Raw genomic sequence first — 57,671 nt, 5'->3', positions numbered from 1 at the left:
GAAACGCACAATTCTCTACGAAGGGACGAATGTTTAGTCATGGGACATTGATGTTTGATACAGAAATCGACGCTGTTGTGTCTGCTCTAAAAGTGAAGAAGGATAAGATAGAATCCAAGGGAATTAAATCAATCCGCTCACGAGTGGCTAATATCTCTGAATTTTTGAAGGATAAGATGACTGTTGAAGAGTTCCGATTAGAAATTTTAAAATCCATTTTTGATGGTGAAGAAAATATTCGTTACTATGATCTAACCGAGGAAGATTGGGCAAATATTCATAGACTATCTGATGAACGTTATCAAACTTGGGAGTGGAACTATGGTAAATCACCACGCTTTAATATTCAAAAAACACATCGTTTCCCAACAGGAGGCATTGATATTCGCTTAGAAGTAAATCATGGCATTATTGAAGAAGCGCATATTTTTGGTGATTTCTTCGGTGTAGGAGACATGGCGGATGTGGCACAACGATTAGTTGGGACAAACTATAATCGTTCAGCGATTGCTGAAGCGTTAGCGGATATTGATATTCCAACATACTTTGGTGGAATTACAACTGAAGAGTTTTTACAATTAATTTATTGAGTAAAGTTTATTGAAAAAGACGAGTGCCTAAGACATCACATTTCGGGCAAATGATCTTTTATATTAAAGGTTCGCTGACAATTATGTCGTCGAACCTTTTTTTGGTACAATATAGAGTAGAAAGGAGTGTTGGTATGCAGAAGCATCGGATATTTATTGTCGAAGATGATGTGAAGATTGCATCATTGCTTGCGGAAACACTTAGAAAATATCAATACGAAGTTGAAACAATTAAAGAATTTGATCATCTCATTGAAGAGTTTACAGCATTTAACCCACATATGGTGTTGCTTGATATAAATTTACCTGCGTACGATGGCTACTATTGGTGTCGTCAATTACGTCAGCATACAACTTGTCCGATTATATTTATTTCTGCCCGTTCAGGGGAAATGGACCAAATATTCGCATTGGAAAATGGCGGCGATGATTTTATCACAAAGCCGTTTAACTATGAAATTGTGCTGGCAAAAATTAGAAGTCATTTGCGCCGTACATATGGTGAATATGCTGCAAGACAAGAGGAACGTACGATAAAGCAGGGACAGCTAATTCTTCATTTAGAGAGAATGGAGCTTCATAAAAATGATTTAGAGATACCCCTTCAGAAAAAGGAATGTATTATTTTAGAGCTGCTAATGGGTAATGCACCGAAAGTAGTTACCCGTGAGCAATTGCTAGAAGAGCTCTGGGATGATCAGGCTTTTGTGGATGAAAATACATTGAACGTTAATATGACAAGGGTTCGTAAAAAACTTGCGGATTATCATATTTCATCAACAATCGAGACAGTACGCGGTGCAGGATATCGCTTTATGCTAAGCGCAGGTGAGCTATAGTGGGATGGAAATTATTTTTGCGTGATTACGCTTCGTTCATTGTGTTCCAGCTACTATTGGTTGGGTTCATCATGATCTTATATGGGCTCGACGGTTTTCGAAACGTTGATACTGCAATATACTCCTTCTGTATTAGTCTAGTATTGCTAGCCTCTTTCTTACTTGCCCGCTATTTAATGCGCCAGCGTTATTTATTGAAAATCTCTCAGCTTCCAAAAATGATGGAGGATGTACTCCAAAAAAACGCTAAAACACCGGAAGCAATACAGACTGAGAAATATATGCATGAGCTATATCGACTTTACCAGCATGAGCTCCACTCATTGTATGCAAGTCAAAAACGACACGACCAATTTATGAATCAATGGGTGCATCAAATGAAAACACCCATATCTGTAATTGAGCTTTTATTGCAGGATGATCGCCCACTTGATAAAAGAAATGTACAGGAGGAGATTGATCGTTTACGAAGAGGCTTAGACATGGTGCTTGTGAATGCTCGATTGGAGAACTTCGAGGAGGACATGCAAGTAGAGCAAGTGGCATTAAAAACAATTGTTACTGCAACTGTAAATGAAAATAAACGTTTATTTATTACGAAAAGAGTTTTTCCCGAAATTCATATCGAGGAGGACATAATTGTAGCAAGTGACTCTAAATGGCTTCGGTTTATTATTGGGCAATTTGTAACCAATGCTGTTAAATATACTTTTGAAGCCAATAAAAAAATAGTTATTTCTGCTGTGAAAAGGGATGACTATGTTCAGTTAGCTATTTGCGATGAAGGTATTGGTATTCCTGCCTCAGATCTTTCGCGTGTCACAAAAGCCTTTTTCACAGGAGAAAATGGTCGTAAAACAGGGGAGTCTACAGGTATGGGCTTATATTTAGCTAAAGAGATTTGTGAAAAGCTAGGGCACGAATTAAATATTACATCAGAGGTGGGAAAAGGAACAATCGTTACTGTGACATTTACGAATTAGGGGGAGCAAGGATGAAAGAGGTACGTATTAATGAATGGATTTTGAATATAGAGAGCGAAAAAATGGAAGCATTTATCGAATCAAATCACGATGCTTGTGAATGTCTATGCTGCAAAAATTTTCGTAAGGCTAGTCTTTTGCTTGATGCAGAAGTTATGCATTTTTCAAATTGTCTTGGGCTAGACTTACATAAACCAACTTTACTAAATGCTTTTCCTGTGGACGGTGAACAGGTGATGTATAGTGGGCATTATATGGTTTGTGGAGAAGTCATTGAAGGGGAAATGGACGCTTGGGATGTTGTTGTTGGCAATCATTGCTTTAGTCTTGTTGAGGACGATGATCAGACATCTATTGCAGAGCCACATTTTCAAATTGGTTTTGAGGTAGTCTTGCAATGGCTATTACCAGAATCTCTGGAACTAATTAAGAAATAAGGTGAAAAGATATGCCTATTTTACAAATAAAAGATGTGACAAAGGTTTATGAAGGTAAAGTAACACATCGTGCGCTGAATCAACTAAGCTTTGATGTTGAAGAGGGCGAGTTTTTAGCAGTCATGGGTCCATCAGGAAGCGGAAAAACTACATTATTAAATATTATTTCTACGATTGATGAACCAACTAGTGGTGAAATTATTTTAGACGGTTTAAATCCGCATAAGCTAAATGCAACAGAGCTTGCCTACTTCAGAAGGAGACAGTTAGGTTTCGTTTTTCAGGATTTTAATCTGCTGCATATGCTGACTGTTGAAGAAAATATTGTGTTGCCGCTAACATTGGATCAACAACCATTAGAAGTTATGGAGGAACGTTTGGCAGGTATTGTTGAAAAGCTAGATTTAACTTCGTTCTTGCAAAAACGACCAAATGAAATATCTGGAGGGCAAGCACAAAGAACAGCAATTGGACGAGCACTTATTCATAATCCAAGTTTGATTTTAGCGGATGAGCCAACTGGTAATTTAGATTCGAATTCTTCCCGTGATGTACTTGAACTTCTAACAAAAATCAATAAGGAAAAACAAACGACGATAGTCATGGTCACACATGATCCGATTGCAGCTAGCTACTGTGATCGTGTGTTATTTATTAAGGATGGGGAATTTTTCAATGAAATTTATAAGGATGATCGCCGTCAAATGTTTTTCCAACGTATATTAAATGTTTTAAGCTTACTAGGAGGAGGACAAGTAGGTGACCTTTCGACAATTCGCTTACCGTAATGTCGTACGGAACAGCCGTATTTACGGAGCCTTTTTCATGGCAAGCTTTTTTTCTGTGGCTGTGTTTTTTATCTATTCCATGCTTATGTTTCATCCAGATATTGAACGAGGAATTTTAGGTGAGGTATCGCTAATTGGGATGATTGGTGCTGAAATCGTACTTGTCCTTTTTACACTTTTCTTTTTGTATTATTCGATGAGTGCATTTTTAGAGGCCAGATCACATGAATTTGCGATTTTATTGCATCTAGGTATGGAAAGACGCCAGATGAATAGATTAGTTTTTTTAGAAACGATGATAATAGGATCAGGTTCCATTATTGTTGGCATTATATTTGGCTTCTCTTTCTCAAAATTCTTTTTCATGATTGTGCGAGAAATTTTACACTTAGATCAATTGCCCTTATATGTTTCATGGCAGCCATTTTTGCTAACAATAGGTGTCTTTACTAGTGCTTTTGTGGTCATCTCGTTTATCAGCGTGTACTTTACTCGTGAAAGAAAGTTACGTGATCTTATTAAAGGGAATGACTATTTAAATAAAGGTTCCACTTATTCGAAAGTCCGAGCAATATATGGTATTGCCCTCGTTTTATCCACATATATTCTAGCGTTTATCGTTGCGAATACATCATTAATTGGATTGACCCTATTAATTCCGTTTTCAGCGACCTTTGGAACCTATTATTTTTTCAGTGATTCCCTTCCTTGCTTTCTAGATGTAGCCCGCGGTAAACGAAAATTTCATTGGCAGCGCTATCGCCTACTTTCATTAGCAGAGCAAACCCACATTATGATGGATAATGTGAAAATGTTTTTTGTTGTAACGATGGTATCAACCTTAGCATTTTTATCGGTTGGTGTTTTAGCGACAATGTCTTCGTATACGACTCAGTATGATCGTTTAAACCCACTAGGGCTTGTGTATAAGGGAGATGTGGATAATCCATATGAACGAAATCATATTAACTCTTTACGAATTCAGTTAGAGGAAAAAGGTTTATCATATCACTTATCCCGTTTCGTTGTAGTAAAGCAGACTTCCTCTTTTACACATAATGAAGTAGAAGTTTTTAGAGAATCAGATATGAATGTATTACTATCATCCTTTAGCTATCCATTGCTTGATTTGGCATCAGGAGAAGCTGTGTTCATACCCTATTCGGAGGATTCCTTACAAAAATTAAAAAATAAAGTTGTGCAAACTATTTTGGAGGAAAATTCTATCCCCATTACTATAGATAGTGTTTATCCTAAAATCATATTCCCTGGCTCCATTGTCAGTGTCAATTCAATTATTATAAGTGATGAGGATTTTGCCAGACTAATTAAGCCGATTGTTAATAAAGATATTGAGCAGCCTGTTTATCATTTATTCACTTTTTATATTCCTCAATGGATGGAAACAAAGGATATTGGCGGTGATATTGATGAGATAGCTGTATCTCAATATTTCAAAAAGAAGGGTAAATTTAGCCCATTCTATTTTGAAAACGCAGGATTAAATTATTCTTATATATTAGCTACCTACTCATTATTTACATTAGTAGGGGTTCTGGTGGCAACAGTATTTTTATTAGCTGCAGGCAGTTTTATTTATTTTAAATTGCATACCTCTCTTGAACGAGAAAAGCGTAAATTTGATGTTTTAAAAAGGATGGGCTTAACAGATACAGAGCTTAAAAAGTTAGTGAATCGGCATCTTTTCCCGCAATTTTTCTTGCCATGGGGTGTAGCAATGATGCATAGTGCCTTTGCCTTTCTAATGGTTCAAAGTATTTTAAAGGATATTGCTAATATTTCCATAGCTAAGGAAGTTTTCTTTGCATTTGGTTTCTTTGTTTTAATACAAGTAATCTATTTTTATTTAATTCGCTGGCGCTACATCTCCCATATTCGTTCGTAAAGATAATGTATAAAAGAGAAAAAAATGAATTATTTGACGGTATTTTTGACATGAAATAAAAAGTTTCATTGTCTTTTAGTTATATTTCTTATATAATAATACTGAATAACGATTCATTTTATCTTCATTCAGTAGAAGACTCCCACCTCTGAGGTGGTGATATGGATGCGGGTGTAATTCCTTTTCAAGGGATATCCAAACATCTACTGAATGAAGATAAGGCCTCTGGCGGATGTCACGGATTTTCAAAGGATTGAATTTTACAAGCACAATTCAAAATCTGGACGCATTGTTTATCTGTAGCGAAAGCAAAGCGGCAGCTACAATTACGCCAAGGCGAAATTGATACGATAAGGGGATGGTGTAATTGAATTTAGTTTCGAGTGTTCGTCAACAAGCAGTACAGCAGCCAGATAAAATTGCGTATCATTTTATGGGGAAAGATACGACATATGGTGAGTTTGAGTTTACAGTTGGGCGCTTTGCAAAGGGGTTACAAGAATTAGGTGTAGAAAAAGGGGACCATGTAGCATTTTTATTAGGTAATACACCGCACTATTTAATTGCCTTGTATGCGACGATGCGCTTAGGTGCAACAGCAATACCAATCAACCCGATTTATACGCCGGATGAAATTTCTTATATTTTGCATAATGGCGATGTAAAGGCTGTTATTGCACTTGATGTTCTTCTACCTCTAGTAGAAAAGGGTGTACAAGCTTTTCCTCAAGTAACATCATTTATTATTTGTGAAACAGCAGCAGATACCGCAGAGAAAATTGCAGCCTTGTCACAAGAGGCAAAAGCAAAAACGCATTTATTTACTCAAGTGATTGCTAACGTATCAGATTCTTTACAGCCTGTGGAAGTAGCCGATGATGATAATGCCATTATTCTCTATACATCTGGAACAACAGGATCTCCAAAGGGAGCTATGTTGACGCATGAAAATATTTATTCAAATGCACGGGATGTAGCACATTATTTAGGCTATAAAGCAGATGATCGTATTATTGCAACTTTGCCAGTTTTCCATGTATTTGCGTTAACGGTTGTTGTGAATGCACCTTTATTGAGTGGAGCAACAGTATTACTTGCACCACGCTTTAGTCCAACTGAGATTTTCGCCTTAGCAAGTGAGCAAAAAGCAACTGTATTTGCTGGTGTACCAACAATGTATAACTTTTTATATCAATTACCTGAGGGCAATTCAGAAGATTTCTCGACAATCCGCTTAGCAATCTCAGGAGGCGCTTCTTTACCTGTTGCACTATTACATAATTTCGAGAAGAAATTTAATGTACGTGTTTCGGAGGGCTATGGTTTATCAGAGGCTTCACCAGTAACTTGCTTTAATCCATTAGATCGTGATCGTAAAGCAGGTTCAATTGGGACATCCATCTGCAATGTTGAAAATAAAGTTGTCGACGTAAATGGGCAAGAGGTTCCTGTTGGGGAAGTAGGGGAGTTAATTGTTAGAGGACCTAATGTTATGAAGGGGTATTATAAACTGCCTGAAGAAACAGAGATGGCTATACGTGATGGCTGGTTATATACAGGTGACTTAGCGAAGGTTGATGAAGAGGGTTATTTCTATATCGTTGATCGTAAAAAAGATATGATTATTGTAGGGGGGTACAATGTCTATCCAAGAGAGGTTGAGGAAGTACTCTTTGCTCATAACAATATCGTTGAAGCGGCAGTTATAGGCTATCCCGATCCTAATTTAGGGGAGGCTGTTCATGCATTTGTAGTCTTAAAGGAAGTAGCAGCAACCTCCACAGAGGATCTACTTGCATATTGTACAAAACATATGGTGAAATATAAGGTTCCTAAAGTCATAGAAATTATGGATGAACTACCGAAAAATACAACAGGAAAGATTTTACGTCGCTCTTTAAAAGAAAAAGTATAAAATGAAGTAGCTACTATTGAAAAATGGTAGCGCTTTTTTTATTGTACAATGCTAATTTGTAAAAAAAATTGCTCCTTCAGGAAATAAGTTGAGTATAGCTATCAGGAAGTGATAAAATCAAACTTGTGACAACTGTTACATACTTTATCAAGGCTTGTCATATAGTGAGAAAGTAGTCTATAGCAAGCTGTATACAATAATGGAACCCATTGGTGCAAAGTTGCGTCAAAGCATGTAGAAAATTAAATTGAAAGAGAGCATTTGGAAAAATGATAGAACTCATCAAGGAGTTAATTAGTTTTATTGTGCATATCGATGTGCATTTAGAAGAAATCATTCGCGATTTTGGTAATTGGAGTTATCTTATTTTATTTGCCATTGTTTTTGTTGAAACAGGTGTTGTCATTTTCCCGTTCTTGCCAGGTGATTCATTGCTTTTTGCAAGTGGTACATTAGCTGCAGCAATGGGCGCATTTGATATGTGGATATTAATTCCCGTATTTTTAGTAGCTGCAATTTTAGGAGATACGATGAATTATCATATTGGTCATAAAGTAGGAACATCTATTCCGCCAAAAAGCTTCCTAGGTAGGGTCATAAAAAAAGAGCGTATGGAAGCCGCAGAAAAGTTCTTTAATACACATGGTGGAAAAACAATAGTCATCGCTCGCTTTATGCCATTCATTCGAACATTTATACCATTTGTTGCTGGTGCAAGTAAAATGAAATATAGCTATTTCATTATGTACAATGTAGTAGGCGCAATTTTATGGGTATTTAGTTGTACATTATTAGGGTATTTCTTCGGTAATATTCCAATTATTAAAGATAACTTCTCAACAGTGCTTATTTTAATTATCCTTATATCTGTAATACCAGCCGTAATCGGTGCTATTAAAGCAAGAAATGGAAAATAACACGGACAGTCCAAAAGTGATAAAAAATCACATGGGCTGTCCTTATTTTAACTTCTTTCAGCGAGTGTCCAAACACCCGCTGAAATAGAGGAACCCAGGCTAAGATCTTCACATCCTGTGAAAACGCCTGAGTGACCAACATCGTGCTACTGATGCTACGTTAGCACTACGCTTTCGCGCAAAAAACATCTGTTGGCCCAAAGCCTCTGGCGGATGTCGCGGAATCGGAAAGGAGTTAATAAAGGATGTTAGCCTAAAATCATAGCATCCATGCGATAACGGCTAACTGGCCTGCATCACGCAGGCCTAAGCACAAAGCCGATTTTGGACGCAATTATGCCGAGGCATAATTGATTTTATCTTAAAAATTGAATAATCCCCTGAGAATCCTCAATATCTGTTCCATGAGGTGTTTCAATGACAATAAAATTGGAAGAAAGATAGAAGATGGTAGATGAATAGTCATCATCTAAATCCACCTTTCGATTAAAATCTAAAATACCCAATGAAGCTTTAATACGATGATAATTGACTTCATGCCTCGATAAAGCTTCAATCCAAAGCCGATTCTGTGACATATTTACATTTGGTAATTGGATTTTATCTGAAATATCAATGCCCTCGATAATAGCAGGGAATTGATAATAGGTAACAAGAGCCTTTCCTGCTGGGATATTGTCATTATTAATGTGACGAATGTTAAGATTAGAGTCAGCATTTCCTATTGTCACTGGTAATGTATCACCTAGAAAATCAAATTCCCATGTTTTCTTTTTATAGTTATCTGTTAAAAAAGAAGAGTTATATTGCTGATCATATTTTTGGATAGATTCAATATTCTTTTCAATTTTCTTTAATTCTGATTTCGATAATACCTGTATGGATGAGTTTGCGAAAAAGCTAAGATATAGCAGTGCAAATAATCCAACTCCAATATATACTGTAATCCCAATAGATAGACGTTTAAGAGTCCAGAAGTTTTTTGTTTTGTTATTTACCTTTCTTAATACAAACAAGACCACAATAACTAATAATATTGGAATCAGTAAAGAGAGTAAGATTACTATAATGTTTGTCATTTGCGAGACACCTCCGATTTATCAGCAATCCAAATACAGAGAGTAAAGCACAGTATAGTTACAATTACATAAAATCCGCTAAGTGCGAGATCTGGTAATTGTATAAATGGTTGAAGATTCACAAACTTAGGAAAAATAATTGGTGAAATAATGACAATGACTAATAACACTATTGCTGATATTTTTATGATACTTGGGCCTTGGAAGCAGTAGCCAAATAGTAAACCGATTGCGCTGAACAAACAGATGCTGCAGAGGCACACAATAAAAATCGATGGTGAAATAATGATTTTATCAATAATGAGTGAATCCTTTTCGATTAACGACAGGCCCAATATTTGTATATAGTAACTAGCTAACATAATCAAGACAGCAAAAAAGCTATAAAGAATAAGAACAAGTATATTTGCGATTGCACTTGAAGTTCGACTTGAAATAATAGATAAATCATCCATGCGATACGCTTTTGTAGTAAAGATAAAAGCTGTTATAAATGCCCAAAATGCTGAAATTATAAGAAACATATCAAGCGAATAAATGGAGACCTGAACATTTAAATTTCCACGTCCATGACCACTTGAAGCACTCCCAGAGCTGAACAGCAATGCACCAAAAATAACTTGTAAAATTATAAGGGAGCTAAGGGCTGAGCAATATAATTTGGCTTTCCATTTTACTTGCTTTTTGACAATCGTTTTGAAAGACATATTAGTCAAAGATTGCATCGATATCACTTCCTTTATTATTGGTTAAATACCTGCAAATCTCACTTGCAGTAAGGGCTGATTTTGTAATACCTTTTATTCGAAGCATTTCCTCCGTAATGAAAAGTCTGCTTGCATCAACAATTGCTGTAGACACTCCAGCTACAATCTGATGGGCGTAAACATCTATATCAGAAAGCAAGGATTCAATCATTTCACTTGGTCCGTTTAAGGCAATTAATTGTTCCTTCAATTTATCCACAGAGACATGTGTAACGACAGTACCCTCATCTATAAGTAGAATTTCCTCCAAAATGGACTCCATTTCCTGTAAATGATGACTAGCGATTAAAATCGTCCGAGGAAAGGCTATGTATTCCTTTAGGATAGCTCTATAAAAATCTGTTCGAATAGCTTCGTCCATTCCATTCATAGGCTCATCTAATATAGTTAATGCACAGCGGCTTACTAATCCATAGACAAGATTAAAGGTAGCCATTTGTCCTTTAGATAATTGCTGATGTTTAGCGGAAAGATCAATGTTTGCATATTGTAGCAGGCGATAAGCTAACTCACTTTGCCAATTTGGATAATAATCAGCGCCCATTTTTAAGATTTCTTCTAATGATAAGTAATCTGAAAAGCTTAATCGATCATCAATTAAAATTGTGTTGGCAGCAGTTTGAATATTGTTAAAGGGATTCTCATTAAACACATGACAGAAACCATTAGTCGGTTTTAGAAAGCCTGCTATAATTGTCAGCAATGTTGATTTACCAGCTCCATTACGACCAATAACACCGACTATTTTTTCGCCATTTATTGTACAAGTAACATCTTGGAGTGCATGAAGACGCCCAAATTTTTTAGATAGCTTTTCACATTGAATAACATTCATTTCAATTCCTCCTGTGTTTTTTGAATAAGTGCCAGCAATTCCTCATCAGAAACAAGTAAGCGTTGTGCCTCTAAAACAATCTCTTGAGCCATCTTCGTTAATATTTCACTGCGACGTTTCAATAAAATCCGATCTTTTGCATCTGTTGCAACAAACATACCCAGCCCCCGTTTCTTATAAAGAAGTTGTTCCTCAAGTAAGATGGTCAGTCCTTTACCAGCCGTAGCAGGATTAATATTGAATAACTCTGCTAGTTGATACTGTGAATAAACCTTTTCGTCAGCTTGTAACCGATTGGCGATAATTTCATGTTGCAGCCATTCGGCAATTTGAATATAAATGGGTGTTGTACTATCTAAATGAATATGCATGAAAACCCTCCCTTCATTTTGGGTATCACAGTACATTAGTGTTGTAATGTACTATAGTTTAAATTAAATTAAATGTCAAATAATACTAAGCGTATTTTAATATGTAAGGAGGCAATTTTTTTTACAAGTAGTTATAAGGTTTTGTTTAACTACAGAACATTTTTAAATGTATGATGAATGATGAGCAAATGGTCATGAAAAAATGTTATAATATTCATTATTAAATAATGGAGAAATGGGGGCGACAATATGGAAGTATTTATTGGCAGACAACCAATTTTTAATCTTCATGAACAAGTTGTTGCATATGAATTGTTATATCGAAGCAAAAATGTGGATGCTTTTCCGATGGTTGATTCAGATGCAGCAACAGTCGATGTATTAGTAAACTCATTTCTTTCAATTGGAATAGAAGAAGTTACAAACGGAAAGCCTTGCTTTGTCAATTTCACAGAAAATCTGCTAATGAGCTCAATTAATGAATACTTAAATCCATCTCAAGTTGTCATAGAGATTTTAGAGGATGTCCCTTTGACACCACAGCTGGTTGAACGGGTTATAGAGCTTAAATCATATGGGTATAAAATTGCTTTAGATGATTTTATATTGGATGAACATGTACAAGTTTATGACGAGCTATTTGTTCATATTGACTTTATAAAGGTGGATTTTCTATTGTCGCCTCTGCTTGAACGTATGGAAATTGAAAATAAAGTAAAGGAAAAATTTCCTCATATTAAATTGCTTGCAGAAAAGGTTGAGACACGTAATCAATTTGAAATAGCAAAGCATTCAGGCTATGAGTTATTTCAAGGTTATTTTTTTGAACAGCCTCAAATTATAAAAGCAACTGATATACCAGTGAATACTATCCAATATTTTTATATTATTTCGTTGTTAAAAGAAGAGGAACCTAATGTACAGTTATTATCTGAAAATATTGAACGTGATATTTCGTTAACCTTTAAATTATTGCAAATGGTTAACAATTCTTCTAGACGTTCTAATTCGAAGGTACGCTCTATCAAGCAGGCAATTTTAATACTCGGAATAGCCGATTTACGCAAATGGATTTACTTATTAGCAATGCGGGAAATAGATAGAGATTCGGATTCAGATCTTTTTAAAGAAGTGGTGAGAACATCATTATTTAGAGCGAAAGCATGTGAGAAATTGGCGAAGCTCTCCTATAAACAAAATTTTTCAGAGTATTTTTTTGTAGGCATGTTTTCATTGATTGATACTTTACTGCAAAGACCATTACATACTATTTTACAGCAGCTACCATTTTCTGAAGATATTAAAGCAACCATTTTAGGGTATCAAACAGAGATGACGCCATATCTAGATTTCAGTATTGCACTAGGGAAACTAGACTGGGATAGCTTAGAAGAAATAGCTCCCCAAATCAATATAGATTTGAAAAATATTGATTTTTTATACCATGAGGCAATCGAATGGGCCGAAAAATCATTATAAGCACAGCGGAAATAAGTACCCTTTAAATGCTCATTCAGGTACTTATTTTTCTGTTTTTATCGAATAGTTTGTTATATACAAATTGGTGTAAGTAAATAATATGTAGGATTATTCCCTTCATCATGATGAAGTTCTCAACGTGAAAACTATTTGCTATAATCATCTCGTCTTAAAAAAATTCTGATAGTTGAAGTGGGCGTGGGGAAATGAAACATGATGTTAGGGAAAGCATTGTGGAGTATGTGTATGTAATTATTGGGGCGGCAGTGATTGCTATTGGTTTTAATGTCTTTTTATTACCAAATCAAGTTGCTTCAGGTGGGGTAAGCGGAATAAGTACGATTTTACATGGTTTATTTGGCTGGAATCCGGGGATTGTTCAATATGGCTTTAATATTCCATTATTTATTGCTGGCGTATTATTCCTTGGCAAAAAATTTGGGGTAAAATCGTTTGTCGGCACAGTGACTTTACCGTTCATTGTATTATTAACGAATAATTGGGAGCCTTGGACTGATAATCCTTTATTAGGTGCCCTTTTTGGAGGTATTGTTGTCGGTTTAGGAATAGGACTTGTTTTTAAAGGGAATGCTTCTACTGGTGGCACTGATTTGCTAGCGCAAATTATTACAAAGTTTACCGGAATATCTCTTGGTACAAGCGTACTATTAATTGATGGGGTCATCGCCATTAGTGCAGCAATTGTTTTCGACTTAGAGAAAGGTTTGTATGCCCTGATTGGATTATTTGTGACAACAAAAACGATTGATATTATTCAGTTAGGCTTTAGCCAATCCAAAATGGTTTATATTATTACGATGAAACAAGATGAGGTCCGTGATGCCATTTATGCTGAAATTGATCGTGGTGTGACACAATTACCTGCAATTGGTGGCTATACAAGGGAAGCACGACCAGTATTGATGGTGGTTGTCTACCAAACAGAATTCACAAAGCTGAAACAACTCATTAAAACCGTTGATCCATCAGCGTTTGTTATCGTTTCCGATGCTTATGAGGTATTAGGAGAAGGTTTCAAACGTGCATAATTTTGGTATAATATCGTGGAAGTATAATTTTGAGGAGGGGTACTAATGAAAAAGGCAATGTTAACATTAGTGTTCGGTTCAGCAATCTTTTTAGCTGCTTGTGGCGGTGACAAGACGACTAATGAAGGTGCAACAAATGCAACGCCAGATGGTGAAGCTATTGCTATGAAATCATGTATCACATGTCATGGAGGCGAATTGCAAGGTCAGAATAATGCACCAGCGATCAATGATATAGGCGCTCGTTTATCTGAAACAGAAATTTTAGATGTTATTGAAAATGGTAAAGGTTCTATGCCTCCAGGTATTGTTAAAGGTGAAGATGCAGAAGCTGTTGCTAAATGGTTAGCTACTCAAAAATAAGATTGTATAAACTAGCGGGCTGGAGAACCGCTAGTTTTTTTATGTTTTGCTTCCTTTAGCAAACGAGAGTAAATACATTTCTTTTATACATAGTCATGCTAAAATAAAGTGATACTGCAATCAGAGAGATTGATTGTAGGTGAAAAATGTACGATTTCGGTCAGTTATAGAGACTGTGAACGAAACAAATAATATTCAATTCCATTGAAATGGAGGCTTCTAACATTGGTCGTAGTATTAACAAGAGACGTAATGGAGAAATTTAAGTTAGACCTATTAGCTGGCGAGGAAGGGATTGGAAGAACGATTGTCACTAGTGATATTTCTAGACCAGGGCTAGAAATGGCAGGATACTTTACACATTATCCTGCAAACCGAGTACAATTGCTTGGGAAAACAGAGCTGTCCTTTTTTGAAATGTTACCAGCAGATGTTAAGCTTGAGCGTATGCGTTTACTATGTTCTCAAGATACTCCAGCTATTATTATTTCTCGTGACTTAGAGGTACCTGAGGAGCTTTTACAGGCTTCTAATGAAAAGCATGTACCTGTTTTTAAAACACATATGACAACAACGAAATTTTCTAGTAGACTGACCAACTATTTAGAGGGGCGCTTGGCACCAATGACCGCTGCACATGGGGTGTTAGTGGATGTTTATGGTATTGGTGTGTTAATTATCGGCAAAAGTGGCGTAGGAAAAAGTGAAACTGCGCTTGAGCTAGTCAAGAAAGGTCATCGATTAGTAGCTGATGATTGTGTGGAAATTCGCCAAGAATCAGAGAATTTTTTAATTGGTAGCCCGCCTCCACTTTTAGAACATTTACTTGAAATACGAGGTATTGGCATTATTGATATTATGACGCTTTTTGGAGCAAGTGCGGTAAGACCCTACAAGCGTATTACCTTAATAATTGAGCTGGAGATTTGGGATCCTGAAAAAGTTTATGATCGTTTGGGTCTAGAGGAAGAAAAAATGAAAATTATTGATACAGAGTTAACTAAATTAACAATTCCTGTAAGACCCGGGCGTAATGTATCTGTTATTATTGAAGTTGCAGCGATGAATTATCGCTTGAAAAAAATGGGTGTTAATGCAGCAGAGGAGTTTTCAAGACGTTTGGATGAGGTGATCTCTTCCGCTGATGAGTTAGATGATTAATTGTTCATATTTAGGATAAAATGACCTATAAAGTGAATAGAAAGAAATTGAGAGGAGCATTTGATGGATTTATTACTATTGCAAATTAACCCAATTGCTTTTCATTTGGGACCAATTCCTGTTCGTTGGTACGGGCTGTTAATTGTATCAGGTATTATTTTGGCTTATGTTGTAGGTCAAAGAGAGGCTGTTAAACGAGGCTTACCAGAGGATTTTCTTGCAGATTTATTGCTATGGGCAGTACCTATTTCGATAATATGCGCACGTATTTATTATGTTTCAATGCGTTGGGATTATTATAGTGAAAACCCAGGGAAGATTATTGAAATTTGGAATGGTGGTATTGCTATTCATGGTGCACTAATTGGGGCATTTATAACAGCGTACATATTCACACGTAAAAAAAATGTTAGTTTTTTACGTGTAGCGGATATAGCAGCACCAAGTATTTTGATAGGGCAAATCATTGGTCGTTGGGGAAATTTTATGAACCAAGAGGCTTATGGTGGTCCAGTATCTAAAGCATTTTTAGAAAATCTGATGTTACCAGATTGGATTATAAACCAAATGTATATTGAAGAATTAGGAACATATGTCCATCCTACTTTTTTATATGAATCTGTATGGAATTTCATCGGATTACTTATTTTACTGTTTTTACGTAAAGTGAATTTAAATCGAGGAGAAATTTTCTTCAGTTATTTAATTTGGTATTCAATTGGCCGCTTCTTTATTGAAGGTTTGCGTACGGATAGCTTGTATTTAGTTGGTGACTTACGTTCAGCACAGGTTGTCTCTATCATTGGTGTAGTAGTGGGTCTTGGTGCCATTATTTACCGACGTCTAACTGTAAAACCAGCAGTGAAATATTTGGATAATAAATAAGGGGTGCGGAATGTGATGATAAAGGCATTATTATTCGATTTTGATGGTACATTGCTAAATACAAATGAATTAATCATACAAACATTTATGCATGTGTTAAATGAGCGATTTCCTGGGCAATATTCGCCAAAAGATTGCCTGAAGTTCATGGGACCTTCATTAAAACAGACATTTAGCGACATTGCTCCAGGTGAAGAGGAGGCAATGATGGCAAAATATCGGGAATGGAATGTTTTACATCATGATGAGCTAGTCACTCAATATCCTGATGTTGTTTCGACTTTAGAGCAATTAAAGAATATGGGTATCAAATTAGCGATTGTTTCTACAAAACGAAATGAAATGATAGATCGTGGTCTTTCTATACTTGGTGCAAGTCATTTATTTGATGTTCGTATTGGGACAGACGATGTGAGAAATGTAAAGCCTGATCCAGAGCCGGTATTGCTTGCGCTTGAACGTCTTGGAGTAAACAAGGAAGAAGCCATTATGATTGGTGATAATTCTCATGATATTGAGGCTGGGCATAATGCGGGAATTAGAGCAGCCGGTGTTGCATGGGCTATTAAAGGTGAAGAATATTTACTGCAATTTAAGCCGGAATATATGTTGCATCATATGACGGATTTATTTGATATTGTGAAAGCGGGGTAAGTAAATGGCACGTAAAACAGAACGCTACCGTGTCGAAGGAGCAAACTCGCTGTGGAATATATATGATACGGTGTCCTTTTGGAAGGTGATGAAGTGCTTCATTATCATTCAAATTGGACGCTTCACACCATTTTTACGTGTGAAAAACTGGCTATATCGAACATTTTTAAAAATGAAAATTGGCGAGCAAACCTCATTAGCCTTAATGGTCATGCCTGATACCATGTTTCCGGAACGCATTCACATCGGCAATAATACAGTAATTGGCTTTAATACGACGATTTTAGCACATGAATATTTAATAGAGGAATATCGTCTAGGAGATGTGAAGATTGGTAATGAGGTAATGGTTGGTGCCAATTCAACAATACTACCTGGTGTAACGATAGGTGACGGTGCGATTGTCTCAGCTGCTACACTTGTACATAAAGATGTGCCAGATGGCTGTTTAGCTGGTGGTAATCCGATGCAAATTATTTATACTGCTGAGCAAATGGCGGAGCGTAAACGTAACGAAGTTGTAAAGTGGTGTACGCCAAAAAAATGACTTATAAGGTCGACAATGAAAAAACTGTTCCAAAAACAAAGGTACCTTTGTTTTTGGAACAGTTTTATTTTAATGTTGGGAATTTGCTGCTACATATTCAGGCTTAAATTCACAATTATCATGATCTCCTAAACAAATGGACTCAGCAAAAGTTGATTTAATCGCTGTGCCATCAATGTCGTCTTTTGTGTGTAGTGTTATTTTGTCTCCAGGATAAAACTCTCCTTTACAAATACTTACGATCATTTGCTCACTTAGTTGTACGAATGGACATGCCATATTAAATCCCTCCAATTTATAGTGTATATGTTTCTACTTGGTTATTAACGTTATTCTATAGTGTATTTTTAAAAATGTAAAATAAAAAATAGATTGAGAGTAATAATCAATAGAAAACTTGATAATATAGCATTCTATTTGATAATGAAACTGAGAATCATTTTAATTTATAAGGTACTATAAATTATTTTAAAATAATTTATAGTTGCGGTTAATGAGAATAAGATTTTGATAAATTCGTCTTTTTTTAGGCACCTATTCTAAAGATAATCATTCTCATTTTTTAGATAAGTTCTATTTTTGCTACAAATGTCTTTGTCACAAAATAGACACATTCTCATTCTCAATAGGCTACTGACCCCTACTTATGAATTAAAATTTGGAGATATTTTGAATTTCATTATTTTCCATTAGTAAATGTGTATAATTAACAGAATAATCAATGTTGAAATTGTTAGAGAATTCAGGAGAGTATACATTGACTGAATGGGAGAAATAAGTTAGAATACTTTCATAATCTGATTCTCTAATACTCTAGTGAATTAAAGTAAAACGTAAGGAAGTGTCTACATGTCTTCAATTAAAATGTTTGAGAAACCACTTGGAATGCGCGATACATTTCCACAAATATACGAAAAGGTAGAGACTGTAAGAAATACTGGACGAGACTTTTTATGCAGCAGGGGTTATGAATTTATTAAGACACCTGCCGTTGAGTATTTTGATACAGTTGGTAAAGCTTCTGCGATTGCCGACACCCATCTATTTAAGCTTGTAGATAGTCAGGGAAACACATTAGTACTACGACCAGATATGACAACACCAATTGCTCGGGTTGCCACATCTAAATTATTAAAAGAAATGATACCAATTCGCCTTGCTTATTTTGCGAGCGTCTTTCGTGCCCAGGAAACAGAAGGTGGGCGTCCTGCAGAATTTGATCAGATGGGGATCGAGCTAATTGGAGACAATTCTGTGTTTGCTGACGCTGAGGTGATTGTGACGGCAATGGAGCTATTACAGCAATATGGATTAACTAAATTTAAAGTTACTATTGGTCATGCCGGCATATTAAATTGCATTTTACAAGATTATACAGAAAGCGTTGAACAGCAAGATATACTCCGAACTCTTCTTGTGCAGCGAAATTATGTTGGATTTGAAGAAGCAGTAGAATCTTTTGATTTACCTAAAGCGAAAACAGATGCATTACTTCAATTTATTGAGGAAGCGATGAATTTAAAGCAAATCAAAGATATTGAAAAATATGTAAGGAAAAATGACGCATTAGAATATATGCAGCAGCTTGCTAGACTACTTGAAATAGCTAATTTAGCGGATTATGTAGCCTTCGATTTTACACTTTCTAGTCATATGAGCTACTACACAGGCATGCTATTTGAAGTGTTTGCATTAGGAAGCGGATTTCCGTTAGGTAACGGTGGCCGTTATGACGGATTACTTGAGGTGTTTGGTTCAAAAGTAGGTGCTACTGGATTTAGTATTCGGGTCGATCGTCTATTAGAAACACTTGATGGTCTAGCAAATGAGCGTGAAGAAGCAGTGGTTGTGCTTTTTGAGGAAGAACAATTCGAGGAGGCATTAGCAAAGGTACAGGCACTACGAGCGGCAGGTAAACAAGCTACCTTGCAATTAAGAAGTAGCTTAGTTGATGAAAAAGCATTTTTAGCTTATTTTTCTGAGGTAGTTGTTGTTGGACAGGAGGAAGTTGGCGGTGAATGAATTAACGATTGCTATGCCGAAAGGGCGTATTTTTGAAGAGGCATACCAAATGCTTTTAGAAGCTGGCTTTAATTTACCAGAGGAAGTAGAAATGTCCCGGAAATTAATGATAGAAATTCCTGAGGAGAAGATTAATTTTATTTTAGCTAAGCCAATGGATGTTCCTGTTTATGTAGAACACGGGGTTGCAGATATTGGGATAGCAGGAAAGGATGTTTTATTAGAGCAGCAACGAGAAGTGCATGAATTACTGGATCTTAAAATTAGTACATGCTACATAGCTTCAGCAGGCTTGCCTAATACGACGATGAATGAAATAGCGCCAAGAATAGCCACGAAATACCCAAATATTGCTATGAAATATTATAAGGGCATTGGGGAGCAAGTAGAAATTATAGAGCTTAATGGATCGATTGAATTGGCACCTATGATTGGCTTAGCAGATCGAATTGTTGATATTGTTTCAACTGGCAGAACGCTTAAAGAGAATGGTCTTGTGGAATATGAATTTATTACAGATGTATCATCACGGTTAATTGCTAATCCAGTAAGCTATCGTATGAAGGGAGATCGTATTATCGATCTAGTGAGACGCTTAAAGAAATGTGTTAACTAAATAGAAGCAAGAGTATCCGTGATAGTTATATATGAAGATAAAAGGGGAGTAATCCTATGAAAATAACAAAGCTAACAAAGGGTATTTCCTTAAAGCGTCAGCTTGAAAGAGGCAATGAGGATCAATTAAAAGTGGTCCGTCAAGTCTTAGCAGATGTACGTACAACAGGTGATAGTGCCATACGTGCTTATACAGAAAAATGGGATGGCTTTATGCCAGAAGTTTTACGGGTTACTAGAGAAGAAATTGAGGCAGGTGCAAAAGCGATTGATGCACAAATTTATGCTGATTTATCGGATGCTGCTCAAAATATTCGCCTGTATCATGAAAAGCAAAAACGTACCGGCTATCGTTTAGAGCTTACAGATGGCTCTTGGCTTGGGCAGCGTATTACAGCACTCGATGCGGTAGGATTATATGTCCCAGGTGGCACAGCAGCATATCCATCATCTGTATTAATGAATGTTATTCCAGCGCAAGTCGCTGGTGTTAAACGTATTGTGATAACATCACCAGCAGGTCGGGATGGTCAATTACCAACAGGAGTACTTGCAGCTGCACATATTTTGGGAGTGGAAGAAGTTTATAAGGTCGGTGGTGCTCAAGCAATTGCAGCACTTGCCTATGGAACAGAAACTATTGCACCAGTTGATAAAATAACAGGTCCAGGCAATATTTATGTAGCACTTGCCAAGCGTGAGGTATTTGGCGAAGTAGCAATTGATATGATTGCTGGCCCAAGTGAAATTGCAGTGCTTGCAGATGATACAGCGTTTGCAGATGAAGTAGCAGCTGATATGTTATCACAAGCAGAACATGATCCAATGTCCTGTGCTATTTTAGTGACTACCTCAGAAGAGCTTGCAAAGCAGGTAGCAATAGAGGTAGAGAAACAACTATCTACATTACCGCGTGAGGATGTAGCACGTGCTTCCATCAACAACTTTGGTGCTATTTATGTGGCTGAAACGATGGCAGATGCAGTAGATGCAATCAACTCATTAGCACCAGAGCATTTAGAAATCATAACAAAAAATGCCGAGATTGTCTCAGAACAAATACGTCATGCAGGTGGTATTTTCATAGGACGATATAGCTCAGAGCCAGTTGGTGATTACTTAGCTGGTACCAATCATGTGTTACCAACGAATAGTACTGCACGCTTTGCTAGCGGTCTAAATGTTGATGATTTTGTGAAAAAATCGAGTATCGTCTTTTATAGTGAAAAAACATGGGCGGAAAATGCACCAAAAATTGCACGACTTGCACGTATGGAAGGCTTAGAGGGACATGCACGTGCAGTGGAATCACGTGGATGGGAGAAGGAGTAGCACAATGACAGAAAAAAAACGCTTTGCGAAAGTAGAACGGACAACAAATGAAACACGAATCTCAGTAGCCATTGATTTAGATGGGGAAGGGAAGGCTGATATTAAAACTGGCGTCGGCTTTATGGACCATATGCTGGATTTGTTTATAAAGCATGGACTTTTTGATGGGACAATTCAAGCAAACGGTGATACCTATATTGACGATCACCATACAACAGAGGACCTTGGAATCGTACTAGGTCAAGCGATTCGTGAAGCACTTGGTGATAAAAAAGGCATTAAACGCTATGGCACAGCATTTGTACCAATGGATGATGCGCTGGCACAGGTTGTTGTAGATTGCTCTAATCGTCCACATTTAGAATACCGTGTACCACAATTAAAAGAAAAAGTGGGTAGCTTCGATACAGAATTAGTTCATGAATTTTTATGGAAATTTGCTCTAGAAGCACGAATGAATGTTCACGTCATTGTACCGTATGGACAAAATACACATCATATTATTGAGGCAATTTTTAAGGCGTTAGCACGTGCCATTGATGCGGCAGTGGAAATTGATCCACGTGTTAAAGGCGTGCCATCAACTAAGGGGCTGTTAACGTGAAAATAGGTGTGATCGATTATGGTATGGGCAATTTATTTAGTGTAGAGCAGGCATTAGAACGACTTGGCTGTGAGGTAGTTGTCACAGCCAATGAAAAAGTGTTGGATACAGCAGATGCACTTTTATTGCCAGGTGTTGGAGCATTTCCAGATGCAATGAAACGACTGGCTGAGACAAAATTAGATCGTTATTTACAAAAGGTAAGGGTAGACAATCGTCCACTGCTTGGTATTTGCTTAGGTATGCAGTTGCTATTTGAGGAAAGTGAAGAGGTTACAGCAACAAGAGGCTTAGGATTTTTCAAAGGAAGCATTAAACGTTTTAGTGGTGTGAATGATGGTCAGGCATATCGAGTACCACATATGGGCTGGAACGAGCTAGTCATGACTAATCGTCCAACTTGGCTAACAGCGTTGCCTCCAGCAAAGCATGTGTATTTTGTTCACTCCTTTTATGCAACAGATATTGATGACACAGAGCTCGTCGCTTATGCAGATTATCATGGTATTCGGGTTCCAGGTATTGTTGCTACTGGCTCTGTAATGGGAATGCAGTTTCATCCAGAAAAATCAGGTGAACTAGGTGTGTATTTATTACAGCAATGGTTGAAGGGGGTAGCTTCATGCTAACAAAGCGCATTATTCCATGTCTGGATGTGAAAGAGGGACGGGTTGTAAAAGGTGTGCAGTTTGTGTCTTTGCGAGATGCAGGCGACCCAGTAGAGCTAGCCAAGTTTTATGATGAGCAAGGGGCTGATGAGCTTGTCTTTCTTGATATCTCCGCCTCACATGAAGGGCGTGAAACAATGGTGGATGTCGTGCGACAAACAGCAGCGACACTAGCTATTCCATTTACAGTAGGTGGTGGAATTCGCACATTAGATGATATGAAACGTATTTTACGTGCAGGCGCTGATAAAGTATCAGTCAATACTTCTGCTTTAGAGCGACCAGAGCTTATTAAAGAAGGATCTGACTTTTTTGGTGCACAATGTATTGTTGTTGCTATTGATGCGCGCTATAGTGATGAAGACGGCACATGGATGGTTTATACGCATGGTGGTCGCAACAAAACTAGTTGGCAAGCAACAGAGTGGGCGAGGGAAGCGGTTCGCTTAGGCGCTGGTGAAATTTTATTAACAAGCATGAATCAGGACGGTGAAAAATCAGGTTTTGATTTAGCGTTAACTAAGGCAGTGAGAGAGGCTGTGACAGTTCCTGTTATTGCTAGCGGTGGTGCAGGAAATGCCGAGCATTTTTACGAAGTATTAGCGGATGATGTTGATGCAGATGCAGCGCTGGCAGCATCTATCTTTCATTACAAAGAAACAAGCGTAGCGCAAGTAAAAGATTACTTACGTGAAAAGGGAGTGGCAGTAAGATGATAGAGGACATTAAATTTGATGATAAAGGTCTTGTTACTGCGGTTGTACAAGATGCCAATACAAAAGAAGTACTAACTGTAGCCTATATGAACAAAGAATCATTGGAAAAAACACTTGAATCAGGTGAAACATGGTTCTATTCACGTTCGCGTCAAGAGCTTTGGCATAAGGGGGCAACTAGCGGTCATACGCAGAAAGTGATATCTATAAAAGCGGACTGTGACAGTGATGCATTAGTTGTGGAAGTACTTCCTGCTGGTCCAGCTTGTCATAATGGTACAACCTCTTGTTTTACAAAGCTTATTCAGCAAAATACTAAGGTTGGCTCTGTTGAGATTATATCTAAGCTTGTTAACGTTATTGAAAAACGTGAGCAAGAAATGCCAGAAGGCGCTTATACTACATATTTATTCGATAAAGGAATCGATAAAATTTGTAAAAAAGTCGGTGAAGAAGCAACGGAAGTTGTCATTGGTGCAAAAAATCGAGATGCCGAAGAGGTTAAATGGGAAGCGGCTGATTTAATTTACCATTTATTGGTGCTGTTGCAAGAACAAAAAGTAAGTGTTTATGATGTATTACAAGTGTTAGAAAAACGTCACGAAGAGAAATAACAGCATATTGCTAATTGTATGCTATAATAGAGTTTACTGTGTAAAGGAACGTGTAATACGTTCCTTATTTCTTGTTTCGGAGGAAATATTTTGGAAAAGAAACATCAAAAAGAGAATCTAACGAATGTCGTATCGTTCATTCCAACAGGCGACTATTATTATAAAAAATCAATTCAAGCAATGAATAGTGGTCAAATGAATAAAGCTTATAAATATTTACAGCGTGCGGTAGATCTAAGTCCAGATGATCCAATGATCTTATTGCAATTGGCAATCGTGGAGTTAGAGGGTCAACGTTTTGAGGAAGCGTATGATCTTCTTCGTCATGCCTATCAAATTGATCCAGAGAATCCAGAAATCATTTTTTATATGGCAGAGGTTTCAGGATGTATTGGTATGATACAAGATGCTAAACGCTTTGCGGAGCAATATTTGCAAAAAGAGCCAGAGGGTGCCTATGCAGATGAGGCGACAGAAATATTAGAATTCGTTGCTTTTGAGCAGGATGATTTTGAGGAGCTTGATGGTTCTGGTGAGGATTTATATCGACAGGAACAGGCGAGGCGTTGTATGGAAAAAGGGGACTTCCCCGAAGCTATTAATATTCTAGAAGAATTAATTGAAGATCGTCCAGATTTCTGGTCAGCTTATAATAATTTAGCACTTGCTTATTTTTATGTCGGTGAGGCGGAACAGGCAAAGGCACTTTTAAACAAGGTCTTGCGTGAAAATAAGGGGAATTTACATGCTTTGTGTAATTTAACAGTTATTGCGTATTATGAAAAAAATGAAGAAGAATTAAAGGACCTTTTAAATGTACTTGTAAAAATACAGCCTTATACTTGGGAACATCGCTACAAGCTAGGTGCAACATTAGCGTTAATTGGGCAATATGATTTAGCCTTTAAATGGTTACGCAGTATGCAAAAGCGTGGCTATATAGGGGATGCTGGCTTTTATTTTTGGTTATCCCATGCAGCATACTTCTCAGGACATAAGGAAATTTCAAAGAGTGCTTGGGAGCAACTATTAGAGCTAGATCCAGACAAAGAGGGCTTTGAGCCTTGGCGTGAACAGGAAAATGTATATGAGCTTGATGCATTAGAGCATGATCGTGATTATATTGTAGAAAAACTAGAGAGTAATTATACTAGTGAACGTATTTTTGGGTTATTTTTACTGAGCTGTACAGCGCATAAACAAGAAATTATTGCACATCCAAAATGGATAGACGTTGAGCAATATGGCTCGTTCGAAAAATTATTCTTAGCATATGCACTTGGTCATCATTTTGACATGAAGAACAAAGTCGAGGCTAGTTTTTTACGAGCAGTAAGTGTGCCAGAAATTTTGCTAGAACAGTATGGGAAGCTTACAGCCCTCATTGCACCAATGTTTCAAATGTGGTTTGTTCTCTGTGAACAGGCACTTAATAGCAATTATCGTTTTACAAATCCAGCAGCTATTGCAGGAGCGAATGATTTCTTATTTCGTTCATCTCGAATGCTCAAGGTTACAAAAAAAGAGATAGCTCAGCAATATGGGGTATCTGTGGCTACTTTATCAAAGTATATTGATGAAATTTTAATGTTCTTACCAAATGGTGATAAGTAACCTCTGAGCAACATAGTTGAATAACTTTTTACTTTCACATACGATGAACTTACTATCGTTATTAACAGGTGAAACTTCAAACAGAAGTTGAACCAATCAGGCTTTCATGGACAGTTAATCTCTTAAAGAGGAAGTCTTACTGTACATTTAAGCAGGATAAAAAAGTATTTGTGTAGGGGGAAGAATTTATGTCGGAAGAAAAAATTTATGATGTTGTAATAATTGGTGCAGGTCCTGCAGGAATGACTGCTGCTGTATATACATCACGTGCAAACCTTTCAACTTTAATGATTGAACGTGGTATCCCTGGTGGACAAATGGCAAATACAGAAGAAGTAGAAAACTATCCAGGATTCGATACGATTTTAGGACCAGAGCTTTCTACAAAAATGTTTGAGCACGCTAAAAAGTTCGGCGCAGAATATGCTTACGGCGATGTTTCTGAAATTATTGATGGGGATGAATATAAAACAATAAAATCGGGTGCTAAAGAATATAAAACACGTGCCATTATCATTTCTACAGGTGCGGAATATAAAAAAATGGGCGTGCCTGGCGAAAAAGAATTAGGCGGCCGCGGTGTCAGCTATTGTGCAGTTTGTGATGGTGCATTCTTCAAGCAAAAAAATCTTGTTGTCGTTGGCGGCGGAGATTCAGCAGTCGAAGAAGGTGTTTACCTAACTCGCTTTGCTGAGAAAGTAACAATTGTTCACCGCCGCGATAAATTGCGTGCACAAAAAATACTTCAAGATCGTGCCTTTGCAAATGAAAAAATTGATTTCATCTGGAATGCAACAGTGAAAGAAATAAACGAAGCAAATGGCAAAGTTGGTAGCGTAACATTACAATCTACTGTAGATGGAACAGAATCCGAATTTGTGACTGATGGTGTATTTGTATATATCGGAATGCTACCATTAACAAAGCCATTTGAATCTTTAGGTATTTTAAATGATGCAGGCTATATTTTAACAAATGATAACATGGAAACAACTGTTCCTGGTATCTTTGCAGCTGGTGATGTACGTGAAAAATCACTTCGTCAAATTGTGACAGCTACAGGTGACGGAAGTATTGCCGCACAAGCAGTACAGCATTACGTAGAAGAATTATTAGAGAAAATTAATGCTTAATGTAATTAATTGTACCAAGGAAAAAAATACAATTTTTAACACGGTTTTAATATTGTTGTAACTTGAATGACATATAAAAGGTGTAATATATATTGTGTAATTAGCAATCCCCCTTTTATTTTGTTTAGTAGGTTGTTTCCGCCTAATGTGGTGGGGCAACCTATTTTTGTTATGTAGGATTTTAATAATTGTAAGTAGCTAATTAGATTCATGGGTGATGACAAAATCATGATTACTAGGAATACGAGTAATGTGAAAATTGACAAACACTAAAGTTCTGATTGGAGGACAAATATTGTTGGGTCTTGCTATAATGAAAGATAGAATGCAAAGTGATTAGAGGTGTGCCTATGCAAAGAATTGCAAATTTAATTGCCGTTAAAGACGGTCAAGTATTATTACTTCAAAAGCCTAGACGTGGCTGGTACGTTGCTCCAGGTGGAAAAATGGAGAGCGGTGAATCCATCTATGAGGCTGCAGTACGTGAGTTTCAAGAAGAAACAAATGTCACACCATTAAATGCACATTTAAAGGGTGTTTATACAATGGTTATTAAAGAAAATAATGCAGTCGTTGATGAATGGATGCTTTATACATTTGTTGCAAAGGATATAGAGGGTACACCTTTTGATGAAACTAGAGAAGGCAAGCTTGCATGGCACCCAGCAGAGGATTTAAAACATTTGCCAATGGCTGAAGGTGATCGGACAAATTTACAATTTGCCATCTCACAATCAGGCATTCAGTATGGAACATTTGAATATACGACTGATTTTGAATTATTGCATGAAAAAATACAAATATCAAAAGAACAATAAAAGGAGCTGCATGACAGTGGTGGTTGAAGGCCAACAAAGTACACATGAATTGGTTATTATTACAGGAATGTCTGGAGCTGGAAAAACAGTAGCTATTCAAAGCTTTGAAGATTTAGGGTATTACTGTATTGATAATTTACCACCGGCGTTACTTACAACTTTTTTAACCCTACTCAGGGATTCAGGAAAAAATACTGCACGTATTGCAGCTGTCATGGATATGCGTGGCGGTGACTTTTTTGATTCTCTTATTGGTGCTCTTGACCATATAATAAAAGAAGGAGATATTGTTGCACGCATATTGTTTTTAGATGCAGATGATGCAACATTAGTTAGACGCTATAAAGAAACAAGACGTTCACACCCGCTAGCTGTCAATGGCCTACCATTAGATGGTATTCAACAAGAGCGTATTTTGCTATCAGAAGTTAAAGGGCGTGCTGACTTTGTCTATAATACGTCTACTATGAAGCCTAAGGGACTACGTGAAAAAATCGCGAATGAGTTTGCAAGTGATGCAGACCATGTTTTTTCGGTTAATATTATGTCTTTTGGATTTAAACATGGTATGCCAATAGATGCAGATTTAGTGTTTGATGTGCGCTTTTTAAAAAATCCATACTATGTTGAAGAGCTGCGTCCTAAGACGGGGTTACAGACGGAAGTATCCTCTTATGTTTTAGCGCTTAAGGATACACAAACGCTTATTCAAAAACTGAAGGATTTATTTGAATTTATGATTCCACTATATAGACAAGAAGGAAAATCACAGCTTGTTATTGCCTTTGGTTGTACGGGTGGGCAGCATCGCTCAGTGACATTAGCTGAGTATTTTGGGGCATATCTAGGTGGAAAAGAGAATACGGTTATAACGCATCGTGACATCAATCGAAGAAAGGATTGAGTGAATGGGGAAAAGGCAAACTAAGCTTGTTGTTATAGGTGGTGGTACAGGGCTTTCTACATTACTAAGGGGACTGAAGCATCATCCATTTGATATTACTGCTATTGTAACAGTAGCAGATGATGGTGGTTCTTCAGGGCGCTTACGAGATGATTATGATATACCACCACCCGGCGATGTCCGAAATGTTATTGCGGCATTATCAGATGTTGAGCCACTTGTAGAGCAAATGTTTCAATATCGTTTTTCAGCATCACAAGATTTACGAGGGCACTCATTAGGTAATTTAATGCTCACTGCTTTAACAGAGATTACTGGAGATTTTAACCATGCCATTAGCGAAATGGGAAAAGTGTTAAAGGTCCATGGTCGTGTTATACCAGCTGCCAACAAAAAGATTAATTTACATGCAGAGCTTGTGGACGGTTCTACAATCGAAGGTGAATCTAAAATTCCAACGGCTACAAAACGTATTAGTCGTGTTTTTTTAGTGCCTGAAAATGTGAAACCGTTACCAGAGGCAATACGAGCAATCCATCGTGCGGATTATATTTTAATTGGTCCTGGTAGCTTATATACGAGTATTATTCCTAACCTGCTTGTCAAAGAAATTGGTGACGCTGTTGTAAGAGCTAAAGGAAGAAAAATTTATGTTTGTAATTTAATGACTCAAAAGGGTGAAACTATTTCCTATACAGCAGGAGATCATGTAAAAGCAATTTACGAACATGTTGGCGCTTCCTTTATCGATTCTATTTTAGTAAATGAAGAGAAATTACCACATCCTGTACAGGAGCTTTATATGGAAGAATGTGCGGAACCTGTAACATTTGATGTGGCAAAGCTTGAAAGTATGGGATTAGAGGTTATTAAGCGCGACATTGCAACGATTCGATCAGATGGGACGGTTCGTCATAATGCGACAAATGTTGCTAAATGGCTTGTAGAATACGCAAATATTTATAAACAAAAAGTAAACAATCCAAAAATACAATCATAAAGCGCTTATTGTATATGATAAGATGAGCATATACATAGAACTGAAAGTTGAAAGGGGGGCACGTGATATGTCTTTTGCTTCTGAAACAAAAAAAGAATTAACGCAAATAGAAGCAGACAATCATTGTATGAAAGCAGAAGTATCTGCCCTAATTCGTATGAATGGTTCATTATCCTTTGCGAATAAACAGTTAAGCTTAGACGTACAAACTGAAAACGCTGCAATTGCAAGAAGGCTCTACACGATTATGAAAAAGTTGTATCCATATAACGTCGAGTTACTTGTTCGAAAGAAAATGCGTTTGAAAAAAAATAACGTCTATATTTGCCGTGTAAGAGAAGGTGCGCGCGAGCTACTAATTGATTTAGAAATCATCTCAGACGACTTTCAATTCAATCATACAATTTCTCCAAAGCTCATTAAAAAAAGTGGTCAAAAAAGAGCATATTTACGAGGTGCATTTTTAGCAGGCGGCTCTGTTAATAATCCAGAAACGTCAGCCTACCATTTAGAAATCTATTCTTTATATAAAGAGCATGGCGAGGCTTTAATGGATGTGATGAATGAATTTGAGCTAAATGCAAAAACAATAGAACGGAAAAAGGGCTTTGTGACCTATTTAAAAGAGGCAGAAAAAATTTCTGATTTTCTTAATATTGTAGGAGCTCATCAGGCAATGATGAAGTTTGAGGACGTTCGTATATTGCGGGATATGCGGAATAGTGTTAACCGTATTGTCAATTGTGAAACAGCAAACTTAAATAAAACAATAGGTGCAGCATTGCGTCAGGTAGAAAATATTCGATTTATTGAAAATTCCATTGGTTTAGATCAATTACCAGAAAAGCTTCGGGAAATTGCTCGTTTACGAGTGGAATATCAAGATGTCACACTTAAAGAACTGGGTGAAATGGTATCAAGCGGAACGGTCAGTAAATCAGGTGTCAATCATCGTTTACGAAAAATCGACGAAATAGCAGATGCATTAAGACGTGGAGAAAAGATAGGCGGTTAAGTTTTCATACTTTTCAGGTATGAATGTGATGCGTAATCGCGTATTGTTCTTTTGCTAGTAAGTGAGGTAAGATAAAACTAATAAGATGAACGGTAGTAAAGGGGAGTTTTGAGAATGACCGAGAGAAGAGTCCAAGTCAAATTAAAATTAGGACTACAGGCTAGACAAGCAGCGTTATTTGTTCAAGAGGCAAATCGCTTTAGTGCAGATATCTTTCTTGAGAAGGATGAGAAAAAAGTTAATGCTAAATCCATTATGGGTGTAATGAGCTTAGCTATTGCCAAAGGAACAGAGGTTGTTTTAAGCAGTGAAGGCAACGATGCTGAGCAAGCGGTTACAGCATTAGCAGAATTAATCGAAAAAGAAGATTAAATATAAAGACTGTCCAATAAATTGGGCAGTTTTTTCGTGTACTATTACTGAATTGACAGATAGAAACCCCAAAGTGATGGATGAAACGGATAGAACGTCAAAATAAAAGCGAAAACAAAGACATCTCAGAATTAATCCGAGATGTCTGTGCCTAGTTATTTACGGTCATTACGGTCCATAATATGGTCGATTAAGCCATATTCTTTTGCACGTTCAGCTGTCATGAAGTTATCACGATCTGTATCTCTTGAAATGACTTCAAGTGGTTGCCCAGTACGTTCTGATAAGATACCATTTAATTTTTCACGTAGGAATAAAATTCGTTTTGCAGCGATTTCAATCTCAGTTGCTTGACCTTGTGCGCCACCAAGTGGTTGGTGAATCATCACTTCTGCATTTGGTAAAGCGAATCGTTTACCAGGCTCACCTGCTGCAAGTAGGAATGCCCCCATAGATGCTGCCATACCGATACAAATTGTTTGCACTTGTGGTTTAATAATTTGCATTGTGTCATAGATGGCCATACCAGCAGTGATTGATCCACCTGGTGAATTAATATAAAGTGAGATATCTTTATCTGGATCTTCAGCTTGTAGGAATAAAAGCTGAGCAACGATAGAGTTAGCCACGTTGTCATCAATCGCACTTCCTAAAAGGATGATGCGGTCTTTTAGTAGTCGTGAATAGATGTCATATGCACGTTCACCACGGCTTGTTTGTTCAATAACTGTAGGAATTAAATTCATGTTAAATCCTCCTTAATAAAACTAAATTCGAATACTTTTGCTGAAAACTTCTGTTGTATTTCAGCTGTATCCTTATCATACACATTATAGTCAGGGAAGGTCAAATATTAACCCTGCTAAAGTGAAATAAAAAAAATAAATTGTTTTTGCATTCTATAGTTGAATTGTTAGCAATACGTTTGTATAATAGTTAAGGTCATAAGTTTAAAGTACGGTTCACTATTTTGCGGGTATGCTTCAAAGAAATGAGGATTATCTACATCTTGCTTTTCATAAAGCCTAGAGTGAGTACTTTTTTTTTGTTTAATTGCCCTCGTGGTGTAATGGATAACACGTAAGATTCCGGTTCTTGCACTGGGGGTTCGATTCCCTCCGAGGGCGCCATTTTACTGATTATTTGAAAATTTTTATAGCTCGATTCTCCTAATAAGTAGTTTAGCAGCCTGCTTAGTGGAGAAAGATGGGAAAATAGTGGAAATACTGCCCTAGTTGGCATTATTCCCGTATTTGTTCCATTCAAACCTTCAAAAAAAGCAACAACTCCAAATTATTTTTTAGTGAACATACTGTACGTGAGGACTAGCCATCTAGTCGAAAAAAAAGAATCCTATCTGAGGGGATTCTTTTTTTTTGACTAAAACTATCTAATAATGGCATGATTAGTATATGTATAAATATACATTTTTGATGACATTTTCGTTTATTCATACCGTTTTTTGCTAAAATAGCGCATGAAAATAAATTTTTATGAAAAAATAATTACTTTTATACGAAAAGTTATTGTCTATTAGCAATAATGTTACTATAATTGACCTAATAGTCGAACATTTCCGAATTGTGAAAAATGAAGTCGTGTTTCGGAAAAACATATTTTAGGGGGAAACGCTATGAAAAAAAGATTATCTATGTTACTTATGCTCGTGGCAGCACTAATGCTAGCTCTAGCAGGATGTGGCGCGAAGGAAGATAAATCATCAGGTGGTGCACCGGCAGAGGATGGCGGAAGCGATAAAAAAGTTTATAAGGTAGGTACAGAGGCTACTTTCGCTCCGTTTGAATCAATTGACGATAAAGGGAATATTGTAGGGATTGATGTCGATATTTTGCAGGCTATTGCTGATGAAATGAACTTTGAAGTAGAATGGCAAAATATTGGCTGGGAGCCTGTATTCCAAACAATTCAAAATGGTGAAACCGATATTGGGGCATCTGGAATTACAATAACAGAGGAACGTAAACAATCGTTCGACTTTACCGATCCATACCATGAATCTCAATTATTAATTGTAGTAAAAGAAGATTCAAAGATCCAATCATTTGCAGAATTAAAAGATAAAAAGGTTTCAGTACAAATCAATTCTACTGGACATACAGCTGCGAAAAAGCTACAGGGTGATGCTAGTAAAAAAATTATGGCATTTGAAAATCAACCAGTGGCTATCCAGGAAATGCTGAATGGCAATGTAGATGCTGCAATCGGTGATAATGCAGTAGTTAACAAGTATATCCAAGCACATCCAGATCAAAAACTAAAAATAGTAGAAGATGATACTTTTGAAAAAGAATATTATGGCTTTATGGTTCAAAAAGGAAATAAGGAGCTTTTAAACCTATTAAATGAAGGTCTACAAAAGATTAAAGAAAACGGTAAATTAAAAGAGATTACTGGCTCAGACTTTAAGTAAGACAAGAATAATGATGCCCTAGCATAGCCTATATGCTAGCGGCTTCATATTTTTTCGTAACTTTTTAGGGGAAATGGGGTTTTCGGATGGACATCTTTGACTTACGCTGGGACATAGTCTGGAACTACCGAGATATGTTTATACGTGGTATTGGCGTAACACTAATTTTGACACTCAGTGGTTACTTTGGTGGTATTTTTTTAGGATTATTTTTAGGGCTCGGAAAATTATCGACGAAAAAATGGATTTATTGGCCATGTAAGCTTTATGTTGATTTATTCCGTGGAACACCAATGCTAGTACAAATTTTATTAATTCATTTAGCCGTAATACCAACGATTTTTGGACACTCTTTAGGTTATATGGTGTCAGGAATCACGGCACTTATTTTAAACTGTGCTGCCTATAATGCGGAAATCTTCCGTGCGGGTATTCAAAGTATTGCGAAAGGTCAAATGGAGGCAGCTCGATCACTTGGTTTAACACATAACCAAGCGATGAGAAAAGTCATTTTACCACAGGCATTTAGACGAATGATCCCACCTTTAGGGAATGAATTCATCGCGCTGTTAAAGGATTCCTCTTTAGTAACTGTTATTGCGGCTCCAGATATTTTATATGCAAGTAAAGTAGTAGCAGGAGCTAGCTTCCGTTTCTGGGAGCCTTACATTGTTGCAGCATTATTATACTTAGTTTTAACGTATGGTGTAACAAAAATTGTGACATTTATCGAGAAGAGATTCAGTAATAGTTATGTCCCTCGTAAGGCAGAAGGGCGGGAAGCACGATGATTAAAATTCAGAATTTACACAAATATTTTGGCAAGCTAGAAGTTTTAAAAGGTATTGATTATGAAATACAAGAGAAACAGGTAGTTTGTGTAATAGGACCATCTGGTTCAGGAAAAAGTACATTTTTACGGTGCATTAATATGCTTGAAGAAGTGACTGATGGTGCCATTTATATTGAAAACGTGAAGATTAATGATCCTAAAACGAATATAAATGCAATACGTGCAGAAGTAGGCATGGTGTTTCAACAGTTCAATTTATTCCCGCATATGACGGTTATTGATAATGTGACAATGGCTCCTATGCAAATTCGTAAGATGAGCCGTGCCGACGCTGAAGCGCTAGGACATGAGCTTCTTAAGAAGGTTGGTTTAGATAGTAAGGCATATAACTATCCTGAACAGCTTTCAGGCGGTCAGCAGCAACGTGTTGCTATAGCTCGTGCTTTAGCAATGAAGCCAAAAGCGATTTTATTTGATGAACCTACATCCGCACTTGATCCAGAAATGGTTAAAGAGGTGCTAGATGTCATGAAGAACTTAGCAGCTGAGGGAATGACAATGATTGTCGTTACACATGAAATGGGCTTTGCACGTGAGGTAGGCGATCGTGTGGTCTTTATGGATGGCGGCTATATTGTGGAAGAAGGAGTACCAGAGGAACTCTTCGGAAACCCTCAAAATGAACGAACAAAAGCATTTTTAGGAAAAGTTTTATAACAAATAAGTAAAGCAGTCTCAGGTGATTTATATCACATGTGAGACTGCTTTTTGGTTGTTAATGAAGTGGATTTGTAGTAGTACCAAATGAATCAAGTATTGTGCGCATATCCTGCTGCGAATATTGAGGTACTTGATAGTAGCCATGTTTATTTTGGTAAATAGATAATTCGTATGCCATTTCAATGCAGTTGGGAATACTATCTGCAACAACACGGCGAACTACAGGGTTTGTAGTCTCAGTAGCAGCCGCTGTCATACATTTTGCTGCACCTTTTTGAGCACCTAATAAGAAGCCGGAAATTGTTTCATCATTTATTTCATTTGCATTTTGCATTGGTTTTTTAGGTTGCCCAGGATTTAATCCATAAGTAAAGTTATTGCCTGTCTCCATTTGGTAACGTCCAGTTGGAACAGATGGATCATGCCCAGTTTTAAAGGATTCCACAATAGTGTTATACATGCCTAAAGTGAAGTTATATTGGCGATCCAAAATGCTAAGTAACTCAGGGTCCTTTACCTGTGGACGTAAAATAATGGATTGATTCATACCAGCAATAATTTCGCCCAGTGTTTCATGCATGTCCATAACTTCATGTCCACCATGATTTAGGCTTTGTTGTTGGTTGAATGATGGTTGGTTAGCTGATTCATTGTGAAATGATTGTGACAAAAAAAACGCCTCCTAAATGTTATTTTGTTGCAGTATTTAGTATGTCTATTTAGATATATTTCATACGGTATAAATCCATTGGCATATATATAGAATAGAGATGTTTTTTTGCAACACAATAGAGGTAAGGAAAAGCAAGTAGGTAAAGGAGGGAATATAAATTGAAAAAAGTTTTTGGACCTATAGGAATAATAATCATTATGTTAGTTCTACTAGCTTTATTATTTATTCCTAAATACAACAGCCTTGTAACAGCGGAAGAGAGTGTGGATTCAAAATGGGCTCAGGTTGAAAATCAGCTTCAGCGTCGCTATGATTTAATTCCGAATTTAGTGGAATCCATAAAAGGGTACGCTAAACATGAGCAAGATATCATTTCTAGTATTTCTAAGGCACGCTCACAAATGGGAAATGCACGTACTCCAGAGGAACAGGCAGTTGCGAATGATGCATTAGATGGCGCACTTAGTCGTTTGCTTGTTGTGGTAGAAAACTATCCAAATTTAAAGGCAGACGCTAATTTTCGACAATTGATGGATGAATTAGCTGGAACTGAAAATCGGCTAGCAGTCGCTCGTGAGGACTACAATAATGAAGTTCAAACTTTTAATAAAAATGTAAAACGTTTCCCAGGAAATTTAATTGCAGGAATTTTTGGGTTTGAGCAGAAGGAATATTTTAAAGCTGCAGCAGGTTCTGAAAAGGCACCATCTATCGATTTTAGTAATTCAGGTAAGCAATAATGAAACGTTTTATTGTGCAATTTGCAATAGTTTGTTTCTCATTTCTTGTATTGATTAGAATGGCAGATGCAGCAATGCCAACTCCCATGAAAAATACGTATATCCATGATTTTGCAAATGTATTATCTTCTTCAGTAGAAGAAGAGCTTAATCGTTTTTCAGAACAGCTAGATAAAGGTACAGGTGCTGAAATAATGGTTGTTACAGTGGAATCCATTTATGGGCAGGAACCGAAAATGTATGCGACGAAGATGATTCGCTCATGGGGAATAGGCGATGCACAAAAAAATAACGGTGTTGTACTATTAGCAACATTTGCTCAGGGCGAAGGCAATAATGATGCCGTTATTGCAGTCGGTCAGGGGCTTGAAGGAGCATTGCCGGATGGTAAGCTTGGCCGGATTTTAGATACAGCGTTTTATCCAAATGCAAGTGCTGGTGACATTGATCAAGCATTTAAAGCAACGTATGCTGAAGTATATCAAACTGTTGCAGAGGAATACAATTGGGAGGGAGAGACACCTACAATTTCAACTAAGGATAAAGAGATGCCAACATGGATGATTATTGCCCTTGTTGTCATTGTACTTATTTTATATTCCTTTCTTTCTAATGGTGGCGGAAGAGGACCTCGCTCAGGTGGCAGAGGAGGCTATCCAGGAGGATTTGGCGGTGGATTTGGCAGCCGAGGATCAGGCGGTAGCGGCTTTGGTGGATTGGGAGGAGGTTCATCTGCTGGCGGCGGAGCAAGTCGTAAATTTTAAACGATTACAAAGTGAACTTACTTTGTAACATTATAAAATAAGTAATTGTACAAGATGATTTATTTCATTACTACTTGTTATAATGTTGCACAAAATAAAAATGTACATTACTAAAATTAAATTTTAGTGATGTACATTTTTATTTTGGAGAAGAATCAAATTATTAGATACATGAAATGAATTGTAAAATTCGTGCTAAAGATTCTTTTCGATTTGTAAAGTTTTCTATCAGCTATATAGTAGGGTTCGTTTCAAGCAATACTCATATCCAAATCTTTTAATTAAGCTATCTTACATCATCACAAAAAAGAATTACGCAAGATTCGGGAATTAATTCATCTTTATATAAAATCCAATTTATTTAAAATATCGGTTACTTCTAGTTTAAATGTCTCATTTTCTATTACAGAGTGAATTAATGGACGGTTCCCAATAAGTTCTATAATTATTTGATGCATATTTTCCTGAGCAAAATGAATTATTTCTTCAAATTGAGTGTGATTATAATAAATGTCAACATCATAGTATTTTCTTAGTTCACGAGCGATAAGAAAAATCTTAGGATGGAACTCTACATTAGCATCAACTAACAATATTTTATGAGGCAGTAATATATTTTTGTTAATATAATCTAGGCTTTTCAAAACTGATAATAATCTTTCTAAACCAAAGGCTAAGCCAACTCCTGGTTCATTTAAATTGCCAACAGCAGAAACTAAATTATTGTATCGCCCACCACCTAAAATTGCTCCGATTTCAGAGTCAATAGCCAAACCCTCTAATATATAGCCTGTATAATAATCTGCTCCCCTTGCTAATGTTAAATCAATTTTGATGTTGGATTGAACATTTTTTGGTAAATAGGAAAGTATAAATTTCAAATCGGCTGTCGCCTTCGTAGAAGAGAGACAGTAATTAAAGAACTTTTCAATTTGACTTATTTGATTTTGTAAATCCTCATATTGAGCTAAAAGGTTAGAAAAATCCTCAATCTCAATCAGTATTTGATTAGCAATATATAATGGAATTTTATTTTCGATTAGTTTATTTTTTATACCTTGTAATCCGTCTTTTGAAACTTTATCTGCATAATCTAAGGCTCTTTGCAATCCGAGCTGTTCTTCTTTGGTATTCAAACCAACTTTAAGTGCTAAGGCTTGAATAAGCAGTCTATGATTTATTTTCAAAACAAAGTTTTTTATTCCTAACTTATTAATCAATTCATGTGCCATTAATGTAATATCGATTTCAGCTAATAAACTGTCTGAACCAATAATATCGGCGTCGCATTGTGTAAATTCTCTAAAATGACTTTTTCCAGGCTCGTCATCTCTAAAGGAGGGTCCAATTTGAAATCTTTTATAAGGCCTTGGTATATTTGGATGCATACTAACAACTCTAGCCAGCGGTACAGTTAAATCATAGCGAGGAATAAGATTTTTTTCGTTTTTATCTTTGATATGAAAAAATAATTTTTCTCCTTCTCCATGATGTCCATTAAATGTTTCTAAGTATTCTAAAATAGGTGTTTTATGTGGATTGAAACCATAGTTTTCATAAACGCCTTTAATTATATTGATGATGTGTTCTCGATATCTCATGTCAATTCCTAATACATCTTCGGTTCCCTCAGGAATTGATAGAGTTTTTTCGTTTAGGTTAGAAATCATCTTTGAATCTTCCTTTCAATAGGTACTTTGAATCTTATTAATTTTTATTTTGAAAATAGATTAAGAAAGTTAATCCTATTAAGATGAAAAAACCTCCCAATAGTTGAGGTGGTTGCATTACTTCCTGCAAAAATAGTAGGCCAAAAATAGAGGTGAATATAGGCTCTACCATACTTATCATAGAAACATTTGTTGAATTAAGAATCTGTAGTGATTTAAATAAAGTTATTTCACCTATAATCGTTGAAACAAGAACAATGCTAAATATATATATCCATGCATTTGAAGCAAAATTCCAATGTAGTTCTCTGGTTATTAGACCTATGAAAAGTACACCCAATGCAGCAAATGAGGTAACATATGTACTTGTTACAACAGGGGAATTATTGTCGGTTACTTTTTTTCCGAGAATCATATAGAGTGCATATACAATAGCTGCTAATATCGCTAAAAATACGCCCTTCATATTTATACCTTGAAAAGAAACGCCTAATAAAAAAATCATGCTAGTAAAGGTGAAAAATAAAGCTATGATTGATTTTATCTTTAACTTTTCTTTGTAGATTAAAAAGGAAAAGATTGAAACAAATATAGGAAATGAAAATAGTAATAAAACTGCCATAGCAGATGATAGATATTTTAATGATTCAAAATGTAGTACAGATAACAGTGTGAATAAAACACCACCCAGTAGAAAAAGTAACTTTAAATCCATTTTACCGATTTTGAAAGGTATTTTTTTCCATAATAGAAACAAAAAAAATAGTAAAGAACTTATTGAAAATCTTAAAACCAGTAATGTATAAACTGAAATCCCATAGCTATAAGCTTTTATAGCGAAAATAGGCATAATACCAAAGCAAATAGCTGAAATTATTGCATAAATAATGCCCTTTTTTAAATCTTTCACACTAACCTTCCTTCATAAATTTATGAAAAGATGAAAAAGTAAACCGATTTCTTCTCTTCATTAAATTCTGTATATCTGTTAAATATAAGTTGCTACAGCAATTGACGTACACTCGAGTTAATTTAATCCTATCATTACAAATAATTACATTTCAATAGTATTTTTTGACATTTTCGTGTCGTAAATCCATTTTTAACCAATGGGAGATGATTTTTCCGAAGTTAATCAATGAAGAAGAATCATTTGCATGACTTGAAGCCCCAAACACTTTTCTCATCCTTGTGCGAGAAATATAGCTGCAGCTTTCAGTTGGTTAGGATGCCCGACTTGGACCCAACATAAATTTGATAGCTCAAATGAACGAGGTATTGGCTTTATAGTCTGCAATAAAATTTAACAATTAAATATCCTAATATTGTTGTACATTCTATAAATTGATTTTTAATCGTAGTTCGCTTTTTTATTGGTGTTAAAGGAAATAATATTTAATTATTATCATTAATTGACAAAAAAGCTAAAGTTGTTATAATTTTAATATATCGACAAACGATATAACGCACAATGATATAAGGAGGAATCATTTTGAAAAAAAGATTTTTATCGGCATCATTAGCGGTCATTTTAACGACGTCTGCTGTTTATCCAGTCACAATGCAAGAGGTACGAGCTGCCAATGAAACTAGTCAACAAGTAGTAGCACAAGAGGAGAGTGTATCGGCTCAGGAATTTCTTAATTTAGCTGTAACAGCTTTAACCTTCCAGCATGGATCAGATTCTATGCGCCAGCAAATCATTGCAACATGGGTAAAAGATGAAGAATTGAAGGATTTAACACTTGCTATTAAACGTGATGAAGCAGCACGTATTTTAGTAAGAGCTTTAAATAAAGAGGAAAAAGAAGCAACGCTTGCTGAGTACAAAGAAAAAGCAGCTAAGCTTGGATTATTTACTGGCCTTTTAATTAGTGATAATACGGTATCTAAGCAGGATGCAGTCAAAATTTTAAATAATGCTAAACAAGTGAAAAACGGTACTAATAACGAGGGCGTAAAGGAAATTTCTGTAGAAGACTTCATGAAAAGCCCAGGCAACTTTGGCTATCAGCTTTCGCCAGATGGTAACTATATAACGTTCTCATCAGCATGGGAAAACCGTTCTAATGTTTTTGTGAAAAAAATGGGTGATGATAGCGAGCCTATTCGTGTATCAAGTTCAAAGGATCGAGATATAGCTGGTTCCTTCTGGAAGGATGATACATTATTATATGTTAAGGATAAAGGTGGAGATGAGAATTTCCATATCTACTCTACAACATTTAACGGGACAGAGGAAAAGGATTTAACGCCGTATCCAAATGTGACTGTAGGTTTATTGAGTAATTTGCAGGGTGTAAAAGATGAAATTCTGATTATGATGAACAAAGAAGATGCAACAGTGTTTGATGTGTACAAGCTTAATGTGAAGACTGGTAAAACAACGCATGTTGCTAAAAACCCAGGCAACATCTCTAACTGGTTAGCAGACCGTGATGGAAATGTGCGTGTTGCGGTTGAATCAGATGGAGTAGTTGGAACTATTCTTTATCGTGATTCCGAAAAAGATGAATTTAAACCATTTATTGAACTAGAAGCAGGGGATGAAGTAATGCCGCTTGCATTCTCAAAGGACAATAAATATATTTACGCGACTTCTAATAAAGGGAGAGATAAAGTAGAAGTTGTTAAGTATGATTTAGAAGGCAATGAAGAAGTCATTATGTCTAATAAAGAAGTAGACGTTGCTGGTGTACTATATAATGCTGAGCAAGATAAACTATTATACGGTGCTTATATAACAGATAAACCACATTATCAATTCTTTGATGAGAACTTCGAAAAGCTATTCCGCAAAATACAAGATAAATTAGGAGTTCATGAAAGTGAATTAGGTATTAACGATTACAATAAGGAAATGACTAAGTTTATTGTTAGCGTTTCTAGTGATACGGTTTATGGAAAATATTATTACTATGATTCTGTAACTGATAAATTGACAGAATTGGATACATTAAGCCCTTGGTTAAAATCAGAGGAACTTGCTGAAATGCATCCTATTTCGTATAAGAGTAGAGATGGCTTAACAATTAATGGCTATCTGACATTGCCAAAAAACAAAGAAGCTAAAAACCTACCGCTTATCGTTAATCCACATGGTGGTCCATGGGCACGTGATATGTGGGGCTTCAATCCAGAGGTACAGCTATTAGCAAATCGCGGATATGCTGTCTTACAGGTGAATTTCCGTTCTTCTACTGGTTATGGTAAGGAATTTCTGCAGGCTGGTAATAAGCAGTGGGGTCTAAAAATTCAAGATGATATTACAGATGGCGTACAATGGGCAATTGACCAAGGTATTGCGGACCCTAAACGAATTGGTATTTATGGAGCATCATTTGGCGGTTATGCTACTTTAGCTGGTATTACGTTTACACCAGATTTATATGCAGCAGCAGTTGATTATGTAGGTGTTTCGAATATCTTTACACTATTAAATACAATTCCTCCATATTGGGAAACAATGCGTGAGATGCTCTATGAGCGAGTAGGGCATCCGGAGAAAGATAAAGAACTATTAACAGCGGCTTCTCCAGTTTTCCATGCGGATAAAATTACTACACCACTATTCGTGGCTCAAGGTGCGAATGATCCACGTGTAAACAAAGCTGAATCAGATCAAATTGTAGAAGCATTACGTGCTAGAGGTGTTGACGTGGAGTACATGCTAAAAGAGAATGAAGGTCATGGCTTCCTTAATGAAGAAAACAAAATCGAATTCTATAATGCGATGCTAAAATTCTTAGATAGTCATCTAAAAAAATAATAGAAAAAGAGACTGTGCATATTACTGAGGGCACTGAAAAAGTCGATTTGCCACAAAAATTGTGATGCAAATCGACTTTTTTAAGTTTTCAAATCCAACAAAAGACAAAATTCTAATATAAAAAAGTGAATTTTTTTAGTTTTTCAGTGCCCTCCATATTACTTGCGCAGTCTTTTTATGTGAGAAATATGGTTTATAAGAGTTGAATTTTATGTCGGGTCTTATCATATTTCTTGCTGTCAATCAACGTGATACAATGAGCCAGCTTTTCTACGCCAGTATGAATTTGATCATCTTCCACTTGAGAAATGCTTAGGCGAATTAGGTTTTCCTTTTTATATTCTGACAGGAACATTCTAGAGGCATCATCAACCAAAATCTGTTGTTCCTTTAACAAATGAACAATTTGCTTTGCTGCAACATGTTCTGGTAAGTAGATTGTAAGATAAAATCCAGATGCTGGCTTTGTGTAAATCGTGTTATTAGGTAGTAATAACTCACAAGCCTCCTGTAAGTGCTTCATCTTTCCAAAATAGAGCTCCTTTATTTTTTTTATATGACTTTGAAACATTCCATTCTTTAAATAAATCTCAAGTGCCCCCTGCGAAAGAACGGAATTATTAAAATCAGCAGTAAACTTGTAGCGTGAAAAATGGCTGCTCATTATTTGGGGAAGAATGATAGTGGCAATCCTTAAACCAGGGAGAAAAATCTTAGAAAAACTCTTTATATAAATAACTCTTCCAGAAGGGGTGTATGAAAATAATGGATCAGATTTTGTGCTCGGATCGTCGTTGGCTTAGGAAGAGGAGTAATCGCCTCAATTTTAGTTGCTATAATCTTGATTGGAAGAAAAGAAAGATTACCTACTGCTCATCAGTTTAAAAGCTTATTAATGGTTTCTTTAGGCGCTGTGCTAGGATTTCCCTTACTTACTTCTTGGGCAATGACTAGCTTACCAGTATCTCATGGAGCGGTGGAGTTGGCCCTATTACCTTTAGCTACAGCTGGCTTTGCCATGATGAGAGCGGGGGAAATCCCATCTCGTAAGTTTTGGCTGTCTAGTATAGCAGGTGCCCTAGCCGTAATCATTTATGCAATTTATCTTGGGTTGGGACAGTTACATATTGCAGACTTTGCATTATTGGCTGCTGTCGTAATACTCGGGCTTAGTGGCATGCTTGCACAAGAACTAGGTAGCTGGCAAGTGATTGCATGGGCCATTATTATTGCGGTCCCTTTTCTAATCATACCAGTATCTCTAAACGTTTCTGGAGAGATGTTACATGCACCTTTAAAAGCTTGGATTAGCTTTTTATATTTAGCGATTGTAAGTCAATTTCTAGCCTATGTAGCATGGTATGGTGGAATGGCAATGGGCGGTATTTCTAGAGTTAGCCAAATACAATATTTACAGCCATTTTTAATGATTATTTTTGCAGCTTTATTTCTTCATGAATCGATTACAGTATTTACAATTGTTATTGCAATTGCTGTTGTGTTGTCCGTTATAATTGGCAAAAATGCTTCTATAGTAAAAAAAGACTCTGTATGAGTGTACGAAAAACTAGAGAAGCTTTATAGTATCTTAGTATATATGGCTAATTCGTTTTATAATAGCCTAAGGAGGTGCTGTAAAGTGAAGGTGAAATTTTTTACTCGGGCTAATTGCGGGCTTTGTATGGAAGGTTTGGATACTCTAAAGCTTGTACAAGAGGACTTGGGTTTTCATATCGATATCATTGATATTGAAGAAGATGAGGCAGTACATGAAAAGTATATGCTAATGATTCCAGTAGTAGAAAAGGATGGGCAAGTCATACAATATGGTGATATAGATTACGCAACATTGATGGAGCATTTATCTTGCGAATAGAATAAACAAATGAGTAGCAAATTGCACATTTAAAAAAAGCAAACACTTTATTTAAATTTCGCATTTCTCCTGCTAGATAAAATGGCAGCGAAGAAAGAGCGGAATTTTTTTATTTTATCAGGTGAGAATTCAGGACAATCTCAATGTTGAAGCTTGTTTTAATCGTTAACAATCTTACAATTCACAAATTGTTCAATGAAAGCGTTTTGAATTTGAACAGTTTGTGAAGACCTTCACATTACGCTTTCTTTTTAAATAAATCGGAGTAGAATAAGAGTCAAGAAAGAAATTGTTATAAAACAGTTTAAAAAAATATCACGATTTCTAGTGGTTGTTATATTACAAAAACAAATTCGAAGGGAGATTTTACAATGTGGGTTATTACAGTATTTGAGAAAAAAGATGTTCGTATTTTTGAGTATACAAATAAAATTGAAGCAACAAAAGCTTTAGAAGGTTTCAAGAAAAACGCCATTCTATCTTTTACAAAATAAGACAAATAAGGTCTCATAACTATCTTAAAGTTATGGGGCCCTTTTTTTATAATTGGAAACTAACCAATATTAATTTTTTTCCAATTTCCATAGCATACACTTGCTCTTTAACTCAAAGCATATTATAATAAAATCATAAGTGGGACGCAAAATGACATCGTGGGATAAAATAGGACCCGCTACTATTTAAAAGGGAGTAGATAGATATGTTATCTGTACCTGAGGCACAGCAAAGGCTACTTCCAGAAATGTATCTGCTTCTTCAAACAAGATACCGTATTTTGCAGACAATCCAGCTAATGCAGCCTATTGGGCGTCGCACACTTGCAGAATCACTAAAAATGACTGAACGAGAAATACGGAAAGAAACAGATATTTTACGTGAGCAAGGGTTATTAGTTTCCCAAAAGTCGGGTATGGTATGTACAGATGACGGTGAAGTAGTAATAGAAAAATTAAGAACGTTGGTCTATGAATGGTCGGGTCTTACCCAGTTAGCAAAATTACTGGAAAAGCATTTTGGTTTACAGCATGTGATTGTTGTACCAGGTGATTATAATGAGGACGATACGGTACTAACCTTACTTGGTAGGGAGGCAGCGCAAGTATATTTATCCTCTAGTTTTGATGGTCAGGTGGTGGCTGTTACTGGTGGTAAATCTGTTGCGTCACTCACACCATTTCTACATCCTGCACATGCACAAAACATTACTTTTGTAGCTGCACGTGGTGGCATTGGACATGAAATGCAAATGCAAGCCAACACACTTGTTGCAACATTTGCCATGCAGATGGATGCACAATATCGCACCTTGTTTTTACCTGAGCATTTAAGCGAGCAGGCATATCAAGCTATGCTAACAGAGCCAATGGTAACGGAAATGATAGATTATTATGAGCATGCAGATTGTGTTATCCATGGTATTGGCTCTGCGGAGGAAATGGCTTTAAGGCGGAACTCATCGCCTGAGGATTTACGAATTCTCGAAGAAAAGGGTGCTGTGAGTGAAGCATTTGGCTATTATTTTAATGCTGCAGGTGAGATTGTTCATCGAATTCGTACGATTGGTATTCAGCTTGAGCAGGTTCAAGGAAGTAAGCAAGTAATTGCAGTTGCAGCGGGTAAACAAAAAGTGAAGGCAATGCTATCGTATTTTAAGGTTGCACCAAAGCAAACCATATTTATTACTGATGAGGCAGCCGCAAAAGCTATCGCTGCGGGTTTACCTTCTTTATAGAATGGTATTGGTTTGAAAAAGTAACTCTACTTCAGAGAGTGTTCAACACTCTCTGGTTGAGCATAAAGCCATTTTGGCAAAATAATCATTTAAACATTATTGGAGGAATTGACAATGGCATTAAAATTAGCGATTAATGGATTTGGGCGTATTGGACGTTTAGTATTTCGTGAAGCAATGAAGCACGATGAATTCGAAGTAGTTGCAGTAAATGATTTAACAGATGCTGGTCAGCTTGCACATTTATTAAAATATGATTCAGTACACGGTATCTACGATGCTGAGGTTTATGCAGAAGGCGATTCTTTCATTGTGAATGGAAAAAATGTGAAAGTGTATGCTGAAAAAGATCCTACTCAATTACCATGGGGGGAGCTGGGAGTGGACGTTGTACTTGAATGTACAGGTAAATTCCGCTCTATGGAAGAAGTGAGTAAGCATATTGAAGCAGGTGCTAAAAAAGCAATTCTTTCAGCACCAGCGAAGGGGGCAATGCCTACATTTGTAATGGGTGTTAATCATGAGGATTACAATCCTGAAACAGACGATGTTATTTCAAATGCTTCTTGTACAACGAACTGTTTAGCACCTGTAGCGAAAATATTAGATGAGAAATTCGGTATTGTCCGCGGTATGATGACAACAATTCACTCTTACACGAACGATCAACGTATTCTTGACTTCCCACACTCTGATCCACGTCGTGCACGTGCAGGGGCTGTGTCAATGATTCCAACAACAACAGGGGCGGCTGTAGCAGTTTCTAAAGTTTTACCACAATTAAAAGGTAAATTAGATGGCTTTTCTATGCGTGTACCAACACCAAACGTTTCATGTGTTGATTTAGTAGTAGAGCTAAAAGCGGAAGTAACGAAGGAATCTATTAATGCGGCATTAAAAGAAGCCTCAGAAAATGAACTTAAAGGTATTTTAGGATACAATGAATTACCTTTAGTGTCTATTGACTATAATGGCAATCATGATTCTTCGATAGTGGATGGTCTTTCTACGATGGTGTTAGAAAACAGTATGGTGAAGGTTCTAGCATGGTATGATAACGAAATTGGTTATTCTACTCGTTTAATGGACTTAGCTTTATATATTGCAGAAAAAGGATTCAATCATAAATAAGCGTCATATTTCAAAAATAAAAGTAAAAAGTGTGACATAATACCGCTTTTTAGGTATAAAAAGTATAGCCTTTATAATATCGAAAAGATATAATATACAAGGGTAAAGAGAGTAAGGGATGTTTTACCCCTTACTCTTTTTTTATCTTGATTTAGCATGCATCCCAAACATCTACTAAATCAAGATAAAGCTCTGAGGGATGTCACGGATTAGATTGGAGCTTTTTCAAGCGAGCTCGAAAAAAAGCCAATTTTTCTGGAGCGTCATTGATACATGAAAATAGCGTTGAATGAATAGGTGCAAAGTTTAACTAATGATCTTTAAACAAATGTATATACAATCGCAAGACATAGAACGTGACTTTTGTTACTATAAAAGCAAGTAAAAGGGTACTTTATCAAAAGCTGGTTACTTTAGCGAATCTAAGGGATATGCTTTTTATTGAATATAATGATTGTGAAAAATTGAGGAGCCAAGATGGGTGATCCAAAGATTTCACAAATTAAAAACTTTGAAGGGGGTTTCTTCATGTTAAATAAGAAGACGATGAAAGATATTGAGGTAAAAGGGCAGCGTGTATTTGTACGTGTCGATTTTAATGTACCGATGGCGGAGGGTGTGATTACGGATGATACACGTATTCGTGCAGCAATCCCTACAATTGAATATTTAGTGGAGCAGGGTGCTAAAGTAATTTTAGCCTCTCACTTGGGACGTCCAAAGGGTGAAGTAAAAGAAGAAATGCGTCTAACAGCTGTAGGAGTTCGATTAGCTGAATTAATTGGTAAGCCTGTTACTAAATTGGATGAATCAATTGGTAAAGAGGTAGAGGAAGCTGTTGCCAACATGCAAGATGAAGACATTCTTTTACTAGAAAATGTACGTTTCCACGCTGGTGAAGAGAAAAACGACCCAGCACTCGCAGAAGCATTTGCAAAATTAGCGGATGTCTATGTCAATGATGCTTTTGGTGCAGCTCACCGTGCACACGCCTCAACAGAAGGTATTGCAAAGCATGTACCAGCTGTTTCAGGTTTCCTAATGCAAAAGGAATTAGATGTATTAGGAAAAGCATTATCTAATCCTGAGCGTCCCTTTACTGCTATTATCGGTGGTGCTAAAGTGAAGGATAAGATCGGTGTTATTGAAAGCTTGCTGGAAAAGGTAGACCATTTAATTATTGGTGGGGGTTTATCATTTACATTCATTAAAGCGCAAGGGTATGATATCGGCAAATCTTTATTGGAAGAAGACAAAATTGAGTTAGCTAAATCTTTTATTGAAAAAGCAAAGGCAAAAGGCGTGCAATTACATATGCCGATTGATGCAGTTGTTGCAAATGAATTTTCAAAAGATGCAGAAACGAAGATTGTAGATGTAGACGCAATTCCAGCGGATTGGATGGGCTTAGATATTGGTCCAAAAACAGCAGCAAATTATGCAGAGGTCATTCAGAATTCTAAATTAATCATTTGGAATGGTCCAATGGGTGTCTTTGAAATGGATAAATTTGCGAATGGTACAAAAACTGTAGCTTCGGCAATGGCTAATACAGCAGGTTATACAGTAATTGGCGGTGGCGATTCTGCAGCAGCTGTTGAAAAATTTGAAGTAGCGGATAAAATGGATCACATTTCTACAGGCGGCGGTGCTTCATTAGAATTAATGGAAGGTAAAGAGCTTCCTGGAATTGTGGCATTAAACGATAAATAAACTATTGGAGGCAAAACGATGCGTAAACCAATTATTGCAGGTAACTGGAAAATGTATAAAACATTTGAAGAGGCCATCCAGTTTGTCGATGCTATACAGGACAAACTCCCTTCAAATGACAAAGTGGATGCTGTTGTTTGCGCACCAGCACTTTACTTACCTACACTTGTGCAGGTTGCTAGTGAATCGGAGCTGGCGATTGGTGCACAAACAATGCATTATGAAAATGAAGGTGCGTTTACAGGGGAAATTAGTCCAGCTCAGCTAGCAAGCGTGGAAGTAGACTATGTTATTTTAGGACACTCTGAACGACGTGAATACTACAATGAAACAGATGAGGCCATTAATAAAAAGGTAGCAGCTGCACTAGCACATAACATCGTACCAATTATTTGCTGTGGTGAAACGCTCACAGAACGTGAAGCAGGAACGACTGAGCAAAAGGTTGCTAGTCAAATCAAAGCGGCACTTGCTGGATTTGAAGCGCAACAGGTAGAGCATATGGTCATTGCCTATGAGCCAATTTGGGCAATTGGTACAGGTAAAACAGCAACGGCCGAAGATGCAAATCAAGTATGTGGAGCCATCCGTGCAGTTGTGGAAAGTTTATATAATGCTGAAACAGCGGCTGCTTTGCGTATTCAATACGGCGGCAGTGTGAAGCCTGAAAATATCGCAGAATTATTATCAAAAGAGCATATTGATGGTGCCTTAGTTGGTGGTGCTAGCTTACAACCAGAATCATATTTAACATTATTGGAGGCGGCGGCAAATGCCTAAAAAGCCAGTAGCATTAATTATTTTAGATGGCTTCGCATTTCGTGATGAAACATTTGGAAATGCAGTAGCACAAGCAAATAAGCCTAATTTTGATCGTTATTGGAACCAGTATCCCCATGCTACATTAACAGCAGCAGGTGAAGCAGTAGGGTTACCAGAAGGTCAAATGGGCAATTCTGAAGTTGGGCACTTAAACATCGGTGCTGGACGTGTTGTTTATCAAAGCTTAACACGTTTAAATAAATCGATTCGTGAAGGTGACTTCTTTACAAATCCAGCATTTTTAGATGCAGTGGCACATGTAAAGGCACATCAGTCTAAGCTGCATGTGATGGGCTTACTGTCAGATGGAGGTGTTCATAGTCATTATGAGCATATGTTTGCCCTATTAAAGCTTGTTAAACAGCAGGGCTTAGAAGATGTTTTTGTACATGGCTTCTTAGATGGTCGAGATGTTGGACCAACAACAGCATTAGATTATATCGAAGAAACTGAAAAACAAATGGCTGAAATTGGCGTAGGTCAATTTGCTTCCATTCATGGACGTTACTATGCAATGGATCGTGATAAACGGTGGGATCGTGTGGCTTTAACTTACAATGTACTTGTTGATGGTGTTGGTCAAACGGCAGATAGTGCAAAAAGTGGTGTAGCAGCATCCTATGAGCGTGAGGTAACAGATGAATTTGTGATTCCATTTAGTATTTATGAGCATGGAGAGCCAGTGGCAACAATTAACGATAATGACGCAGTAATTTTCTTTAATTTCCGTCCTGACCGTGCCATTCAATTGTCTAAAGTATTTACAAATAATGAATTTGATGGCTTTGCTTTATCAGCTAAGCATCCAAAAAATTTAAAATATGTTTCCTTCACACACTATAGTGATGAAGTCCATGCTCAGGTAGCCTATGAGAATGACAACCTAAAAAACACGATAGGTGAAGTGTTAGCTACAAATGGTAAAACACAGCTACGAATTGCAGAAACAGAAAAATATCCGCATGTGACATTCTTTATGAGTGGTGGACGTGAGGAGAAATTTGAAGGGGAAGAACGTATTTTAATTGCATCCCCAAAGGTTGCGACATACGACTTAAAACCTGAAATGTCTGCCTATGAAGTGACAGAAGCCTTGCTTGCAGAAATTGCGGCTGAAAAATTTGATGGGATTATCCTTAATTTTGCTAATCCAGATATGGTGGGGCATAGTGGAATGCTAGAGCCAACAATTAAAGCGATAGAAGCAGTCGATGAATGTCTAGGGAAAGTAGTAGATGCACTTCTTGCAAAAGGTGGTGCAGCTATTATTACAGCTGACCATGGTAACTCTGATGAAGTGCTAACTTTAGCAGGAGAGCCAATGACAGCTCATACAACAAATCCTGTTCCAGTAATTGTGACGAAACCGAATTTAGTTTTACGAAATGGTGGCATTTTAGCCGATTTGGCGCCAACCATGTTAGAATTATTAGAGGTATCGCAGCCTACTGAAATGACAGGACAATCATTAATTGAAAAAGAGGAGAATTAATTATGCCATTTATTACACAAGTTTATGCGCGCGAAGTTTTAGACTCACGTGGGAACCCAACAGTAGAGGTTGAAGTATTTACAGAATCAGGAGCTTTTGGACGTGCAATCGTACCATCAGGAGCATCTACAGGTGAATACGAAGCAGTAGAATTACGCGATGGTGACCAATCTCGTTACCTAGGCAAAGGTGTATTAAAAGCAGTTGAAAATGTTAACACAATTATTGCGCAAGAATTAGAAGGAAACTATTCAGTTCTTGATCAAGTCGTAATCGACAAAACTTTAATCGAGCTAGATGGCACAGAAAATAAAGGGAAATTAGGTGCTAACGCAATTCTAGGTGTATCCATGGCAGTTGCACATGCTGCGGCAGATTATTTAGATGTACCTCTTTATCAATATCTTGGTGGCTTTAACTCAAAACAGTTACCTGTACCAATGATGAATATCTTAAATGGTGGCGCACATGCTGACAATAATGTAGATATTCAAGAATTTATGGTGATGCCTGTGGGCGCAGAATCATTCCGTCATGCATTACGTATGGGTGCTGAAATCTTCCATAGCCTAAAAGCTGTTTTAAAAGCAAAAGGCTATAACACAGCAGTAGGTGATGAAGGTGGTTTCGCACCAAATCTTGGTTCTAACGAAGAAGCCATTACTGTAATTTTAGAAGCAATCGAAAAAGCAGGCTATAAACCAGGTGAGGAAATAAAACTTGCTATGGACGTAGCATCATCTGAATTATTTAATAAAGAAGATGGCAAATATCACTTAGACGGTGAAGGTGTTGTGAAAACTTCTGAAGAAATGGTTGATTGGTACGAAGAATTAACAAGCAAATACCCAATCATTTCAATTGAAGACGGCTTAGATGAAAATGACTGGGCTGGACACAAGCTATTAACGGATCGTATTGGTGGTCGCGTTCAATTAGTAGGTGATGATCTATTTGTAACAAATACGAAAAAATTGTCAGCTGGAATTGAGCAAGGCGTAGGAAATTCAATCCTTATAAAAGTAAACCAAATCGGTACGTTAACAGAAACATTTGAAGCAATTGAAATGGCAAAACGTGCTGGTTATACAGCAGTTATCTCTCACCGTTCTGGTGAATCAGAAGATGCAACAATTGCTGATATCGCAGTAGCAACAAACGCTGGCCAAATTAAAACGGGTGCTCCATCACGTACAGACCGCGTAGCGAAATACAACCAACTTCTTCGTATTGAAGATCAACTAGGTGCAACAGCTGAGTATCTTGGTTTACATTCATTCTATAACTTAAAGTAAGCAGTAGTTTTAAGCGAAAATGCTTTGAACTTAGTAATACACAACCTTTTTATACAACTTGAACTATGTTGTACATTTAGGTGAATTTAGCAATACTTATGTATTGTTTCAACCTCTGATTTATAAGTGTGATAAACACTTGTAGATTGGGGGTTTTTTATATGCTTATCAAAGACTTGTTAAAAGAATTTACATTCGAATTGCAGATTAAAAATTATTCAATCAGAACAACAGAAACTTATAACTACAATACAACTCATTTCATTCAATATCTGGATGAGTTTCATGACGTGAATGAAATTGAAGACATTTCTACAGTTCATGTAAAAAAATATATTCAACATCAATTAAATCTTGGTAAAAAAGCGACTTACATTAACACCGTAATTAAATCGTTTAGGTCGTTTTACACGTATTTAGTAGCAGAAGAGTATGTAACGTTAAACATCATGGCACGTACCAAATTGTTGAAGGAAGATAAAACTGTTATATCTACATTTACTGACCAAGAAATTGCGAAAATGATTGAAGCATACGATTTTAAAACGTATTTGAACGCCCGAAACAAAGTGATTATTGCTATGTTTGCAGATACAGCCATTAGATGTTTGGAATTAATAAATTTAGAGGTAGATTGGGTGGACAGGTCCTCGCACAGCCTCGGACGAGGAGCAAGCATTCTTGCTCCTTCACCTCAGCCTTCACTGCGTTCGTCTTCGGTTATCGTTGTTTTTTGAATATTAATATTCAATAGGTGCCTCGTTATTTGACGCTTTTTCTATATATAGCAATTGCGTCATTTATTGAGTCACTTGCTGTATTAACCAATAATATTTACCGTAAGATTCCGATTTTCTGGAAGTCTCACGTTTACTGACCAATTCATATTTGATTCCACCGTCTTGAAGGAATTTGTTAACTGATGAAAGTAATGTACTAAAGGTTATCAAAAATAACGTCATCCAAACGGTGACAATAGCATTATGTGTGTTTGCCATGATTATTGGTATATTCGTTGCTTTTCATATTTAAAGCATTCCTGAAAAGACCCTGAAACGGAAGAAATGATTAAACAATCAGAAATACGAAATGCAGAACATGCTAAATGGTATGAGGAATTGAAAAAGAAAAATGGGTGGGACGATTAGAATTTAAAAATTTATCACATGAATGTTGAAATTTAAATTAATCAGCGTAATTATGCGCTCATATAGGTACTCTATATATCGGAGAGTACCTGTCACGTATACTGTACGTTTCGACTTTTCATTGCCATAACTACAGGTTATTTCAATGTTGTGTTATTATTATCCTAATTACATAATATAAACCAATATAAAATTACATAATGATACAAAATTATTGAGGGGTAATAACATGAAAAGAAAAACAAAGGCGACTATCGTTCTCATTGGAATATTGGGCATTTTTGGTGGAATTTTTGGTTACTTCAAATTCACCGAACAAATGGAGAAACCTGTTCCTGAAAAAGAAAAAGCAGCCGTGGGATATGTCGAAGAAACGTCTGAAGATAATATTGTTTCAGAAAAAGAAAAAGAAGCAGAAGTAGAATATGTTGAAAAAACTTCTGAAGAAATCGCTTTGGAAAAACAATATCCTGACGATTTACCAGATTATAAAATGCTATACGCCATTCATACTATGTCTCATCAAAAAGTTGAAACTGACGGAAAATGGGGACATGAGCAAATCACACAGGCCAAAATTGACCGATTGTTAGCTATAGCCAAAAAAAATGTAAACGGTTATGTATATCAAGAATTTTACATCGAAATATTGGAAAGATGGTCAAAAGGTGATTTTTCACATTCGGTAGAAGATCACAATTTCGTTTGGGAACGTGAAGGTGGCACTGCCGACTCTGGAGGGAAAGCAACTCGTTTATTTACTGCTGAAGAGGAAAAAGAATATGTGGAACAGTTTTTCGGAAATAAGCAATAGCACGTGGTTAATTTAACCAACAAGAAATCGTGCTCGTTACATTTTTCATTGCTACAACATAAAGATATTTCAATAAGAGATTATTGAAATATCAATTACGGAATCCACCAAATCACTAAGATACAAAAAAATTATCGGTGGAGGTTTTTATATGACAGAAGAAGAGTATCATCAAATATTTAGGCTTACATTCATTTTATAATTTAAAATATTTTGAGCCACTTACAAAAATCGCCTCAAAGGTTATCTAATGACCTAGTAGGCGATTTTTTTTTGTAAGTACGGTAAGCAGACAAGTGATAATAAAGTTATTTAATTCTTAATGGGGCAGTTTAGTTGAAGAGCGTGGTATAGTCGGTTAGTAAAGGAGCATTTTCCTATGAATAGAGAAGAAAGAAAAACGCGTTTAGAATATCTAATCCAAGAAAGAAAGAAACATGAAGAGAAATTGGAAAAGGAGCAACAAATCTCGGTCATGTTAGAGCTGTTCCCTGAAAAGAGCACAGTGGATATATTAGATGAGAGCGAAAGTGAAAAAATTGAAAGTAAAATGACAAATTGCTTTCCGATTGCATTTTGGGGAAGAATTGATTGGGAAAAGGTGAGTAAAAAAATTATTCTTACTAAAGAAGACATATTGAATATTCCTACCGTCCTAACTAATCAATCGTTGGATATTTCAATTCCTGTTTATCTTATTGTTGGGATTTACAAATACCCATTGGTAAAGACCTCCTTACTTACAATACTAGAAAGCATTGAGGATATTATGGATATGGGACCAGACCAATGGATTTATAGTCCAACGTTAAGATATGTAATTGAATTTTGTCATGATGATGTAATAACAATAGGTTGGATATGATGGGTTTATTTGGGTGCTGTTAATTCAGTAGGTTTTCTTAAAAGTTCTAATAAACCCACAATTTCCTATATATAATAATCTCTTTAAAAGGTTTAAAGATGTAAAATGTAGAATTACTATTAAAAACATATTGGTAGGAGGGAAAACACTATGCATAACTTATCAGGAAAGGTTATTCTCGTCACAGGTGCAAGCTCTGGTATTGGCCTTGCCACGGTCGAATTGATGGCATCTAAAGGGGCTAAAGTAATTATTAATTATCATTCAAATGTGGAGGGTGCCAAAGAAGCCGTTCAACGTATTCAAAAAAATAATGGAGAAGCCATTGCAATTCAAGCTGATGTTATTAATAAAGAAGAAGTGGACTCAATGGTTGAACAAGCTATTTCCTCATTTGGCACCATTGACGTTTTAGTTAATAATGCTGGCGGTGGCATCCGCCAAAGTACATTTATGGATATGAGTGAAGAGCTATGGGAAGAAACGTTCAAATTAAATGTAAACAGCGTTCTCTTATGTTCCCAAGCTGTATTAAAATATATGATTCCCAAAAAAAGCGGGAAAATTATTAATGTATCTTCAGCGGCTGCACGTATTGGAGGGGCAGGAGAAAGTATTCATTATGCATCTGCGAAAGGAGCGATTAATACAATGACGATTGGAATGTCAAGAGAGTTAATTGAATATGGAATAATCGTGAATGGGGTAGCACCTGGAATGGTAGAAACACCTTTTCATGATAAATTTGCTCCTGGCGATAATCGACTTGAGCGTATGACATCATCCGTACCTATAAAACGGGCTGCAACACCTATGGAAATAGCAGAGGTAATTGCCTTCCTTTCCTCTGATGCTTCAAATTATATCCTTGGGGAAATTATGAATGTTAGTGGTGGGAGATAATTGGAGAGGATAGATTTTGTAGTGGTTAGGAATGTAGATGACTTTTTGGCTGGTTAAAGGTAAATGTCGATAATTGAAACATCCCTGATTTCCTTATATAATCAATATAGGAACAAGTATTCGGGGAGGTTGTAAGGATGGACAAGTTTTATTAAAGCACATTGATAAACTCCCCCTTACAAAAAAGAACAAGTCTATCAATGAGGAAAACGTTATGTTGAACCTTCTTCCTCTGTCGATGAACGTTTAATCAATGAAATGAGGGAGACTCGCTTTAAAGATGGGTTCAAGTGCCCTCACCGTAATTCTGTGCACGTGGTTCGATTCGGGAAATACAATGGTCGTCAACGCTATCGTTTTAAATCTTGCAGGAAGAGGCTTTACTTACGATTGTTTACGCTTATCAAAATTCGCTGCATAGTTCTTATTTGCTATTATTACAGTGGTTGACAAAAGCACTTAATCACAAGGAGGTATAAGCTATGAAAATCAATAGAATAGATCATGTGAGTATAAACGTAAATGATCTTTCAGAGGCTAAAGCGTTTTTTCTTGATTTAGGACTTGAAGTGCAAGCGGAATGGGAATTGGATGGAGAACAGTTGGACCGAATAGTTGGGCTTAATGATGTTAAAACGGCATGTGTAGCATTGGGAATGCCAGATGGTCAGGCATGGATAGAGCTAGTTAAATTTCATACGCCGTCAGATGAAAAAAATATTCACCAACCTTTTGCAAATACGCTGGGTATCCGACATATTTGTTTTGCTGTTGAAGATATTGAAGCTATTGTTGCAAATTTGAAAAAGAAGGGCACGGAAATCTTTAGTGAGATACAGCAATATGAAGAAAGTTATAAGTTATGCTACGTTCGTGGTCCAGAGGGAATTATTTTAGAGTTGGCGGAGAAAATCAAATAAACAGACGATATGCTGACATATATAGAAACACTTTCGCTTATTTAAACACACTGATATTTCAGACTGGACGGCTATCTTTTTTAGGGGCAGTCGTTCTTTCTTCTTGTTGGACAAACCGGGGCATTGGCTAATAAAAATGGTGAACCTTGATAAATGAAGGTTCCCCTAATTTATTATATAAATAAACAACCTTTAAATTTAACAGAGCCTTTCTTTAAAGAGCTTTACTACATTTTATTGTAGTAAAGCTCTAATATTTTTATATGAAAACTAAATACTTTCACTTAACATCGAGAACTGCTCGGGTAAGAAAGAAAATCGCTCAGGAAGGGTCGAGAACTGCTCGGGTAAGAAAGAAAATCGCTCAGGAAGAGTCGAGAACTGCTCGGGTAAGAAAGAAAATCGCTC

At 36.6% G+C, this 57,671-nt stretch carries 57 protein-coding genes, 1 tRNA gene and 3 pseudogenes (1 of these 61 running past the window's edge); 51 read left to right on the top strand and 10 right to left on the bottom strand.

Annotated features, from left to right (window positions below):
• The 8 genes from lplA to AC1RNS_RS07600 all read left to right on the top strand — a co-directional run.
• On the top strand, window positions 1-590 hold the 3' portion of the coding sequence (lplA, locus tag AC1RNS_RS07635; RefSeq protein WP_492991701.1) for a lipoate--protein ligase. It extends 403 nt beyond the left edge of the window; 590 of the gene's 993 nt are visible here — the last part of the coding sequence; its start codon lies beyond the left edge, outside the window; it ends in the stop codon at window positions 588-590.
• A 134-nt stretch (window positions 591-724) separates the two neighbouring features.
• On the top strand, window positions 725-1,429 hold the full coding sequence (locus AC1RNS_RS07630; RefSeq protein WP_427541071.1) for a response regulator transcription factor: 705 nt from the start codon (window positions 725-727) through the stop codon (window positions 1,427-1,429).
• Window positions 1,429-2,412, top strand: a complete 984-nt coding sequence (locus AC1RNS_RS07625) for a sensor histidine kinase (protein WP_492991700.1) — start codon at window positions 1,429-1,431, stop codon at window positions 2,410-2,412. The genes AC1RNS_RS07630 and AC1RNS_RS07625 overlap by 1 nt, the downstream gene beginning before the upstream one ends.
• Window positions 2,413-2,423: 11 nt before the next feature.
• A complete protein-coding gene (locus AC1RNS_RS07620) occupies window positions 2,424-2,849 on the top strand; it encodes a hypothetical protein (protein ID WP_492991699.1) in 426 nt (141 codons plus the stop codon).
• An 11-nt stretch (window positions 2,850-2,860) separates the two neighbouring features.
• Window positions 2,861-3,637: an ABC transporter ATP-binding protein gene (locus AC1RNS_RS07615; protein ID WP_492991698.1), complete on the top strand. Its 777-nt coding sequence runs from the start codon at window positions 2,861-2,863 to the stop codon at window positions 3,635-3,637.
• Window positions 3,609-5,543 (top strand): FtsX-like permease family protein, encoded by a 1,935-nt coding sequence (locus tag AC1RNS_RS07610; protein WP_492991697.1) that lies wholly within the window; start codon window positions 3,609-3,611, stop codon window positions 5,541-5,543. The genes AC1RNS_RS07615 and AC1RNS_RS07610 overlap by 29 nt, the downstream gene beginning before the upstream one ends.
• Window positions 5,544-5,910: 367 nt before the next feature.
• Window positions 5,911-7,458, top strand: a complete 1,548-nt coding sequence (locus AC1RNS_RS07605; RefSeq protein ID WP_492991696.1) for a fatty acid--CoA ligase family protein — start codon at window positions 5,911-5,913, stop codon at window positions 7,456-7,458.
• A 272-nt stretch (window positions 7,459-7,730) separates the two neighbouring features.
• A complete protein-coding gene (locus AC1RNS_RS07600) occupies window positions 7,731-8,375 on the top strand; it encodes a VTT domain-containing protein (protein WP_492991832.1) in 645 nt (214 codons plus the stop codon).
• Window positions 8,376-8,731: 356 nt separating this feature from the next.
• Here AC1RNS_RS07600 and AC1RNS_RS07595 read toward each other — a convergent pair whose 3' ends face one another.
• From AC1RNS_RS07595 to AC1RNS_RS07580, 4 genes are read right to left on the bottom strand one after another with little or no spacing between them, the layout of a single operon-like run.
• A complete protein-coding gene (locus tag AC1RNS_RS07595) occupies window positions 8,732-9,454 on the bottom strand; it encodes a hypothetical protein (protein WP_492991695.1) in 723 nt (240 codons plus the stop codon).
• The gene (locus AC1RNS_RS07590; protein WP_492991694.1) at window positions 9,451-10,179 is read right to left on the bottom strand and encodes a hypothetical protein; all 729 of its coding nucleotides are present in this window, start codon (window positions 10,177-10,179) and stop codon (window positions 9,451-9,453) included. The genes AC1RNS_RS07595 and AC1RNS_RS07590 overlap by 4 nt, the downstream gene beginning before the upstream one ends.
• A complete protein-coding gene (locus tag AC1RNS_RS07585; RefSeq protein WP_492991693.1) occupies window positions 10,163-11,056 on the bottom strand; it encodes an ATP-binding cassette domain-containing protein in 894 nt (297 codons plus the stop codon). The genes AC1RNS_RS07590 and AC1RNS_RS07585 overlap by 17 nt, the downstream gene beginning before the upstream one ends.
• Window positions 11,053-11,427: a GntR family transcriptional regulator gene (locus AC1RNS_RS07580; protein ID WP_492991692.1), complete on the bottom strand. Its 375-nt coding sequence runs from the start codon at window positions 11,425-11,427 to the stop codon at window positions 11,053-11,055. Before AC1RNS_RS07580 ends, AC1RNS_RS07585 begins: the two co-directional genes overlap by 4 nt.
• Window positions 11,428-11,676: 249 nt before the next feature.
• Between AC1RNS_RS07580 and AC1RNS_RS07575 the strand changes: the two genes are divergently transcribed.
• The 7 genes from AC1RNS_RS07575 to AC1RNS_RS07545 all read left to right on the top strand — a co-directional run bounded on the left by AC1RNS_RS07575 (window position 11,677) and on the right by AC1RNS_RS07545 (window position 17,565).
• Entirely contained in the window at window positions 11,677-12,906 is a 1,230-nt protein-coding gene (locus tag AC1RNS_RS07575) for an EAL and HDOD domain-containing protein (protein WP_492991691.1), read from the top strand.
• A gap of 206 nt (window positions 12,907-13,112) precedes the next feature.
• Window positions 13,113-13,955, top strand: a complete 843-nt coding sequence (locus tag AC1RNS_RS07570) for a YitT family protein (RefSeq protein ID WP_492991690.1) — start codon at window positions 13,113-13,115, stop codon at window positions 13,953-13,955.
• A gap of 45 nt (window positions 13,956-14,000) precedes the next feature.
• Entirely contained in the window at window positions 14,001-14,318 is a 318-nt protein-coding gene (cccB, locus tag AC1RNS_RS07565; protein WP_492991689.1) for a cytochrome c551, read from the top strand.
• 225 nt (window positions 14,319-14,543) lie between these two features.
• A complete protein-coding gene (gene hprK / locus AC1RNS_RS07560) occupies window positions 14,544-15,479 on the top strand; it encodes an HPr(Ser) kinase/phosphatase (protein WP_283869488.1) in 936 nt (311 codons plus the stop codon).
• A 63-nt stretch (window positions 15,480-15,542) separates the two neighbouring features.
• Complete coding sequence (gene lgt / locus AC1RNS_RS07555) at window positions 15,543-16,364, top strand: prolipoprotein diacylglyceryl transferase (protein ID WP_492991688.1); 822 nt, start codon at window positions 15,543-15,545, stop codon at window positions 16,362-16,364.
• Window positions 16,365-16,376: 12 nt separating this feature from the next.
• On the top strand, window positions 16,377-17,018 hold the full coding sequence (ppaX, locus tag AC1RNS_RS07550) for a pyrophosphatase PpaX (RefSeq protein WP_492991687.1): 642 nt from the start codon (window positions 16,377-16,379) through the stop codon (window positions 17,016-17,018).
• A 4-nt stretch (window positions 17,019-17,022) separates the two neighbouring features.
• Window positions 17,023-17,565 (top strand): acyltransferase, encoded by a 543-nt coding sequence (locus AC1RNS_RS07545; protein ID WP_492991686.1) that lies wholly within the window; start codon window positions 17,023-17,025, stop codon window positions 17,563-17,565.
• A gap of 69 nt (window positions 17,566-17,634) precedes the next feature.
• Here the strand turns inward: AC1RNS_RS07545 and AC1RNS_RS07540 are convergent, their stop codons facing one another.
• Window positions 17,635-17,844 carry a hypothetical protein gene (locus AC1RNS_RS07540; protein ID WP_492991685.1) on the bottom strand — a complete coding sequence of 70 codons (210 nt, stop codon included), beginning with the start codon at window positions 17,842-17,844 and terminating at the stop codon, window positions 17,635-17,637.
• Between the two features lie 570 nt (window positions 17,845-18,414).
• On the opposite strand from AC1RNS_RS07540, the gene AC1RNS_RS07535 reads away from it, so the two are divergent.
• The 14 genes from AC1RNS_RS07535 (at window position 18,415) to AC1RNS_RS07470 (ending at window position 30,992) form a co-directional block, all read left to right on the top strand.
• Window positions 18,415-19,587, top strand: coding sequence for an ATP phosphoribosyltransferase regulatory subunit (locus AC1RNS_RS07535; RefSeq protein ID WP_492991684.1), 1,173 nt, complete (start codon window positions 18,415-18,417; stop codon window positions 19,585-19,587).
• A complete protein-coding gene (gene hisG, locus AC1RNS_RS07530; RefSeq protein ID WP_492991683.1) occupies window positions 19,580-20,203 on the top strand; it encodes an ATP phosphoribosyltransferase in 624 nt (207 codons plus the stop codon). The genes AC1RNS_RS07535 and hisG overlap by 8 nt, the downstream gene beginning before the upstream one ends.
• A gap of 56 nt (window positions 20,204-20,259) precedes the next feature.
• Entirely contained in the window at window positions 20,260-21,534 is a 1,275-nt protein-coding gene (gene hisD, locus AC1RNS_RS07525) for a histidinol dehydrogenase (RefSeq protein ID WP_492991682.1), read from the top strand.
• Between the two features lie 4 nt (window positions 21,535-21,538).
• Window positions 21,539-22,138: an imidazoleglycerol-phosphate dehydratase HisB gene (gene hisB / locus AC1RNS_RS07520; protein WP_492991681.1), complete on the top strand. Its 600-nt coding sequence runs from the start codon at window positions 21,539-21,541 to the stop codon at window positions 22,136-22,138.
• The gene (gene hisH, locus AC1RNS_RS07515; RefSeq protein WP_492991680.1) at window positions 22,135-22,767 is read left to right on the top strand and encodes an imidazole glycerol phosphate synthase subunit HisH; all 633 of its coding nucleotides are present in this window, start codon (window positions 22,135-22,137) and stop codon (window positions 22,765-22,767) included. Before hisB ends, hisH begins: the two co-directional genes overlap by 4 nt.
• Entirely contained in the window at window positions 22,761-23,522 is a 762-nt protein-coding gene (gene hisF, locus AC1RNS_RS07510) for an imidazole glycerol phosphate synthase subunit HisF (protein ID WP_492991679.1), read from the top strand. The genes hisH and hisF overlap by 7 nt, the downstream gene beginning before the upstream one ends.
• Entirely contained in the window at window positions 23,519-24,136 is a 618-nt protein-coding gene (hisIE, locus tag AC1RNS_RS07505; protein ID WP_492991678.1) for a bifunctional phosphoribosyl-AMP cyclohydrolase/phosphoribosyl-ATP diphosphatase HisIE, read from the top strand. Before hisF ends, hisIE begins: the two co-directional genes overlap by 4 nt.
• Before the next feature lie 90 nt (window positions 24,137-24,226).
• Complete coding sequence (locus AC1RNS_RS07500) at window positions 24,227-25,750, top strand: tetratricopeptide repeat protein (RefSeq protein ID WP_492991677.1); 1,524 nt, start codon at window positions 24,227-24,229, stop codon at window positions 25,748-25,750.
• A 188-nt stretch (window positions 25,751-25,938) separates the two neighbouring features.
• Window positions 25,939-26,883 carry a thioredoxin-disulfide reductase gene (gene trxB, locus AC1RNS_RS07495; protein WP_492991676.1) on the top strand — a complete coding sequence of 315 codons (945 nt, stop codon included), beginning with the start codon at window positions 25,939-25,941 and terminating at the stop codon, window positions 26,881-26,883.
• Between the two features lie 350 nt (window positions 26,884-27,233).
• Window positions 27,234-27,701 carry an NUDIX domain-containing protein gene (locus AC1RNS_RS07490; protein ID WP_492991675.1) on the top strand — a complete coding sequence of 156 codons (468 nt, stop codon included), beginning with the start codon at window positions 27,234-27,236 and terminating at the stop codon, window positions 27,699-27,701.
• A gap of 10 nt (window positions 27,702-27,711) precedes the next feature.
• Window positions 27,712-28,605: an RNase adapter RapZ gene (gene rapZ / locus AC1RNS_RS07485; protein WP_492991674.1), complete on the top strand. Its 894-nt coding sequence runs from the start codon at window positions 27,712-27,714 to the stop codon at window positions 28,603-28,605.
• A gap of 4 nt (window positions 28,606-28,609) precedes the next feature.
• Window positions 28,610-29,605, top strand: coding sequence for a gluconeogenesis factor YvcK family protein (locus tag AC1RNS_RS07480; RefSeq protein ID WP_492991673.1), 996 nt, complete (start codon window positions 28,610-28,612; stop codon window positions 29,603-29,605).
• A gap of 67 nt (window positions 29,606-29,672) precedes the next feature.
• The gene (gene whiA, locus AC1RNS_RS07475; RefSeq protein WP_427541159.1) at window positions 29,673-30,620 is read left to right on the top strand and encodes a DNA-binding protein WhiA; all 948 of its coding nucleotides are present in this window, start codon (window positions 29,673-29,675) and stop codon (window positions 30,618-30,620) included.
• Between the two features lie 114 nt (window positions 30,621-30,734).
• Window positions 30,735-30,992 (top strand): HPr family phosphocarrier protein, encoded by a 258-nt coding sequence (locus AC1RNS_RS07470; RefSeq protein ID WP_283869474.1) that lies wholly within the window; start codon window positions 30,735-30,737, stop codon window positions 30,990-30,992.
• A 155-nt stretch (window positions 30,993-31,147) separates the two neighbouring features.
• Here the strand turns inward: AC1RNS_RS07470 and clpP are convergent, their stop codons facing one another.
• On the bottom strand, window positions 31,148-31,738 hold the full coding sequence (gene clpP, locus AC1RNS_RS07465) for an ATP-dependent Clp endopeptidase proteolytic subunit ClpP (RefSeq protein ID WP_427541162.1): 591 nt from the start codon (window positions 31,736-31,738) through the stop codon (window positions 31,148-31,150).
• A gap of 309 nt (window positions 31,739-32,047) precedes the next feature.
• Between clpP and AC1RNS_RS07460 the strand changes: the two genes are divergently transcribed.
• The 4 genes from AC1RNS_RS07460 (at window position 32,048) to AC1RNS_RS07445 (ending at window position 34,933) form a co-directional block, all read left to right on the top strand.
• A tRNA-Arg gene (locus tag AC1RNS_RS07460) sits at window positions 32,048-32,122 on the top strand.
• Between the two features lie 503 nt (window positions 32,123-32,625).
• Window positions 32,626-33,423: a basic amino acid ABC transporter substrate-binding protein gene (locus AC1RNS_RS07455; RefSeq protein WP_492991672.1), complete on the top strand. Its 798-nt coding sequence runs from the start codon at window positions 32,626-32,628 to the stop codon at window positions 33,421-33,423.
• An 86-nt stretch (window positions 33,424-33,509) separates the two neighbouring features.
• Window positions 33,510-34,214: an amino acid ABC transporter permease gene (locus AC1RNS_RS07450; RefSeq protein ID WP_427541168.1), complete on the top strand. Its 705-nt coding sequence runs from the start codon at window positions 33,510-33,512 to the stop codon at window positions 34,212-34,214.
• Entirely contained in the window at window positions 34,211-34,933 is a 723-nt protein-coding gene (locus AC1RNS_RS07445; protein WP_492991671.1) for an amino acid ABC transporter ATP-binding protein, read from the top strand. The genes AC1RNS_RS07450 and AC1RNS_RS07445 overlap by 4 nt, the downstream gene beginning before the upstream one ends.
• 58 nt (window positions 34,934-34,991) lie before the next feature.
• Here AC1RNS_RS07445 and AC1RNS_RS07440 read toward each other — a convergent pair whose 3' ends face one another.
• Window positions 34,992-35,606, bottom strand: a complete 615-nt coding sequence (locus AC1RNS_RS07440) for a spore coat protein (protein WP_492991670.1) — start codon at window positions 35,604-35,606, stop codon at window positions 34,992-34,994.
• 161 nt (window positions 35,607-35,767) lie between these two features.
• Between AC1RNS_RS07440 and AC1RNS_RS07435 the strand changes: the two genes are divergently transcribed.
• Together AC1RNS_RS07435 and AC1RNS_RS07430 are read left to right on the top strand one after the other, a co-directional pair.
• Complete coding sequence (locus AC1RNS_RS07435) at window positions 35,768-36,349, top strand: LemA family protein (RefSeq protein WP_492991669.1); 582 nt, start codon at window positions 35,768-35,770, stop codon at window positions 36,347-36,349.
• Window positions 36,349-37,113: a TPM domain-containing protein gene (locus tag AC1RNS_RS07430; RefSeq protein WP_492991668.1), complete on the top strand. Its 765-nt coding sequence runs from the start codon at window positions 36,349-36,351 to the stop codon at window positions 37,111-37,113. Before AC1RNS_RS07435 ends, AC1RNS_RS07430 begins: the two co-directional genes overlap by 1 nt.
• Window positions 37,114-37,454: 341 nt before the next feature.
• On the opposite strand, the gene AC1RNS_RS07425 is transcribed toward AC1RNS_RS07430, so the two are convergent.
• Both AC1RNS_RS07425 and AC1RNS_RS07420 read right to left on the bottom strand, forming a co-directional pair.
• Window positions 37,455-38,783 carry a histidine--tRNA ligase gene (locus AC1RNS_RS07425; RefSeq protein WP_492991667.1) on the bottom strand — a complete coding sequence of 443 codons (1,329 nt, stop codon included), beginning with the start codon at window positions 38,781-38,783 and terminating at the stop codon, window positions 37,455-37,457.
• 37 nt (window positions 38,784-38,820) lie between these two features.
• Window positions 38,821-39,693 carry a DMT family transporter gene (locus AC1RNS_RS07420; RefSeq protein WP_492991666.1) on the bottom strand — a complete coding sequence of 291 codons (873 nt, stop codon included), beginning with the start codon at window positions 39,691-39,693 and terminating at the stop codon, window positions 38,821-38,823.
• A 582-nt stretch (window positions 39,694-40,275) separates the two neighbouring features.
• On the opposite strand from AC1RNS_RS07420, the gene AC1RNS_RS07415 reads away from it, so the two are divergent.
• Window positions 40,276-42,552 carry a S9 family peptidase gene (locus AC1RNS_RS07415; RefSeq protein WP_492991665.1) on the top strand — a complete coding sequence of 759 codons (2,277 nt, stop codon included), beginning with the start codon at window positions 40,276-40,278 and terminating at the stop codon, window positions 42,550-42,552.
• Window positions 42,553-42,745: 193 nt separating this feature from the next.
• On the opposite strand, the pseudogene AC1RNS_RS07410 reads toward AC1RNS_RS07415, so the two are convergent.
• Window positions 42,746-43,342 (bottom strand): annotated as a pseudogene (locus AC1RNS_RS07410) (aminotransferase class I/II-fold pyridoxal phosphate-dependent enzyme); the annotation flags it as partial.
• On the opposite strand from AC1RNS_RS07410, the pseudogene AC1RNS_RS07405 reads away from it, so the two are divergent.
• The 15 genes and pseudogenes from AC1RNS_RS07405 to AC1RNS_RS07335 all read left to right on the top strand — a co-directional run.
• A pseudogene (locus AC1RNS_RS07405) lies at window positions 43,343-44,107 on the top strand (DMT family transporter); the annotation flags it as partial. It lies immediately after the preceding pseudogene.
• Between the two features lie 84 nt (window positions 44,108-44,191).
• Entirely contained in the window at window positions 44,192-44,428 is a 237-nt protein-coding gene (locus AC1RNS_RS07400) for a glutaredoxin family protein (RefSeq protein WP_492991664.1), read from the top strand.
• Window positions 44,429-44,799: 371 nt separating this feature from the next.
• The gene (locus AC1RNS_RS07395; protein WP_492991663.1) at window positions 44,800-44,922 is read left to right on the top strand and encodes a hypothetical protein; all 123 of its coding nucleotides are present in this window, start codon (window positions 44,800-44,802) and stop codon (window positions 44,920-44,922) included.
• A gap of 206 nt (window positions 44,923-45,128) precedes the next feature.
• Window positions 45,129-46,160 carry a sugar-binding transcriptional regulator gene (locus AC1RNS_RS07390; RefSeq protein ID WP_492991662.1) on the top strand — a complete coding sequence of 344 codons (1,032 nt, stop codon included), beginning with the start codon at window positions 45,129-45,131 and terminating at the stop codon, window positions 46,158-46,160.
• A 114-nt stretch (window positions 46,161-46,274) separates the two neighbouring features.
• A complete protein-coding gene (gene gap / locus AC1RNS_RS07385; protein ID WP_492991661.1) occupies window positions 46,275-47,291 on the top strand; it encodes a type I glyceraldehyde-3-phosphate dehydrogenase in 1,017 nt (338 codons plus the stop codon).
• A 528-nt stretch (window positions 47,292-47,819) separates the two neighbouring features.
• Window positions 47,820-49,004 (top strand): phosphoglycerate kinase, encoded by a 1,185-nt coding sequence (locus AC1RNS_RS07380; RefSeq protein ID WP_492991660.1) that lies wholly within the window; start codon window positions 47,820-47,822, stop codon window positions 49,002-49,004.
• A gap of 18 nt (window positions 49,005-49,022) precedes the next feature.
• A complete protein-coding gene (gene tpiA / locus AC1RNS_RS07375) occupies window positions 49,023-49,784 on the top strand; it encodes a triose-phosphate isomerase (RefSeq protein ID WP_492991659.1) in 762 nt (253 codons plus the stop codon).
• Window positions 49,777-51,318: a 2,3-bisphosphoglycerate-independent phosphoglycerate mutase gene (gene gpmI / locus AC1RNS_RS07370; RefSeq protein WP_492991658.1), complete on the top strand. Its 1,542-nt coding sequence runs from the start codon at window positions 49,777-49,779 to the stop codon at window positions 51,316-51,318. The genes tpiA and gpmI overlap by 8 nt, the downstream gene beginning before the upstream one ends.
• Window positions 51,319-51,320: 2 nt before the next feature.
• The gene (gene eno, locus AC1RNS_RS07365; RefSeq protein ID WP_492991657.1) at window positions 51,321-52,613 is read left to right on the top strand and encodes a phosphopyruvate hydratase; all 1,293 of its coding nucleotides are present in this window, start codon (window positions 51,321-51,323) and stop codon (window positions 52,611-52,613) included.
• 161 nt (window positions 52,614-52,774) lie between these two features.
• A complete protein-coding gene (locus AC1RNS_RS07360; RefSeq protein ID WP_492991656.1) occupies window positions 52,775-53,350 on the top strand; it encodes a tyrosine-type recombinase/integrase in 576 nt (191 codons plus the stop codon).
• Between the two features lie 640 nt (window positions 53,351-53,990).
• Window positions 53,991-54,575 (top strand): DUF6241 domain-containing protein, encoded by a 585-nt coding sequence (locus AC1RNS_RS07355; protein ID WP_492991655.1) that lies wholly within the window; start codon window positions 53,991-53,993, stop codon window positions 54,573-54,575.
• Between the two features lie 379 nt (window positions 54,576-54,954).
• Window positions 54,955-55,440 carry a CDI toxin immunity protein gene (locus AC1RNS_RS07350; RefSeq protein WP_492991654.1) on the top strand — a complete coding sequence of 162 codons (486 nt, stop codon included), beginning with the start codon at window positions 54,955-54,957 and terminating at the stop codon, window positions 55,438-55,440.
• A 150-nt stretch (window positions 55,441-55,590) separates the two neighbouring features.
• Entirely contained in the window at window positions 55,591-56,343 is a 753-nt protein-coding gene (locus AC1RNS_RS07345) for an SDR family NAD(P)-dependent oxidoreductase (protein ID WP_492991653.1), read from the top strand.
• 118 nt (window positions 56,344-56,461) lie between these two features.
• Window positions 56,462-56,718 (top strand): annotated as a pseudogene (locus AC1RNS_RS07340) (transposase-like zinc-binding domain-containing protein); the annotation flags it as partial.
• Window positions 56,719-56,825: 107 nt separating this feature from the next.
• Window positions 56,826-57,263 (top strand): VOC family protein, encoded by a 438-nt coding sequence (locus AC1RNS_RS07335; protein ID WP_492991652.1) that lies wholly within the window; start codon window positions 56,826-56,828, stop codon window positions 57,261-57,263.
• The last annotated feature ends 408 nt before the right edge of the window (window positions 57,264-57,671 follow it).

This window comes from Lysinibacillus sp. GW821-FHT14F06 (genome assembly GCF_058803665.1).
This window is presented reverse-complemented; position numbering and strand designations above follow the sequence as displayed.

Bases quoted from the DNA above. Each gene is read 5' to 3' on its own strand.
- AC1RNS_RS07630 (WP_427541071.1), top strand. From the start codon at position 725: ATGCAGAAGCATCGGATATTTATTGTCGAAGATGATGTGAAGATTGCA.
- AC1RNS_RS07620 (WP_492991699.1), top strand. From the start codon at position 2,424: ATGAAAGAGGTACGTATTAATGAATGGATTTTGAATATAGAGAGCGAA.
- AC1RNS_RS07615 (WP_492991698.1), top strand. From the start codon at position 2,861: ATGCCTATTTTACAAATAAAAGATGTGACAAAGGTTTATGAAGGTAAA.
- AC1RNS_RS07595 (WP_492991695.1), bottom strand. From the start codon at position 9,454: ATGACAAACATTATAGTAATCTTACTCTCTTTACTGATTCCAATATTA.
- AC1RNS_RS07590 (WP_492991694.1), bottom strand. From the start codon at position 10,179: ATGCAATCTTTGACTAATATGTCTTTCAAAACGATTGTCAAAAAGCAA.
- AC1RNS_RS07585 (WP_492991693.1), bottom strand. From the start codon at position 11,056: ATGAATGTTATTCAATGTGAAAAGCTATCTAAAAAATTTGGGCGTCTT.
- AC1RNS_RS07580 (WP_492991692.1), bottom strand. From the start codon at position 11,427: ATGCATATTCATTTAGATAGTACAACACCCATTTATATTCAAATTGCC.
- AC1RNS_RS07575 (WP_492991691.1), top strand. From the start codon at position 11,677: ATGGAAGTATTTATTGGCAGACAACCAATTTTTAATCTTCATGAACAA.
- AC1RNS_RS07570 (WP_492991690.1), top strand. From the start codon at position 13,113: ATGAAACATGATGTTAGGGAAAGCATTGTGGAGTATGTGTATGTAATT.
- cccB (WP_492991689.1), top strand. From the start codon at position 14,001: ATGAAAAAGGCAATGTTAACATTAGTGTTCGGTTCAGCAATCTTTTTA.
- lgt (WP_492991688.1), top strand. From the start codon at position 15,543: ATGGATTTATTACTATTGCAAATTAACCCAATTGCTTTTCATTTGGGA.
- AC1RNS_RS07545 (WP_492991686.1), top strand. From the start codon at position 17,023: ATGGCACGTAAAACAGAACGCTACCGTGTCGAAGGAGCAAACTCGCTG.
- AC1RNS_RS07540 (WP_492991685.1), bottom strand. From the start codon at position 17,844: ATGGCATGTCCATTCGTACAACTAAGTGAGCAAATGATCGTAAGTATT.
- AC1RNS_RS07535 (WP_492991684.1), top strand. From the start codon at position 18,415: ATGTCTTCAATTAAAATGTTTGAGAAACCACTTGGAATGCGCGATACA.
- hisD (WP_492991682.1), top strand. From the start codon at position 20,260: ATGAAAATAACAAAGCTAACAAAGGGTATTTCCTTAAAGCGTCAGCTT.
- hisB (WP_492991681.1), top strand. From the start codon at position 21,539: ATGACAGAAAAAAAACGCTTTGCGAAAGTAGAACGGACAACAAATGAA.
- hisF (WP_492991679.1), top strand. From the start codon at position 22,761: ATGCTAACAAAGCGCATTATTCCATGTCTGGATGTGAAAGAGGGACGG.
- hisIE (WP_492991678.1), top strand. From the start codon at position 23,519: ATGATAGAGGACATTAAATTTGATGATAAAGGTCTTGTTACTGCGGTT.
- trxB (WP_492991676.1), top strand. From the start codon at position 25,939: ATGTCGGAAGAAAAAATTTATGATGTTGTAATAATTGGTGCAGGTCCT.
- AC1RNS_RS07490 (WP_492991675.1), top strand. From the start codon at position 27,234: ATGCAAAGAATTGCAAATTTAATTGCCGTTAAAGACGGTCAAGTATTA.
- rapZ (WP_492991674.1), top strand. From the start codon at position 27,712: ATGACAGTGGTGGTTGAAGGCCAACAAAGTACACATGAATTGGTTATT.
- AC1RNS_RS07480 (WP_492991673.1), top strand. From the start codon at position 28,610: ATGGGGAAAAGGCAAACTAAGCTTGTTGTTATAGGTGGTGGTACAGGG.
- whiA (WP_427541159.1), top strand. From the start codon at position 29,673: ATGTCTTTTGCTTCTGAAACAAAAAAAGAATTAACGCAAATAGAAGCA.
- AC1RNS_RS07470 (WP_283869474.1), top strand. From the start codon at position 30,735: ATGACCGAGAGAAGAGTCCAAGTCAAATTAAAATTAGGACTACAGGCT.
- clpP (WP_427541162.1), bottom strand. From the start codon at position 31,738: ATGAATTTAATTCCTACAGTTATTGAACAAACAAGCCGTGGTGAACGT.
- AC1RNS_RS07455 (WP_492991672.1), top strand. From the start codon at position 32,626: ATGAAAAAAAGATTATCTATGTTACTTATGCTCGTGGCAGCACTAATG.
- AC1RNS_RS07450 (WP_427541168.1), top strand. From the start codon at position 33,510: ATGGACATCTTTGACTTACGCTGGGACATAGTCTGGAACTACCGAGAT.
- AC1RNS_RS07445 (WP_492991671.1), top strand. From the start codon at position 34,211: ATGATTAAAATTCAGAATTTACACAAATATTTTGGCAAGCTAGAAGTT.
- AC1RNS_RS07430 (WP_492991668.1), top strand. From the start codon at position 36,349: ATGAAACGTTTTATTGTGCAATTTGCAATAGTTTGTTTCTCATTTCTT.
- AC1RNS_RS07425 (WP_492991667.1), bottom strand. From the start codon at position 38,783: ATGATTTCTAACCTAAACGAAAAAACTCTATCAATTCCTGAGGGAACC.
- AC1RNS_RS07395 (WP_492991663.1), top strand. From the start codon at position 44,800: ATGTGGGTTATTACAGTATTTGAGAAAAAAGATGTTCGTATTTTTGAG.
- AC1RNS_RS07390 (WP_492991662.1), top strand. From the start codon at position 45,129: ATGTTATCTGTACCTGAGGCACAGCAAAGGCTACTTCCAGAAATGTAT.
- gap (WP_492991661.1), top strand. From the start codon at position 46,275: ATGGCATTAAAATTAGCGATTAATGGATTTGGGCGTATTGGACGTTTA.
- AC1RNS_RS07380 (WP_492991660.1), top strand. From the start codon at position 47,820: ATGTTAAATAAGAAGACGATGAAAGATATTGAGGTAAAAGGGCAGCGT.
- tpiA (WP_492991659.1), top strand. From the start codon at position 49,023: ATGCGTAAACCAATTATTGCAGGTAACTGGAAAATGTATAAAACATTT.
- gpmI (WP_492991658.1), top strand. From the start codon at position 49,777: ATGCCTAAAAAGCCAGTAGCATTAATTATTTTAGATGGCTTCGCATTT.
- eno (WP_492991657.1), top strand. From the start codon at position 51,321: ATGCCATTTATTACACAAGTTTATGCGCGCGAAGTTTTAGACTCACGT.
- AC1RNS_RS07360 (WP_492991656.1), top strand. From the start codon at position 52,775: ATGCTTATCAAAGACTTGTTAAAAGAATTTACATTCGAATTGCAGATT.
- AC1RNS_RS07355 (WP_492991655.1), top strand. From the start codon at position 53,991: ATGAAAAGAAAAACAAAGGCGACTATCGTTCTCATTGGAATATTGGGC.
- AC1RNS_RS07350 (WP_492991654.1), top strand. From the start codon at position 54,955: ATGAATAGAGAAGAAAGAAAAACGCGTTTAGAATATCTAATCCAAGAA.
- AC1RNS_RS07345 (WP_492991653.1), top strand. From the start codon at position 55,591: ATGCATAACTTATCAGGAAAGGTTATTCTCGTCACAGGTGCAAGCTCT.
- AC1RNS_RS07335 (WP_492991652.1), top strand. From the start codon at position 56,826: ATGAAAATCAATAGAATAGATCATGTGAGTATAAACGTAAATGATCTT.